This window comes from Nocardioides sp. 616 (genome assembly GCF_002930065.1).
GTDB classification, from domain to species: Bacteria; Actinomycetota; Actinomycetes; order Propionibacteriales; family Nocardioidaceae; genus Nocardioides; species Nocardioides houyundeii.
Map to the genome: position 1 here is coordinate 262,574 of NZ_POAG01000017.1, position 56,704 is coordinate 319,277.

55 protein-coding genes (2 of these 55 cut by a window edge) are annotated in these 56,704 nt (G+C 70.1%); 21 read left to right on the forward strand and 34 right to left on the reverse strand.

From position 1 onward, the window contains the following. A protein-coding gene (locus tag C5H89_RS07680; RefSeq protein ID WP_240181757.1) for an alkaline phosphatase D family protein crosses the window boundary here: on the reverse strand, nt 1–1,293 show its 5' portion. 441 nt of this gene lie to the left of the window's left edge; the window shows 1,293 of its 1,734 coding nt (coding positions 1–1,293); the start codon lies at nt 1,291–1,293; its stop codon lies off the left edge, out of view. 289 nt (nt 1,294–1,582) lie between these two features. On the opposite strand from C5H89_RS07680, the gene C5H89_RS07685 reads away from it, so the two are divergent. Next, on the forward strand, nt 1,583–3,109 hold the full coding sequence (locus C5H89_RS07685; RefSeq protein ID WP_104106833.1) for a UDP-N-acetylglucosamine 1-carboxyvinyltransferase: 1,527 nt from the start codon (nt 1,583–1,585) through the stop codon (nt 3,107–3,109). A gap of 74 nt (nt 3,110–3,183) precedes the next feature. On the opposite strand, the gene C5H89_RS07690 is transcribed toward C5H89_RS07685, so the two are convergent. Continuing rightward, nucleotides 3,184–4,023, reverse strand: coding sequence for a mycofactocin-coupled SDR family oxidoreductase (locus C5H89_RS07690; protein WP_104106437.1), 840 nt, complete (start codon nt 4,021–4,023; stop codon nt 3,184–3,186). A 178-nt stretch (nt 4,024–4,201) separates the two neighbouring features. On the opposite strand from C5H89_RS07690, the gene C5H89_RS07695 reads away from it, so the two are divergent. The 4 genes from C5H89_RS07695 (at nt 4,202) to C5H89_RS07710 (ending at nt 8,282) form a co-directional block, all read left to right on the forward strand. After that, a complete protein-coding gene (locus tag C5H89_RS07695; protein WP_104106438.1) occupies nt 4,202–5,464 on the forward strand; it encodes a cytochrome P450 in 1,263 nt (420 codons plus the stop codon). A 69-nt stretch (nt 5,465–5,533) separates the two neighbouring features. Further along, nucleotides 5,534–6,334, forward strand: a complete 801-nt coding sequence (locus C5H89_RS07700) for a glycerophosphodiester phosphodiesterase (RefSeq protein ID WP_240181758.1) — start codon at nt 5,534–5,536, stop codon at nt 6,332–6,334. After that, the gene (locus C5H89_RS07705; protein ID WP_205304921.1) at nt 6,331–7,698 is read left to right on the forward strand and encodes an MFS transporter; all 1,368 of its coding nucleotides are present in this window, start codon (nt 6,331–6,333) and stop codon (nt 7,696–7,698) included. Before C5H89_RS07700 ends, C5H89_RS07705 begins: the two co-directional genes overlap by 4 nt. Before the next feature lie 194 nt (nt 7,699–7,892). Continuing rightward, nucleotides 7,893–8,282 (forward strand): RNA polymerase-binding protein RbpA, encoded by a 390-nt coding sequence (locus C5H89_RS07710; protein ID WP_101524441.1) that lies wholly within the window; start codon nt 7,893–7,895, stop codon nt 8,280–8,282. Nucleotides 8,283–8,288: 6 nt separating this feature from the next. On the opposite strand, the gene C5H89_RS07715 is transcribed toward C5H89_RS07710, so the two are convergent. From C5H89_RS07715 to C5H89_RS07745, 7 genes are all read right to left on the reverse strand, one after another. After that, a complete protein-coding gene (locus C5H89_RS07715; RefSeq protein WP_104106441.1) occupies nt 8,289–8,789 on the reverse strand; it encodes an FxsA family protein in 501 nt (166 codons plus the stop codon). A 7-nt stretch (nt 8,790–8,796) separates the two neighbouring features. Beyond that, a complete protein-coding gene (locus tag C5H89_RS07720) occupies nt 8,797–9,561 on the reverse strand; it encodes a polyprenol monophosphomannose synthase (protein ID WP_240181759.1) in 765 nt (254 codons plus the stop codon). After that, nucleotides 9,558–11,084 carry an apolipoprotein N-acyltransferase gene (gene lnt, locus C5H89_RS07725; protein ID WP_104106442.1) on the reverse strand — a complete coding sequence of 509 codons (1,527 nt, stop codon included), beginning with the start codon at nt 11,082–11,084 and terminating at the stop codon, nt 9,558–9,560. Before lnt ends, C5H89_RS07720 begins: the two co-directional genes overlap by 4 nt. Nucleotides 11,085–11,496: 412 nt before the next feature. Beyond that, nucleotides 11,497–11,904: a hotdog domain-containing protein gene (locus tag C5H89_RS07730; protein WP_104106443.1), complete on the reverse strand. Its 408-nt coding sequence runs from the start codon at nt 11,902–11,904 to the stop codon at nt 11,497–11,499. Then, a complete protein-coding gene (locus C5H89_RS07735; RefSeq protein WP_104106444.1) occupies nt 11,904–12,659 on the reverse strand; it encodes an OAM dimerization domain-containing protein in 756 nt (251 codons plus the stop codon). The genes C5H89_RS07730 and C5H89_RS07735 overlap by 1 nt, the downstream gene beginning before the upstream one ends. Then, complete coding sequence (locus C5H89_RS07740; RefSeq protein ID WP_104106445.1) at nt 12,656–14,233, reverse strand: lysine 5,6-aminomutase subunit alpha; 1,578 nt, start codon at nt 14,231–14,233, stop codon at nt 12,656–12,658. Before C5H89_RS07740 ends, C5H89_RS07735 begins: the two co-directional genes overlap by 4 nt. Then, nucleotides 14,230–15,276 carry a zinc-binding dehydrogenase gene (locus C5H89_RS07745; RefSeq protein ID WP_104106446.1) on the reverse strand — a complete coding sequence of 349 codons (1,047 nt, stop codon included), beginning with the start codon at nt 15,274–15,276 and terminating at the stop codon, nt 14,230–14,232. Before C5H89_RS07745 ends, C5H89_RS07740 begins: the two co-directional genes overlap by 4 nt. 146 nt (nt 15,277–15,422) lie before the next feature. Between C5H89_RS07745 and C5H89_RS07750 the strand changes: the two genes are divergently transcribed. Beyond that, a complete protein-coding gene (locus C5H89_RS07750) occupies nt 15,423–16,877 on the forward strand; it encodes a lysine 2,3-aminomutase (protein WP_104106447.1) in 1,455 nt (484 codons plus the stop codon). A 177-nt stretch (nt 16,878–17,054) separates the two neighbouring features. Next, nucleotides 17,055–18,008, forward strand: a complete 954-nt coding sequence (locus C5H89_RS07755; RefSeq protein ID WP_104106448.1) for a type IV toxin-antitoxin system AbiEi family antitoxin domain-containing protein — start codon at nt 17,055–17,057, stop codon at nt 18,006–18,008. Between the two features lie 63 nt (nt 18,009–18,071). Here C5H89_RS07755 and C5H89_RS07760 read toward each other — a convergent pair whose 3' ends face one another. Continuing rightward, entirely contained in the window at nt 18,072–18,545 is a 474-nt protein-coding gene (locus C5H89_RS07760) for an Lrp/AsnC family transcriptional regulator (RefSeq protein WP_104106449.1), read from the reverse strand. 284 nt (nt 18,546–18,829) lie between these two features. Here C5H89_RS07760 and urtA point away from each other — a divergent pair, with 284 nt between their 5' ends. The 13 genes from urtA to C5H89_RS07825 all read left to right on the forward strand — a co-directional run bounded on the left by urtA (nt 18,830) and on the right by C5H89_RS07825 (nt 29,795). Next, nucleotides 18,830–20,074 (forward strand): urea ABC transporter substrate-binding protein, encoded by a 1,245-nt coding sequence (urtA, locus tag C5H89_RS07765; protein ID WP_104106450.1) that lies wholly within the window; start codon nt 18,830–18,832, stop codon nt 20,072–20,074. Nucleotides 20,075–20,209: 135 nt separating this feature from the next. Beyond that, entirely contained in the window at nt 20,210–21,094 is an 885-nt protein-coding gene (gene urtB, locus C5H89_RS07770; RefSeq protein ID WP_104106451.1) for an urea ABC transporter permease subunit UrtB, read from the forward strand. Beyond that, nucleotides 21,091–22,212, forward strand: a complete 1,122-nt coding sequence (urtC, locus tag C5H89_RS07775) for an urea ABC transporter permease subunit UrtC (RefSeq protein WP_104106452.1) — start codon at nt 21,091–21,093, stop codon at nt 22,210–22,212. The genes urtB and urtC overlap by 4 nt, the downstream gene beginning before the upstream one ends. Further along, nucleotides 22,209–22,964: an urea ABC transporter ATP-binding protein UrtD gene (gene urtD, locus C5H89_RS07780; protein WP_104106453.1), complete on the forward strand. Its 756-nt coding sequence runs from the start codon at nt 22,209–22,211 to the stop codon at nt 22,962–22,964. Before urtC ends, urtD begins: the two co-directional genes overlap by 4 nt. Further along, the gene (locus tag C5H89_RS07785) at nt 22,964–23,647 is read left to right on the forward strand and encodes an ATP-binding cassette domain-containing protein (RefSeq protein WP_104106454.1); all 684 of its coding nucleotides are present in this window, start codon (nt 22,964–22,966) and stop codon (nt 23,645–23,647) included. Before urtD ends, C5H89_RS07785 begins: the two co-directional genes overlap by 1 nt. 16 nt (nt 23,648–23,663) lie before the next feature. Further along, a complete protein-coding gene (locus C5H89_RS07790; RefSeq protein WP_101524452.1) occupies nt 23,664–23,966 on the forward strand; it encodes an urease subunit gamma in 303 nt (100 codons plus the stop codon). Nucleotides 23,967–23,980: 14 nt separating this feature from the next. After that, nucleotides 23,981–24,313: an urease subunit beta gene (ureB, locus tag C5H89_RS07795; protein WP_101526158.1), complete on the forward strand. Its 333-nt coding sequence runs from the start codon at nt 23,981–23,983 to the stop codon at nt 24,311–24,313. Continuing rightward, the gene (locus C5H89_RS07800) at nt 24,306–26,009 is read left to right on the forward strand and encodes an urease subunit alpha (protein ID WP_104106835.1); all 1,704 of its coding nucleotides are present in this window, start codon (nt 24,306–24,308) and stop codon (nt 26,007–26,009) included. The genes ureB and C5H89_RS07800 overlap by 8 nt, the downstream gene beginning before the upstream one ends. Further along, entirely contained in the window at nt 26,009–26,689 is a 681-nt protein-coding gene (locus tag C5H89_RS07805) for an urease accessory UreF family protein (protein WP_104106455.1), read from the forward strand. The genes C5H89_RS07800 and C5H89_RS07805 overlap by 1 nt, the downstream gene beginning before the upstream one ends. Then, on the forward strand, nt 26,682–27,401 hold the full coding sequence (gene ureG, locus C5H89_RS07810) for an urease accessory protein UreG (RefSeq protein WP_104106456.1): 720 nt from the start codon (nt 26,682–26,684) through the stop codon (nt 27,399–27,401). Before C5H89_RS07805 ends, ureG begins: the two co-directional genes overlap by 8 nt. Then, the gene (locus C5H89_RS07815) at nt 27,382–28,122 is read left to right on the forward strand and encodes an urease accessory protein UreD (protein ID WP_104106457.1); all 741 of its coding nucleotides are present in this window, start codon (nt 27,382–27,384) and stop codon (nt 28,120–28,122) included. Before ureG ends, C5H89_RS07815 begins: the two co-directional genes overlap by 20 nt. Nucleotides 28,123–28,165: 43 nt before the next feature. Further along, nucleotides 28,166–29,083 carry a 5'-3' exonuclease gene (locus C5H89_RS07820; RefSeq protein WP_104106836.1) on the forward strand — a complete coding sequence of 306 codons (918 nt, stop codon included), beginning with the start codon at nt 28,166–28,168 and terminating at the stop codon, nt 29,081–29,083. A gap of 49 nt (nt 29,084–29,132) precedes the next feature. Then, nucleotides 29,133–29,795 carry an SDR family oxidoreductase gene (locus tag C5H89_RS07825; RefSeq protein ID WP_104106458.1) on the forward strand — a complete coding sequence of 221 codons (663 nt, stop codon included), beginning with the start codon at nt 29,133–29,135 and terminating at the stop codon, nt 29,793–29,795. Between the two features lie 80 nt (nt 29,796–29,875). Here the strand turns inward: C5H89_RS07825 and C5H89_RS07830 are convergent, their stop codons facing one another. The 17 genes from C5H89_RS07830 to C5H89_RS07910 form a co-directional block, all read right to left on the reverse strand. Next, nucleotides 29,876–32,665, reverse strand: a complete 2,790-nt coding sequence (locus C5H89_RS07830) for a DEAD/DEAH box helicase (protein WP_104106459.1) — start codon at nt 32,663–32,665, stop codon at nt 29,876–29,878. Then, the gene (locus tag C5H89_RS07835; RefSeq protein ID WP_104106460.1) at nt 32,662–33,543 is read right to left on the reverse strand and encodes a diacylglycerol kinase family protein; all 882 of its coding nucleotides are present in this window, start codon (nt 33,541–33,543) and stop codon (nt 32,662–32,664) included. Before C5H89_RS07835 ends, C5H89_RS07830 begins: the two co-directional genes overlap by 4 nt. A gap of 10 nt (nt 33,544–33,553) precedes the next feature. Continuing rightward, a complete protein-coding gene (locus tag C5H89_RS07840) occupies nt 33,554–33,979 on the reverse strand; it encodes a hypothetical protein (RefSeq protein WP_104106461.1) in 426 nt (141 codons plus the stop codon). Between the two features lie 12 nt (nt 33,980–33,991). Next, complete coding sequence (tatC, locus tag C5H89_RS07845; RefSeq protein WP_240181761.1) at nt 33,992–34,831, reverse strand: twin-arginine translocase subunit TatC; 840 nt, start codon at nt 34,829–34,831, stop codon at nt 33,992–33,994. A gap of 7 nt (nt 34,832–34,838) precedes the next feature. Then, nucleotides 34,839–35,099 carry a twin-arginine translocase TatA/TatE family subunit gene (tatA, locus tag C5H89_RS19495; protein WP_101524460.1) on the reverse strand — a complete coding sequence of 87 codons (261 nt, stop codon included), beginning with the start codon at nt 35,097–35,099 and terminating at the stop codon, nt 34,839–34,841. 1 nt (nt 35,100) lies between these two features. Further along, the gene (locus C5H89_RS07855; protein ID WP_104106462.1) at nt 35,101–36,126 is read right to left on the reverse strand and encodes a WYL domain-containing protein; all 1,026 of its coding nucleotides are present in this window, start codon (nt 36,124–36,126) and stop codon (nt 35,101–35,103) included. Further along, nucleotides 36,123–37,097 carry a WYL domain-containing protein gene (locus C5H89_RS07860; RefSeq protein WP_104106463.1) on the reverse strand — a complete coding sequence of 325 codons (975 nt, stop codon included), beginning with the start codon at nt 37,095–37,097 and terminating at the stop codon, nt 36,123–36,125. The genes C5H89_RS07855 and C5H89_RS07860 overlap by 4 nt, the downstream gene beginning before the upstream one ends. A gap of 36 nt (nt 37,098–37,133) precedes the next feature. Then, a complete protein-coding gene (locus tag C5H89_RS07865; protein WP_104106464.1) occupies nt 37,134–38,027 on the reverse strand; it encodes an FKBP-type peptidyl-prolyl cis-trans isomerase in 894 nt (297 codons plus the stop codon). Between the two features lie 124 nt (nt 38,028–38,151). Further along, nucleotides 38,152–39,513, reverse strand: coding sequence for a Pup--protein ligase (gene pafA / locus C5H89_RS07870; RefSeq protein WP_104106465.1), 1,362 nt, complete (start codon nt 39,511–39,513; stop codon nt 38,152–38,154). Nucleotides 39,514–39,578: 65 nt separating this feature from the next. Beyond that, nucleotides 39,579–40,496, reverse strand: coding sequence for a proteasome subunit alpha (gene prcA / locus C5H89_RS07875; protein WP_104106466.1), 918 nt, complete (start codon nt 40,494–40,496; stop codon nt 39,579–39,581). Between the two features lie 37 nt (nt 40,497–40,533). Further along, the gene (gene prcB, locus C5H89_RS07880) at nt 40,534–41,376 is read right to left on the reverse strand and encodes a proteasome subunit beta (protein ID WP_104106467.1); all 843 of its coding nucleotides are present in this window, start codon (nt 41,374–41,376) and stop codon (nt 40,534–40,536) included. Next, the gene (locus C5H89_RS07885; protein WP_101524466.1) at nt 41,376–41,573 is read right to left on the reverse strand and encodes a ubiquitin-like protein Pup; all 198 of its coding nucleotides are present in this window, start codon (nt 41,571–41,573) and stop codon (nt 41,376–41,378) included. The genes prcB and C5H89_RS07885 overlap by 1 nt, the downstream gene beginning before the upstream one ends. A gap of 19 nt (nt 41,574–41,592) precedes the next feature. Further along, complete coding sequence (gene dop, locus C5H89_RS07890; RefSeq protein ID WP_104106468.1) at nt 41,593–43,101, reverse strand: depupylase/deamidase Dop; 1,509 nt, start codon at nt 43,099–43,101, stop codon at nt 41,593–41,595. A gap of 31 nt (nt 43,102–43,132) precedes the next feature. Next, the gene (locus tag C5H89_RS07895; RefSeq protein WP_104106469.1) at nt 43,133–43,480 is read right to left on the reverse strand and encodes a hypothetical protein; all 348 of its coding nucleotides are present in this window, start codon (nt 43,478–43,480) and stop codon (nt 43,133–43,135) included. 3 nt (nt 43,481–43,483) lie between these two features. Then, the gene (gene arc, locus C5H89_RS07900) at nt 43,484–45,232 is read right to left on the reverse strand and encodes a proteasome ATPase (protein ID WP_101524469.1); all 1,749 of its coding nucleotides are present in this window, start codon (nt 45,230–45,232) and stop codon (nt 43,484–43,486) included. 113 nt (nt 45,233–45,345) lie between these two features. Then, complete coding sequence (locus C5H89_RS07905; protein WP_104106838.1) at nt 45,346–46,275, reverse strand: tRNA (adenine-N1)-methyltransferase; 930 nt, start codon at nt 46,273–46,275, stop codon at nt 45,346–45,348. Between the two features lie 127 nt (nt 46,276–46,402). Continuing rightward, a complete protein-coding gene (locus tag C5H89_RS07910) occupies nt 46,403–47,569 on the reverse strand; it encodes a site-2 protease family protein (RefSeq protein ID WP_240181762.1) in 1,167 nt (388 codons plus the stop codon). 96 nt (nt 47,570–47,665) lie between these two features. Here C5H89_RS07910 and C5H89_RS07915 point away from each other — a divergent pair, with 96 nt between their 5' ends. After that, the gene (locus tag C5H89_RS07915; RefSeq protein ID WP_104106470.1) at nt 47,666–48,544 is read left to right on the forward strand and encodes a PD-(D/E)XK nuclease family protein; all 879 of its coding nucleotides are present in this window, start codon (nt 47,666–47,668) and stop codon (nt 48,542–48,544) included. Between the two features lie 4 nt (nt 48,545–48,548). On the opposite strand, the gene C5H89_RS07920 is transcribed toward C5H89_RS07915, so the two are convergent. The 7 genes from C5H89_RS07920 to metH form a co-directional block, all read right to left on the reverse strand. Continuing rightward, nucleotides 48,549–49,583 (reverse strand): oligopeptide/dipeptide ABC transporter ATP-binding protein, encoded by a 1,035-nt coding sequence (locus C5H89_RS07920; protein WP_104106471.1) that lies wholly within the window; start codon nt 49,581–49,583, stop codon nt 48,549–48,551. Next, on the reverse strand, nt 49,580–50,596 hold the full coding sequence (locus tag C5H89_RS07925) for an ABC transporter ATP-binding protein (protein WP_104106472.1): 1,017 nt from the start codon (nt 50,594–50,596) through the stop codon (nt 49,580–49,582). The genes C5H89_RS07920 and C5H89_RS07925 overlap by 4 nt, the downstream gene beginning before the upstream one ends. Further along, a complete protein-coding gene (locus tag C5H89_RS07930; protein ID WP_104106473.1) occupies nt 50,593–51,540 on the reverse strand; it encodes an ABC transporter permease in 948 nt (315 codons plus the stop codon). The genes C5H89_RS07925 and C5H89_RS07930 overlap by 4 nt, the downstream gene beginning before the upstream one ends. Beyond that, nucleotides 51,537–52,541, reverse strand: coding sequence for an ABC transporter permease (locus C5H89_RS07935; RefSeq protein ID WP_104106474.1), 1,005 nt, complete (start codon nt 52,539–52,541; stop codon nt 51,537–51,539). Before C5H89_RS07935 ends, C5H89_RS07930 begins: the two co-directional genes overlap by 4 nt. Before the next feature lie 52 nt (nt 52,542–52,593). Then, entirely contained in the window at nt 52,594–54,237 is a 1,644-nt protein-coding gene (locus C5H89_RS07940) for an ABC transporter substrate-binding protein (RefSeq protein ID WP_104106475.1), read from the reverse strand. Between the two features lie 132 nt (nt 54,238–54,369). Continuing rightward, nucleotides 54,370–55,014: an HAD family phosphatase gene (locus tag C5H89_RS07945; RefSeq protein ID WP_240181763.1), complete on the reverse strand. Its 645-nt coding sequence runs from the start codon at nt 55,012–55,014 to the stop codon at nt 54,370–54,372. 1 nt (nt 55,015) lies between these two features. Beyond that, nucleotides 55,016–56,704 carry the 3' end of a methionine synthase gene (gene metH / locus C5H89_RS07950; RefSeq protein ID WP_205304960.1) on the reverse strand. Its footprint extends 2,037 nt past the window's final position, so the window shows 1,689 of its 3,726 coding nt (coding positions 2,038–3,726); its start codon lies off the right edge, out of view; the stop codon is at nt 55,016–55,018.

Sequence of the window (56,704 nt, forward strand, 5' to 3'; positions counted from 1 at the left end):
GTCCCCGGACAGGAAGGTCACCGTCGAGGGCGCCTGCCCGCGCTGGCCCGAGGCGACCTCGATCACCATGTCGGCGACGCTGAGGAACGAGTCCTGGAAGGCCGCCCAGTGCTCCAGGTCCACCGTCTGCCTGATCCGCTCCCCCGCCCTCGAGCTCAGTCGCCCCCAGGCTCCCTGGGCCAGCGCCTCGGAGAAGCCCTCCACGTGGTGCAGGCCCTGGGAGAGCAGGAACGGCAGGGAGGTGCCGATGAGCAGGTGGTCCACGTCGCCCTGCACCTGGCGGTCGAGCCACCCCAGCTCGTCGGGGTCCAGCATCGCTCGGTGCTCCGGATCGAGCACCCGCGCGGCGCGACTGTCCACCACCACGAGTCGGGCCCGGGTGCCGAAGTCGCGCGAGTAGCTCCACCGATAGGTCTCCGGTTGCTGGTCCACCCGGGCTGCGAACTCGTCCAGCAGAGGCCCCAGGTCCGGACCCTGGGGGCCTTCGTGGTCACGCAGGGTGCGCCAGAGCTCGTCCTGCTCCCGCTCGGCCGCGGACATGTTGCCCAGGTGCTGGTAGACCCAGTACGACGAGAGCGCGGCCACGATCCGGCCGTGCCACCACGGCGTCTGCTCCATCTGCTCCCGCCAGGACTGGGAGGTGTTCCAGTCGTCGCGCACGTCGTGGTCGTCGAAGATCATGGCGCTGGGGACCGTGGAGAGCAGCCACCGGTTCGCCGGGTCCGACCAGGCCAAGAAGTACAGGTGCGCGTACTCCTCGTAGTCCTTGAGCTCCTCCCCCGGCGGCTCCGCCGGGTCCCGCCGGGAGGCGATGAACTCTCGCATCTCCTCGGAGGTCTCGTCGGCGTAGACCTGGTCCCCCAGGAGCAGCAGCAGGTCCGGCCAGGCCAGGTCCTCCAGCTCTGAGGAGTCGTCGGCGGGAGGCGCCGCACCGGCCAGGCGCAGCGCGTAGGTGCGCATCGCGTCGACCCCGTGCGTCTCGTGGCCGCGCCGGTCGTGCGGCACCGCCGTACGGCAGGAGCCATAGGCGATCGCCAGGGGGCCATCGCCGGCAGGGGTCGCGATGACCGAGGGTGGGAACTCGGAGTCCGCGGGGGGCCAGACCACGGCATCGTCCAGCCGGACCTCGTAGGGCCGCCGGGTCCCGGCGCCCAGGCCGCTGAGCTCCACCAACGCGTAGTGGTGCCCGTGCACGGCGAACGTGCGCGTCGTCGCCGAGACACCCGACGCGTCCACCCGCACCGTCGCGGGGCCCGAGACCTCCAGCCACAGGGTGGCGGACGACTCGTCCACATGGCGCAGCAACGGTCCCAGCACGAGCTCGGTGATGGCGCCTCCTCGGGTCGGGACCGAACCTACCCTGCCGGGCGAGGCAGGATCGGTGGTGCCGGCGCGTGCTGGCGAACGGGTCCGGTGGTTGTGGTGTTGTTCACGGCCTTGAACGGTCCTGATAGGTGCGATCTCTGCTGGGCGTACCTGGCATGGCCGGTCTCACACGGGCCGCCGCCTCGAGGGCAGAGTCTCGGCGCGTCGCGCACAGTGCCGACTTTGCCTATCTCATATCTGAGATAGCGTGGAGTCCATGACGCAGGACTATCTCGCCCGGATCGGCAACTTGATCCGCGACGCCCGTAAGCACCGTGGAATGACCCAGCAGCAGCTCGCCGAGACCCTCGGCACCAGCCAGAGCGCGATCAACCGCATCGAGAAGGGGCACCAGAACCTCTCCTTGGAGATGCTCGCCCGGATCGGCGCCGCGCTCGACTCCGAGATCGTCTCCGTCGGCGCCGGGCCGACCCACCTGCGCGTCACCGGCCCGACCACCCTGGCCGGCAAGATCGACGTCAAGACCTCCAAGAACGCCGGAGTGGCGCTGCTGTGCGCCTCCTTGCTCAACCGCGGGCGCACGACGCTCCGCAAGGTCGCTCGGATCGAGGAGGTCAACCGGCTCCTGGAGGTGCTGGAGTCGCTGGGAGTCCAGACCCGCTGGCTCAACTCGGACAACGACCTGGAGATCATCCCGCCTGAGGAGCTCGACCTGAGCGCCATCGACGAGGCGGCCGCGCGCCGCACCCGCTCGGTGATCATGTTCCTGGGACCGCTGCTGCACCGCTACGACTCCTTCGACCTCCCCTACGCAGGCGGATGCCAGCTGGGCACCCGCACCGTGGAGCCGCACATGTCGGCGCTGCGCCCCTTCGGTCTGGAGATCAAGGCCAACGAGGGCGCCTACCACGCCCAGGTCAACCACGCCGTGGAGCCGACCCGCCCCATCGTGCTGACCGAGCGCGGCGACACGGTCACCGAGAACGCGCTCATGGCCGCGGCCCTGCGCCCGAGCACCACGGTCATCCGCAACGCCTCCTCGAACTACATGGTCCAGGACCTCTGCTTCTACCTGCAGAAGCTGGGTGTCGAGGTCGAGGGCGTCGGCACGACGACGCTGAAGGTCACCGGTCTGGCACGCATCGACGTCGACGTCGACTACTCCCCCAGCGAGGACCCGATCGAGGCCATGTCGCTGCTCGCCGCAGCGATCGTGACGAAGTCCGAGATCACCATCCAGCGGGTACCGATCGAGTTCCTCGAGATCGAGCTGTCGCTGCTGGAGGAGATGGGTCTGCAGTACAGCCGCACCGAGGAGTACGTCGCCAACAACGGCCACACCCGGCTGGTGGACATCACCACCCGGGCCTCGGAGCTGCGGGCGCCGCTGGACAAGATCCACCCCATGCCGTTCCCCGGCCTGAACATCGACAACCTGCCGTTCTTCGCGGTGATCGGTGCCGTCGCCGAGGGGCAGACGCTCCTGCACGACTGGGTCTACGAGAACCGGGCGATCTACCTCCTGGAGCTCAACAAGCTGGGCGCCGACGTCAAGCTCCTCGACCCGCACCGGGTGATGATCGAGGGGCCGACCCGTTGGTCGGGTGCCGAGATCGTCTGCCCGCCGGCGCTGCGTCCCGCGGTGGTGATCCTGCTCGCCATGCTCGCCTCGAAGGGCACCTCGGTGCTGCGGTCGACGTACGTCATCCATCGGGGCTACGAGGACCTGGCGGAGCGGCTGAACACGCTGGGCGCCAACATCGAGACCTTCCGGGACATCTGAGTACGCCTTCCTGTCACGTGACGAGACCCCCCGAGCGCGCCTGGCGCCCGGGGGGTCTCGGTCGTTCGGGGTGACTACTTCGTGAAGGCGCCGGCGTCGACCGGCAGGGTGACTCCGGTGACGTAGCGACCCTCGTCGCTGGTCAGGAACATGATCGCGTTGGTGATGTCGTCGCACTCCACCCACGGCACGGCCAGGGAGTTGAGCCCGATCATCCCGGGGATGGCCTTCTCCTCGGTGGCCTCCTCGTCCTCCGGCACGAACATGGAGTAGGTCCCGGGGTTCTTGACCATGATCGTGGCCACGTTGGTCGGGTGGATCGTGTTGACCCGGATGTTGTGGGGGGCCAGCTCGTTGGACATGGTGCGCATCAGGCCGACGATTCCGTGCTTGGCGCTCACGTAGTGGGCGACGTGCTGGATCCCCTTGAGTCCACCGATGGAGCTGGTGAACACCATCGAGCCACCCTCACCCTGGTCGATGAGCTTGGGTACCGCGACCTTGGCCGTGTGGAAGACCCCGGTGAGGTTGACGTCGATCATGTCGCGCCACATCTCCGAGGTGAGCTCCCACGACTTGCCGTAGGTGGCGATACCGGCGTTGGCGAGCACGATGTCGATCCGGCCGAGCTGGTCGACACCCTCGTCGAACGCCTTCTGCAGCCCGTCGAGGTCACGCACGTCGGCCTGTCGGGCGACGATGCGCTGTCCCGTGGCCTCCACGGCCTTGACCGTCTCCTGCAGCTCGTCCGGCGTGGCGAGCGGGTAGAACGGCGTCACCGAGGCGATCTCGGCACAGATGTCCACCGCGATGATGTCGGCACCCTGCTCCGCCATCCGGATGGCGTGGTTGCGTCCCTGTCCCCGTGCCGCGCCCGTGATGAACGCGACCTTGCCTGCGAGTCGGCCTGCCATGAGTGCTCCATTCCATGCATATGATTGGGGTCTTTATGATCCACATCACACCACCATCCGTCAACCCGGCTGTGCACTCTCCGCTCGATTCCGCTGGCGCATCCTGATTCTCTTGTGACCTGCCTCATACATGCATATGGTCCGCATGGTTAGACCCCTACGAGCAAAGGTGCACCCCATGTCGACAGCGGAACCCACCAGCCCTCCCGACATCCTGTCCGCGGACTACCTCGCGGACCCCTACCCGCTGCAGCGGGTGCTCCGTGACGAGCACCCGGTGCTCTATCACGAGGCGACCCAGAGCTACCTGATCAGTCGGTTCGAGGACGTCGCGGGAGCCTTCAAGAGTCCCGCCTTCTCGAGCCGGAACTACGAGTGGCAGCTGGAGCCGCTGCACGGGCGCACGATCCTGCAGATGGAAGGCACCGAGCACTCGCGACACCGGGCCCTCCTCAACCCGTTCTTCCGGGGCAAGGGCCTGGAGAAGTTCATGCCCGTGATCATGGACAACGCGGTGGGACTGATCAACGGGATCGTGCAGCGGGCGGGGGACGACCTGATGGCCGAGATCGCGCCTCGGGGCCGCACCGACCTGGTCGCCGACTTCACCACCTGGTTCCCGATCAACGTCATGGTCGACATGCTCGGTCTGCCCAAGAGCGACCACGACCGGTTCCACCGCTGGTACGAGTCGATCATGGCGAGCCTGAACAACCTGGTCGGCGATCCCGAGGTGACCGCGGCCGCCGAGGCGACCAAGGTCGAGCTGCGGGACTACATGATGCCGATCATCGAGGAGCGGCGCACCGGCGACGGGGAGGACCTGCTCTCGCGCCTGTGCCGGGCTGAGGTCGACGGCCACCAGATGTCGGACGAGGAGATCAAGGCGTTCGTGAGCCTGCTCCTCGTCGCCGGTGGCGAGACCACCGACAAGGCCGTGGCCAGCATGGTCCGCAACCTGATGGACAACCCCGAGCAGCTCGAGGCCGTCCGGAAGGACCGCTCGCTGGTCAACAACGCCATCGCCGAGACGCTGCGCCACTCCGGCCCGGTGCACATGATCATGCGGCAGACCGAGCAGGACGTGGAGCTGCACGGCACCACGGTCCCGAGCGGGTCGACCTGCATCATGATGCTCAGCTCCGCCAACCGCGACGAGCGGCAGTTCAAGGACCCGGAGAAGTTCGACATCTTCCGCGACGACCTCGATGTCGCCAAGGCGTTCAGCGGGGCCGCCAACCACGTCCAGTTCATCCTCGGCCGCCACTTCTGCGTCGGATCCCTGCTGGCCCAGACGGAGATGACGATCGCGCTCAACCTGGTGCTCGACAACATGGAGAACCTCCGCTACCCCGACGGCTTCACCTCGCGCGAGGACGGGTTGTACTCCCGGGGCATCCCGGAGCTGCTGGTCGAGTTCGACCCGGTCCCCGCCGGGTAGCAGTTCGGGCCGTCACGCGCGCCGCCGCGCCGGATCACCGATCCGCGCCCGGTCGTGGATACTGCACGCGTGACGGCCCGAACGACGCGACCCGCCTACCTCCAGCACCCAGCCCAGGTGCTGGCGTTCGCGCACCGCGGCGGCTCCTACCACCCTGAGATCGAGGGCCTGGAGAACACCATGGCGGCCTTCGCCCATGCGGTGGCCCTTGGCTACGACTACCTGGAGACGGACGTGGTGGCCACCAGCGACGGTGTGCTGCTGGCCTTCCACGACACGGTGCTGGACCGGGTCACCGACCGGACCGGGGAGGTCTCGGCCTCCACGTACGCCGAGGTGATGCAGGCCCTGATCGACGGCCGGGAGCGCATCCCGAGACTGACCGACCTGCTCGCGGCCTTCCCGCAGGTGCGCTTCAACATCGACCTGAAGACCGACGGAGCCGTGCTGCCCCTGGTGGAGCTCATCGAGCGGCACGGTGCTCACGACCAGATCCTCGTCGGGTCGTTCTCCGGACGCCGCCTGCGCGCCTTCCGGCGCCTCACCCGGGGACGGGTGGCCACCTCGGCGCATCCTCTCGAGGTGGTCCTCTTCCGCCTGCTGCCGAGTGCGCGGCTGGCCGATCGGTTGTGCGGAGGCGCCCTCAGCGCGTTCCAGGTGCCGCACCGGCGGGGGCGCCTGCGGGTGGTCACCCCCGGGTTCGTACGACGGGCGCACGCCGTGGGCAAGCACGTCCATGTCTGGACCATCGACGACCCCGACGAGATGCGACTGCTGCTGGACCGAGGCGTCGACGGCCTGATGACCGATCGCACAGACCTGCTCAAGGAGGTCCTGCGGGAACGCGGGGCATGGAGGGAGACCCGATGACCGCCAACGAGGTCGCAGAGCCGAACCCGGTGCGGTCCGGCTCGCGCTGGCCCGTCATCGCGTGGGGCCTGTGGGACTGGGGGTCCGCGGCCTTCAACGCCGTGATCACCACGTTCGTGTTCAGCGTCTACATCACCTCCGACTCGTTCGGCGACGGCGCGAGCGGCAAGCTCGGCTGGGCACTCGCCGGCGCCGGTGTCCTGGTGGCGCTCTTCGCCCCGATCAGCGGCCAGCGGGCCGACCGCTCGGGACGACGTACCTACTGGCTGGCGGTCAACACCTCACTGGTGGTGGTTGCCTCGGTCGGCCTCTTCTTCGTCAAGCCCTCCCCCGAGTACCTCTGGCTGGGCCTGCTGCTGCTCGCGGCCGGCAACGTCTTCTTCGAGTTCGCCTCGGTCAACTACAACGCGATGCTCAACGAGATCGCCACGCCGGCCACCGTGGGGCGGGTCTCCGGACTCGGGTGGGGTCTGGGCTACATCGGTGGCATCGTGCTGCTGCTCTTCGTCTACTTCGGACTCATCAATCCCGAGGTCGGACTGTTCGGCATCACCGATGAGCAGGCGTTGGACGTGCGGGTCACGATGCTGATCTGCGCGCTGTGGACGGTGCTGTTCAGCCTCCCGGTGATCCTGACGCTGCGCGACGACAAGAGCCAGCGCACACCGCGGGGACCGCGGGTCGGGCTGGCGGCGTCCTACCGGCACCTGTTCCGCACCGTGCGCGCACTGTGGGAGACCGACCGCAACACCGCCTACTTCCTGCTCGCCTCCGCGGTGTTCCGTGACGGCCTGGCCGGGGTCTTCACCTTCGGCGGCGTGCTGGCGGCGGGCACCTTCGGGTTCTCCGACGGAGACGTCATCATCTTCGGCGTGGCGGCCAACGTGGTCGCTGGGATCGCGACCATCCTGTTCGGTGCGCTCGACGACCGTCTGGGGCCCAAGCGGGTCATCGTGCTCTCCCTGAGCGCGATGCTGGTCGCTGGCTTCATGGTGTTCCTGATGCACGACGGTGGCACGGTGATGTTCTGGATCTTCGGTCTGGTGCTGTGCATCTTCGTGGGTCCGGCCTCGTCCGCCTCCCGGACCTTCCTGGCGCGTCTCATCCCCGAAGGCGAGGAAGGTGAGATCTTCGGGCTCTACGCCACGACGGGCCGCGCGGTGAGCTTCATGGCGCCGGCCGCCTGGTCCGGGGCGATCCTGCTCGGCGCCGCCGTGACCGGGGTGGCCGACGCCGACGACGTCCAGCACTGGGGCATCCTGGGCATCCTGCTCGTCCTCGCGATCGGCCTGGCCCTCGTGCTCCGGGTCAAGCCCCAGATCCGTGAGGACTCCGCACTTGCGGCCTCCCAGAGTGCGGAATGAGCCTCTTCTGGCCCGTCTAGGAGTGTGTTCCCCCACATTGGGTATGTTGGAGTGAGCGGAATGTGGGTGCGGTCGATACCGTTGAAGAAGCAATGACGGCCGACGCCGCATTTAGTGGCGTCCTGGAACCCGAATCCCGGTCGTCGTCGTCTGCAGACCGTGGGCGAAAGTCAAGAATTTGTGGAGGTGGCTTCATGGCGGAGCGCACGTTGCGTGGTGCCAGGCTCGGTGGGCAGAGCTTCGAGGATGAGCGCGGCATTGAGTTCGCGGGCCGTCAGCAGGCCGGCTACCGGTGCAAGGAAGGCCACACGTTCGAGATCACCATGTCCGACGAGGCCGACGTCCCGGCTCTGTGGGAGTGCCCCAAGTGCGGCGCCGAGGCGCTGAGCACCTCCGGGATCACCCCCGACGAGAAGGTGGAGAAGCCGGCTCGCACCCACTGGGACATGCTGCTCGAGCGCCGCTCCGAGAAGGAGCTCGAGGACATTCTCAAGGAGCGCCTGGAGCTGCTCCGCGGTGGCGAGATCGGTCCGGCGCACCTGCACCGGGCGAACGCCAAGAAGCGCGTGAAGTCGACCGCCTGACGGCTGTCAGGGATCGACCACCTCACCCCGGACGACGGGCCCCTCGGGCTCGGGTCCGGGGTGAGCTGCATCTGAGGCGTTCGACCGCCGCGTCTGACCGACGCTGCCGATCACCGTGGCCGAGAGCAGGCGGGCGGCGAAGAACTTGGTCAGCAGCCGCCGGGCCACGGGCCGGGTGACCGGCAGGATCAGCAGGATCCCGAAGGCGTCGCTGACGAAGCCGGGGCTCAGCATCAGGGTGCCGCCGGCGATGATGAGCGCACCGTCGGCCAGCTCTCGCGAGGGCATCCTGCCGGCGGCCAGGGTGGCGTTCAGGGCGCGCCAGGCCCGCGTCCCCTCCCGTCGGATCAGCCAGCCGCCCAGGAAGCTGTCCAGGACCAGCAGCACGATCGTCCACCAGGCACCGATCGTCTGACCGACCTGGATCAGCACCCAGATCTCGGCCAGTGGCATCACCACGAGCAGCACGAACAGGATCCACATCGGGATCCCTCGACGAGAAGTCATCTCTCAATCATGCGTGACGAGACCCAGAGAAGCGCCGGCGCAGCCGGTCGCGACGCTCGGCGAGACCCCAGCGGGTGATCAGCTTGAGCGACTCGGTGGCCACGTCCTTGCTCATCTTGGAGTCGCCGCGCTGGCGCTCGATGAAGTCGATCGGCACCTCCACGACGCTCATGCCGTGGCTCAGCGTGCGGTATGCCATGTCGGTCTGGAACACATACCCCGTGGAGCGCACTGTGTCGAGGTCGATCGTCTCCAGCGTGCTACGTCGGAAGAGCCGGAAGCCCGCGGTGGCGTCCTTGACGCGGATCCCCAGGAGCAGCCGCACGTAGAGGTTGCCGCCACGCGAGAGCGCCTCGCGAGACTTCGGCCAGTTCACGATGGATCCCCCCGGAACCCAGCGCGAACCGATGACCAGGTCGGCTCCCGCAGCGAGGGCGTCGATGAGGCGCTGGAGCTGCTCGGGCTGGTGCGAGCCGTCGGCGTCCATCTCCCCGATCACGTCGTACCCCTGCTCCAGGGCGACCTTGAACCCGTGGACGTAGGCCGCACCCAGCCCGGCCTTCTCCGTACGGTGCAGCACGTGGACGTGGTCGTCGGACTCCGCGAGCTCGTCGGCGATCTTGCCGGTCCCGTCCGGGGAGCCGTCGTCCACGACGAGCACGTGGACGTCGGGCTGGGCCTTGCGCAACCGCGCCACGATCCACGCAAGGTTGCTCGCCTCGTTGTAGGTCGGTACGACCATGACGGTGCGGCCCAGAAGGTTCTGCGTCACGCTCGTGCTCCCTCGAGTTTCTCGGTCGGTGTCGCGAATATAGGGCCTTGGTCCGGGCGGCGTCTCAAGGCCCCGAGACAACCCAGCAGGGAGAGCGCCAGCGCCAGGCGACCCGGCCAGGGACCCAGGTAGACGGCCGGGGTGATGCGCGAGGTGAGCGCGACGTCCTCGACCAGGACCGTGGTGGTGCGTGGCACGGCCTCGTCGATCACGCTCCCGTCGGGCCCGATCACCCCGGTGACGCCGTTGGTCGCCGCCACCACGGTGTGGCGGCCGGTCTCCATGGCCCGCAGCCGGGTGATCTCGAACTGCTGCTCGATCTGGTGGGTGTGGATGAACATGGCGTTGCTCGTCTGGACCGTGAGCATCTGGGCGCCATGTCGCACCTGCTCCTGCAGCCCGTCGTCGTAGGCGACGTCGAAGCAGATGGCGTCGGCCACCAGCGCGCCGTCCACGCGCAGCGGCTCCACCCGGGTGCCGCTGAGCATGTCTCGTCCGATGAGCTGGAGCTTGCCGAAGTTGCTGGTGAACACGGTGTCGCGCCACGGGATGTACTCCCCGAAGGGGACCGGGTGGCGCTTGGTGTAGCGGTCTCCTCCGCCGAGACCGGGGTTCCACACGATCCCCTGGTTCAGCACGTCCTCGCCGTCCGCGGAGTCGGCCATGGCACCGACCAGGATCGGCACCCCGATCGCGGCCGAGGCCCGCTCGATCCCGCTGTTGACCTCGACGTCGCGGAACGGGTCCACGGCCGTGGAGTTCTCGGGCCAGACCACGAAGTCCGGCCTCGGCACGGCCCCGCGACGCACGTCCAGGGCCAGGTCCACGGTGGCCTGGACGTGGTTGGCGGTCACCTGCCGGTGTACGGCGACCAGGTTGTCCCCGCTGCCGGGCACGTCCCCCTGGACCGCGGCCACGGTGACCTCCCCGTCGTGGCCCGCGTCCCAGCCGAGCAGCAACGGGAGCAGCGTCACGGCCACCAGGGCGGCAACCGGTGCGCAGGCCGCTCGAGGCGTCGGGCGGGTCAGCAGCAGCCACGCCAGCGTCGTACCGGTCAGCGCCAGCACGAGACTGACGCCGGTGAAGCCCAACCAGGGCAGCCCGGAGGCCCACGGGGTGTCGGCCACGGCGTAGGAGATGCGACCCCAGGGCATGCCGCCGAAGGGCCAGGCGCCTCGTACCGTCTCGACCCCCACCCAGGCCAGCGCGGTCCACACCGGCCACCACCGCAAGCGCGACAGCAGGGCCAGTGCGCTGCCCAGGGGGGCGAAGTACAGAGCCTGGACCCCCGCCAGGGCCAGCCAGGCGTCCCATCCGACGGCGCGCATCCAGAAGAGCAGGACGAAGAAGAAGCCCACCCCGAAGGCGAGACCGGGCAGCCACCCGGTTCTGGGTCGGGTTCCGTGCAGCGAGAGCACCAGCACCGCGACGCCGATCGGCGTCAGCAGTGCGAGCCCGACGGGCTCAGAGGCCAGGGCCAGGATCACGCCCCCTGCCAGGGCGAACAGGGAGCGCAGGAACACTCCCCCACGGTACCGGGTAGGCGCTGAGAGCGCCCTCGGAGCCGACGCGGCGGGTCTGCAGGGCCCAGGTGCAGCGAGCCGGAAGGGACAGCAACCCTTCGGACCAACCCGACGGCCATTGGAAGTGGTCGCCGGGAAGTTGTCTACGGAGCTGCCGTCCCTTCCGTCACCGCCCTCGAGGCAGCGGAACCGACCTCCGCGAACCGGGTTCTACGAATGGTGGCGCCCCACCCGCAACCCGCCCACTCGGACGTCGGTCCGCCTGCAACGATCTGCACGAGCGGACCCCTGCACTCTGCGTCGTTGCCGGTGGGCGTGTCAACAGAACCCAGATACCTTTGCGCGACACGCCGCAGACACGCCGCGACTCCGGACCGCCCGCTCAGGAGACACCGGGATCAGGGCCCTGAGCTCAGCGCCCAGGGGCGGGCGGCACCACGACGGTCCCGGTGGCCGTGGTGGCCCGCACCGGCTCCTGGAGGATCCGGGCGGCCCCCGGCGCCTCGGGGGTGGCGGCGCCGCGGCCCACCACCAACACCTCGAACTCCATCACCCGCGAACGAGTGCCCCGGGAGACGAGCGTGCAGGTGATCTCCAGGAGGTCTCCCGCCCGGACGGGGGCCAGGAACTGCACGTCGGAGTAGGAGGCGAAGAGCCCTTCGTCACCATCGGTGCGGATGCACATCTCGGTCGCGACGTCGCCGAAGAGTCCCAGCGAGTAGGCGCCGTCGACGAGGTTGCCGGCGTAGTGGGCGTGGGAGTAGGGCACGTAGCGGCGGTGCACCACCCGCTGACCCGTGGGAGCGCTGGTGTCGGACATCAGCCTGCCTTCCTCTGCGAGAGCCGGTGCACCAGGAACGATGCCACCTCGCCGGGGGTGGTGCCCCGGCTGAACACGCGGTCCACCCCGAGCTCGGCGGCGGCCCCTTCGTCGAAGCGAGGTCCGCCCACGACCAGGAGCGGGGCGGTGCCACGGGGGTAGGACTCGCGGAACGCCGCCGACATCTCCCGGGTGTTGAGCAGGTGGGCGTCGCGCTGGGTGACCACCTGCGAGACCAGCACGGCGTCGGCCTTCTCCTGCCTCGCCACCGAGACGAGGTCGGGCACCGAGACCTGCGCGCCCAGGTTCACCACCTTGATCTCCCGGTAGTACTCCAGCCCTTTCTCCCCCGCGAAGCCCTTGATGTTCAGGATCGCGTCGATCCCCACCGTGTGGGCGTCGGTGCCGATGCAGGCGCCCACCACCACCAGTCGACGGCGCAGCACCTCCTTGACCTGGGCGTTGACCTCCTTGGGGGTGAGGAGCGGGTAGTCGCGCTCCACCACCTCCACGGTGCTCGGGTCGACGAGGTGGTGGACCCTGCCGTAGACGACGAAGAACGTGAAGTCCGAGCCCATCGGCCGGGCATGGACCACCATCGCGGGGTCCATCCCCATCTTGTTGGCCAGCTGGGCGGCCGCCCCCTCGGCGACCTTGGAGTGCGGCAGCGGCAGGGTGAAGGAGAGCTGGACCATGCCGTCCCCGGTGGTGTCGCCGTAGGGACGGACCAGGTGCCCGGCCTCGTTGCTGCTCATGACGCGCCTTCCAGGAGGTCGGTGGCGGGGTTGAGATAGAGGTCGGACTTCTTCGAGACGCCGTCCAGGCCCCGGCCGCGGTCCGCGGGGCGCTTCATCAGTCCGAACGTGCCGTCGGCGATCGCGTCCAGCAGCCCGTCGGGGTGGCCGATCACCTTCTCCAGGAGCTCGATCGACTCCCCCAGCACCGCACGCGCGCGACCGGCGATGAAGCCGTCCGGGGCGGGGCGGAAATCCTCGTGCAGGTTGCCCGCCGCGTTCATCACGTAGCGGACGTTCTGCAGGGCGAGGTCCCGGTCGGAGAGCCACGGGGTGACCACGGCCTCGGTCATCATGCCCACGAGCAGGATCCCCTGCCCGGTGAGCGCGCCGACGAGGTTGAAGAAGCCGTCGAGCAGGTAGCCACGGAACACGTCGCCGGTCATGTGCCGGGTCGGCGGCATCCACTTCAGCGGCGCGTCGGGGAACAGGTCACGGGCGAGCATGGCGTGCGCCAGCTCCAGACGCAGCGAGTCGGGGACCTGGGGGTCGATCTCGAACGCGTGGCCCAGACCCAGCTGCCAGTCCTCCAGTCCCGCCTCCTTGGCGAAGTACTCGTTGAGGAGCTGGCTGGTGGTGACCGTGTGCGCGGCGTCCACAGCGTCGGCGGTGGTGAGGTAGTTGTCCTCGCCGGTGTTGATGATGATGCCGGCGCGAGCGTGGACCTGGCGACTGAACCTCTGGTCCACGAAGGTGCGCACGGGGTTGATGTCGCGGAACAGGATCCCGTACATCGAGTCGTTGAGCATCATGTCCAGGCGCTCCAGCCCGGCCAGCACCGCGATCTCGGGCATGCAGAGCCCGGAGGCGTAGTTGGTCAACCGTACGTAGCGGCCCAGCTCACGGCTCGTCTCGTCGAGGGCGGCACGCATCAGGCGGAAGTTCTCCTGGGTGGCGTAGGTCCCGGCGAAGCCCTCCCGCGTGGCGCCCTCCGGCACGTAGTCCAGGAGCGACTGCCCGGTGCTGCGGATCACCGCGATCACGTCGGCGCCCTCGCGGGCCGCGGCCTGGGCCTGCGGGATGTCCTCGTAGATGTCGCCGGTGGCGACGATCAGGTAGATCCACGGCTTGCTGGGCGCGTCGCCGATGCGCTCGATCATCTGCTCGCGCTCGTGCCGACGTCCGTCCACGCGTGCGATCCCCGCCCCGACCGCGCCCAGTGCGGCGTCCCGCGCGCGGCTGCGGTCCTTCCCCTCGGGCAGCCGGAACCGGACCGAGCCGGCGCCGGCCTTCTGGGCCAGGGCACTCAGGTCGTCGGCCTCGCCGCGCACCAGGGCGTCCCAGACCGGGAGCGAGACGCCGTGGGCCAGTCCCCCGTCGGTGTGCAGGTCGGCCGCCACCGCGTCGGCGAGGCGGTTGACCCAGGGGATGCCGTCGGCGTCGGCCCCCTCCAGTCCGGCCAGGCGCAGCGTGGCCCGCTCCACCGAGACGGTGGTGTGCTGTTGGGCGAGGTCCACGATGGGACGTCCGGCTTGGGCGGCCAGCGCCCGCGCCCGGCGTACGTCGGCTGCGGGGAGCTGGAGACGGCCGGTCATCGCAGCCGCCCCTCGAACAGCTCCCGCACGCCGGGGTCGCTGCGCAACAGGTCCAGGGCCTGGTCGGCGTGACCGGGCACGTAGCCGTTGCCCACCAGCATGGTCACGTCGGCTGCCACTCCCTCGGCACCCAGCGCCGCGGCGGAGAACGAGGTGGCCATGGAGAAGAAGACGACGGTGCCGCCCGGGGCGGTGGAGAGGATGGCGCCGCCTTCGCAGCCCGGCACGTCGACGCAGACCACGGTGACGTCCGCCGGCCCTCCGGCCGACTCCACCGCGGCACGGACCTCGACCGGGTTGCGCGCATCCGCCACGACCACCTCGTCGGCGAGCCCGGAGGCGCGCAGTGCCTGCGCCTCCTGCTCGTGCGGCACGACGCCGATGGTGCGGGCCGCACCGGCCTTGCGCGCCGCCGCGAGGCTCAGGCTCCCGGACTTCCCGCCGCCGCCCAGGACCGCGACCACCGGGGCGTCGTACCCCTGGACCACGCGGGCGGTCAACGCCGGCGCGCCGCACACGTCCAGCACCGCAAGGGCGAGGTCGGCGGGCAGGTCCTGGGGCAGCGTGGCCGCGATCGAGCGGCCGAAGAGGATCGCGTAGCCATCGCACGGCACCTGCTCGCTGGTGCCCGTCCAGTCGCGCAGCCCGTCCTCGATGACCAGAGGGGTCAGCGTCAGGGAGACCAGCGTGGCGACCGGGTCGCCGACGCGCAGCCCGAGCGGGGAGTCGGCACCGACCTCCTCGACCACGCCGATCAGCATCCCGCCCGACCCGGTCTCGGGGTTCTGCATCTTGCCGCGGCGGGCCACGATCTCGAGGACCTCGGCACGCACCCGGTCGCCGTCACCCGCGTGCTTGCGCTCGAGCTGCCGGAAGGAGGCCGCGTCGAGGTTGAGCCGCTGTACCCGGATCCGCACCTCGTCGGGCCACAGCTGGGGCCTGGTGTCGAGGCGCTGCGCGCTCTGCGGCAGCACCGCGGCGTCGTCCAGCACCCGGTGCAGTCCGACCGGATCGCTGGCGATAGTTGACTCGACCGCACTCATTCGACCATTCCTTCATTGGATCCCGCATTTGCCGGAAATCTTGCGGCCTGTCGATGGACGGACAGGATGATGTGCTCGTACTCTTCCAGATGAGAGACGTGTCTCACAACAGACACGCCGCCCTGACACGCCAGGCAAGGAGAGCCATGAGCATCGAGACCGCCGTTGGGCTGGCCACCGGTCAGCCCTACCCCTACCAGCGGGTGGAGCTCGTGGAGCCCGACTGGACGCGGTTCCCGGGCTGGCGCGACGTGACCGCACAGGACTGGGCCTCGGCGCAGTGGCAGCGCGCGCACTGCATCAAGAACGTCCGTCAGCTGCGCGAGCTGCTGGGCGACCTGGTCGACGACCGCTTCTACGCCGACCTGGAGCGTGACCAGGCCGAGCGAGCCACCATGTCGATGCTGGTGCCCCCGCAGATGATGAACACCATGGTCCCGGCCCCGAGCAGCGCCGGGCCGGGCTCCCTGACCGAGGCGCTGTACGCCGACCCGATCCGTCGCTACATGCTGCCGGTCTTCTCGGACCGGCGTACCGACTGGGCCTCGCACCCGCACGCCGCCCGGGACTCCCTGCACGAGCACGACATGTGGGTCGCGGAGGGGCTGACGCACCGCTACCCGACCAAGGTCCTGGCCGAGCTGCTGCCCACCTGCCCGCAGTACTGCGGGCACTGCACCCGGATGGACCTGGTCGGCAACTCCACGCCCGTCATCGAGAAGCTCAAGTTCACCGCCAAGCCCGCCGATCGCCTGGGCGACATGCTGGACTACCTGCGGCGCAGCCCCGCGGTGCGCGACGTGGTGGTCTCGGGCGGGGACGTGGCCAACATGCCGTGGCTGCGGCTGGAGTCGTTCCTCACCGAGCTGCTGGCGATTGAGAACATCCGCGACATCCGGCTCGCCACCAAGGCGCTCGTCGGGCTGCCCCAGCACTGGCTCCAGCCGGAGGTGGTCGAAGGGGTCCAGCGCGTCGCCCAGCTGGCGCGCTCACGCGGGGTCTCGCTGGCCATCCACACTCACGCCAACCACGCCAACTCGATCACTCCCCTGGTCGCCGAGGCCAGCCGGGCGATGCTGGACGCCGGGGTCCGCGACGTGCGCAACCAGGGCGTCCTGCTCAACGGGGTGAACGCCGATCCGCACGCACTGCTCGACCTGTGCTTCGCACTGCTCGACGGGGCGCAGATCATGCCCTACTACTTCTACATGTGCGACATGATCCCGTTCTCGGAGCACTGGCGGGTCTCGGTCGCCGACGCCCAACGGCTCCAGCACCACATCATGGGCTACCTCCCCGGCTTCGCCACTCCGCGCATCGTGTGCGACGTACCGTTCGTCGGCAAGCGGTGGGTGCACCAGGTGGCTGACTACGACCACGAGCGCGGCATCTCCTACTGGACGAAGAACTACCGGACCTCCATCGAGGCGGCCGACCCCGAGGCGCTGACCCGCACCTACGAGTACTACGACCCGATCCACACCCTGCCCCCGGAGGGTCAGGCCTGGTGGGCCCAGCACGGCCGTCTCGAGGAGACGCAGCTGAAGGCAGCCGAGGTCGCCGAGGCGTCGCGGCGGTTGGCGATGCTCCAGGCGCGCTGAGGGCCGCAGGGATCCCCGCCTGGCCGGGGATCCCCTCGGTTCGGGGGGCGTGCATGCCCCCCGAACCCGTAGGAAGCCACACCAGCCTTTCTCCACAGCCCCGGATGGGCCGACCCATCTCCACAGGACGGGTGCTGCCGGCGTACCCGAGGGCTTGGCTGCCTGCAGTCTCGGACCATGACGGCACCGGAGCTGGTCGACCTCGAGAACCTCGTCTTCCTCCGACGAGACGTCCTCGATCAGGGGTACGACGACCGCCACATCGTGCGCATGGTCCGGTGCGGAGCCTGGCACCGGATCCGGCGCGGGGCGTACGTCGAGGGGGAGGCATGGCGGTCCCTGTCGGAGACCGATCGCTACCGGCTGCGATGTCGTGCCGTGCTGCGCACCGCGCATCCGAGCGCGTCGCTGAGCCATGTGTCGGCCGCGATCGAATGGGGTGTGCCGGTCTGGGGCGTGCCGCTCGACGAGGTCCATCTGAGCCGGGTGGACGGCAAGGGTGGGCGCAGAGAGGCCGGCGTGGTCCACCATCGTGCTACGACGCCGGCGGAGCACCTGTGCGATCTACGTGACGTGCGCGTTACCTCGCCCACGCGGTGCGCCGTCGAGATGACCTCGATGGCCGGCGTCGAGTCGGCGCTGGTGAGCGTTAACGGTCTGCTGCACCTGGGCCTGACGACTCCCGGGGATGTGGCGGAACTGGCCCACGACCTGCGGTTCTGGCCGAGCAGCATCGGCGCCAACCTGGTGGTGCGCCTGGCCGACCCACGCCTGGAGTCACCGGGCGAGACGCGTACGGCGTACTTCATGTGGGCGAACCACCTGCCCAAGCCCATCCCCCAGTTCCAGATCCACGACGAGCACGGGCGTCCCTTCGCCCGGGTGGACTTCGCGTTGCCGGAGCACGGGGTGTTCATCGAGTTCGACGGTGCCGCGAAGTACCAGGAGCACCGACGGGCGGGTGAGACGTTGGAGGACTACGTCCTGCGTGAGAAGCGGCGTGAGGAGCGGATCTGTCAGCTCACCGGCTGGGTGTGCCTGCGCATCACCTGGTCGGACCTCAATCGCCCACGTGAGCTCGCGCTGCGGATTCGACGCGTCTTGGAGTCCAGGATCCGGGCCGATCAGTGAGGTTGGTGGCCTCTTCCTGCGGTTAGGGGGAATGCATGCCCCTCGAAGCGCAGGGATCCCCGCTCAGGCGGGGTTTCCTGCGCTCTCCGCCACCGGGCGGCTCTCGAACGGCGTGGACAGCACGATCGTGGTCCGCGTCGAGACGTTCCCGGCGTGCCGGATCCGCGCCAGCAGGTTCTCGAGGTCGGCAGGGGTGGCGACCCGGACCTTGAGGATGTAGGACTCCTCCCCCGCCACCGACCAGCAGGACTCGATCTCGGTGATCCGCTCCAGGCGCCGGGGATAGTCGTCGGGCTGTGCGGGGTCGAAAGGACGGATGGAGACGAAGGCGGTCAGGGGCAGCCCGGTCTGCACGTGGTCGATGGTCGCGCCGTAGCCCTTGATCAGACCCCGGGACTCCAGGCGCTTGACGCGCTGGTGCACCGCGGAGGTGGACAGTCCGGTCGCCCGGCCCAGGTCGGTGTAGGACATCCGACCGTCGGCGGCCAGCAGGCCGAGGATCTTGCGGTCGGTCGCTTCTACCTCAGGAGTACTCACGCCGCGAACCCTAGAGGAACCGGGGCCGGCCCGCGGGCGTGCTCGAAGAGTGGCCGCAGCAACCCCAGGCGCGCTAGCGCAGGGTGACGTCAGGTCCACCGCGTGTCCAGATCGACGTTGTTGTCTTCGCAACGAAACATGCTGTTACTACACGGTGACATGGGAGGCGACCGCCGGAAACACGCGCTCAACAGACTCAGCGCGTTCCCCGGGACACAGTGTCGTGACCCCCGGTCCAGGCGCCTGCCCGCCCGCGGCGGCGCAGCACAGAGAGGGTCACCACCTTGAACCCCAGAACCCCACGCCTGATCGGCGGCGTGCTCAGTGCCGTCGTCCTCTCCAGCGCCCTCGCCGGGTGCGGCGCCAAGGCCGGCGAGACCTCCGAGGCCGCCGAGTCGTGCGTCAAGACCAACGGCGACAGCATCAAGGTCGGCTTCCTCAACTCCCTCTCCGGCACCATGGCGATCAGCGAGACCACGGTCTTCAAGTCGCTCTCGATGGCCGCCGAGGAGATCAACGCCGACGGTGGCGTGCTGGGCAAGCAGCTCGAGATCGTCAGCGAGGACGGCCAGTCCGAGCCCACGGTGTTCGCCGAGAAGGCCACCAAGCTGATCGACCAGGACTGCGTCGCGGCCGTCTTCGGTGGCTGGACCTCCAGCTCGCGCAAGGCGATGCTGCCGGTCTTCGAGGGCAAGAACTCCCTGCTCTTCTACCCCGTGCAGTACGAGGGTCTCGAGGCCTCGCGCAACATCTTCTACACCGGTGCCACCACCAACCAGCAGATCATCCCGGGCCTGGACTACCTCAAGGACGAGAAGGGCATCAAGTCGATCTTCCTGGTGGGCTCGGACTACGTCTTCCCCCGCACCGCCAACGCGATCATCCAGGCGTACGCCGCCGAGCACGGCATCGAGGTCCTCGGCGAGGAGTACCAGCCCTTGGGCTCCACAAACTTCGGCACCGTGGTCGACAAGGTGAAGAAGTCCGGCGCGGACGCGGTCTTCAACACCCTCAACGGCGACTCCAACGTGGCTTTCTTCAAGGAGTACAAGGGCAAGGGCCTCACCGCGGAGTCCATGCCGGTCGTCTCGGTCTCCATCGCCGAGGAGGAGGTGCCGGGCGTCGGGGTCGACAACCTCGTGGGGCAGTACACCGCGTGGAACTACTACCAGACCATCGAGACGCCGACGAACCAGGCGTTCGTGTCGGCGTTCAAGGAGACGAACGGCACCAAGGCCGTCACCTCGGACCCGATGGAGGCGGCCTACACCTCCCTCTACCTGTGGAAGGGCATGGTCGAGAAGGCCGAGTCCTTCGCCACCGACGACGTCATCGACGCCGCTGAGGGGGTCACCTTCGACGCCCCGGAAGGCTCGGTCACGGTGAACGGCGAGAACCACCACATCGCCAAGACCGCCCTGATCGGCCAGATCCGTCCCGACGGCCTGATCGAGACCGTGTGGTCCTCCGACGAGCCGATCGAGCCGGACCCCTTCCTGGAGACCTACCCGTGGTGGGAAGGCGAGTGACCCCGGCGCAGGACCGCACCAGGTCCTGACCAGATCCAGCCGGGTCGCGGACGAGATGGGGGTCTGCGTCCGCGACCCGGCTCCCTCGCCCGACGGCAGTGCCGTCGGGCCCTATCCCAGAAGGGGCGTGACACCGTGGACGTGTTCTTGTCCCAGGTCTTCACCGGCCTCTCCGCCGGCGGGGTCCTCCTGCTCATCGCCATCGGCCTCACCCTGACCTTCGGTCAGATGGGCGTCATCAACATGGCGCACGGCGAGTTCATCATGGCCGGCGCCTACACCGCCTACGTCATCAACTCGGTGCTGGGCAACGCCGAGCTGGGCCTGCTCGTCGCGCTGCCGGTGGGCTTCGTGGTCGGCGGCCTCCTCGGGGTGCTGCTCGAGGCGGGGGTGATCCGCTGGATGTACCACCGCCCGCTCGACACGCTGCTGGTCACCTACGGCGTGGGGCTGGTGCTCCAGCAGGTCGCCCGCGACATCTTCGGCGCTCCCGCCAAGGAGGTGCCCTCGCCGTCCTGGCTCTCGGGCTCGGTGCCCGTGCTGGGTTACGACTTCCCGCTCGCCCGGCTCTTCCTGCTGGTCCTCTCCCTGGTGTGCCTGCTGGGGGTGGTCGCGGTGCTGAAGTACACCGCGCTGGGACGCCAGGTGCGCGCCACGGTGAGCAACCGGGACCTGGCCGAGACCGTCGGCGTCTCCACCCGGCGTACCGACCGGATCACGTTCTTCCTGGGCTCCGGCCTGGCGGGCATCGCGGGCGTCGCGCTGACCCTGCTGGGCTCGACCGGTCCCACCATCGGCTCCTCCTACATCGTCGAGGCGTTCCTGGTCGTGGTGGTCGGCGGCATCGGCCAGCTCAAGGGCACCGTGATCGCGGCGTTCGCCATCGGCCTGATCCAGTCGTTCCTGGAGTACGCGACCAGCGGCAGCATCGCCAAGGTGCTGGTCTTCCTGGCCATCGTGGTCTTCCTCCAGGCCCGCCCCCAGGGCATCTTCGCGGTGCGGACCAGGAGCCTGGCATGAGCGTCCTCAGCACACCCCGCCGGGCACGCCTGCTGAGCCTGGTCGGATGGGTCGCCCTGGCCCTGGGCCTGCTGGTGCTGGCCCCGGCACTGCTCAGCGACTTCCGGCTCGGCCTGCTCGCCAAGTACTGCTGCTACGCGATCGCCGCCGTCGGCATCGGCCTGGCCTGGGGCCGGGGCGGCATGCTGGTCCTGGGGCAGGGCCTCTACTTCGGGCTCGGCGCCTACGCGATGGCGATGCACCTCAAGCTCTCCGACGCCGGCCCGGGCGAGGTGCCCGACTTCATGATGCTCTACGCCGGCGGCGAGATGCCGCTGTGGTGGGAGCCGTTCCGCAGCCCGGCGGCGACGCTGGCCGCGATCGTGCTGCTGCCGGCGCTGGTCGCGGCCGCGCTCGGGGTGGCCATCTTCAAGCGGCGGGTCAAGGGTGCCTACTTCGCGATCCTGTCCCAGGCCCTGACCGCGGCCTTCGCCATCCTGCTCATCGGCCAGGTCAAGACCACGGGCGGCTTCAACGGGCTCAACAACTTCCAGAGCTTCTTCGGCTACTCCCTCTACGACCCGGTCAACAAGCAGCTGCTCTACTACATCACCGCCGGGGTGCTGCTGGGATCGATCGCCCTGATGGCGCTGCTGTACCGCAGCAGGTTCGGCGAGCTCCTGGTCGCCACCCGCGACGCCGAGGAGCGGGTCCGCTTCCTCGGCCACGACCCGGCCAACATCAAGCTCCTGGCGTACGTCGTCGCGGCAGTGCTGGCCAGCATCGGCGGGGCCCTGTTCGTCCCGGTCGTGGGCATCATCTCCCCCGACGACGTGGGGGTAGGCGCCTCCATCGCCATGGTGGCCGGTGTGGCGCTCGGTGGGCGGGCCTCCCTGATGGGCCCGGCGGTGGGCGCGCTGATCGTCGGGTATGCCGAGACCTCGCTCTCGGAGTCCGTCCCCGGGTCCTGGTCCTACTTCCAGGGCGCCCTGTTCATCCTGGTGGTCCTCCTGCTCCCGGGGGGTCTCGCCCAGCTCTCGGGCCTGCTGGGCCGACTGCGCCCGACCGCACGACCGACCGGCCGGCGAGGCACCAGGTCCCAGGAACCCCAGCGCGAGAACGAGGAGGTCCCGGCATGAGCGAGCGGCGGCGCGACTACCTGGAGGTGCGCGGGATCCGCGTCGAGTTCGACGGGTTCGTCGCGGTCGACGGGGTGGACCTGACCTTGCTCCAGGGGCAGGTGCACTTCCTCATCGGGCCCAACGGCGCTGGCAAGACCACGGTCGTCGACGCCCTCACCGGGCTGGTCAAGGCCTCGGGGCTGGCCTCCTACGACAACCACAACCTGCTGGAGATGTCGTCGCACAAGATCGTCCGGCTCGGCATCGGGCGGACCTTCCAGACCGCCACCGTCTTCGAGGAGCTCACGGTGGTGCAGAACCTCGACATCGCGGGCGGGGTGCACCGCAGCGCCTGGTCGATGCTGCGACCGCGGCGAGGGGTGCCCGACTACGTGCACGCGGCGCTGGAGACGGTCGGCCTGACCGACCTGGCCGACCGGCCTGCGGGGGTGCTGTCCCACGGGCAGAAGCAGTGGCTGGAGATCGGCATGCTGCTGGTCCAGAACGCCAAGGTGATGCTGCTGGACGAGCCCGTGGCCGGGATGTCCGGGGAGGAGCGCACCCAGACCGGGGAGCTGCTGCACCGGATCGGCAAGGAGCGCACCATCGTGGTGATCGAGCACGACATGGACTTCGTCCGGGCCTACGCCGACGTGGTGACCGTGATGAGCGCGGGCACCGTGCTGGCGCACGGGAGCGTGGAGGAGATCCGTGCCAACCCCGAGGTGCAGCGCGTGTACCTCGGTCACACCGTGGAAGGGGCAGCCTGATGCTCGAGATGCTGGACGTCGTCGGAGGCTACGGCCGGACCAGGATCCTGCACGGGGTCTCGCTGAGCATCCCCAGCGGCGGCGCCGCCTCGGTGATCGGGCACAACGGGGCCGGCAAGACCACCCTGCTGCGGGCCGCGGTCGGTCTGCTGCCCCTGACCTCGGGGAAGGTGCTGCTCGACGGTGAGGACGTCACCAGGATGCGCCCCCACCAACGGGTACGACGGGGCATCGGCTACGTGCCGCAGGGACAGCAGTCGTTCGGTCAGATGACCACCCTGGAGAACCTGCAGCTGGTCGCGGGCAAGGACCGCTCGGCGATCGAGGAGATGCTGGAGCTGTTCCCGGCCCTGAAGACCCTGCTCCCCCGCCGGGCCGGTCTGCTCTCCGGTGGCCAGCGGCAGCAGCTCGCCATCGCCCGGACCCTGCTCACCAAGCCCAGGATGCTCATCCTGGACGAGCCCACCGAGGGCATCCAGCCCAACGTGGTGGCCGAGATCGAGCAGGTGATCACCGATCTGACCACGCGTGGTGACTTGTCGGTGCTGCTGGTCGAGCAGCACGTAGGCTTCGCGCTGCGAGCGACCCAGGACTACCACGTCCTGGCCTCCGGCAGGATCACCGCCCAGGGGGGCACCGGTGTCGGCGCCGCCGACGAGGTCCGCTCGCTGATGGCCGTCTGAGAGCGAAGGACCCACCTTGCACCTGACACCCTCGGACACCGAGAAGCTGCTGCTCTCCGTGGCGGGCATGGTCGCCCGGGACCGCCTGGAGCGCGGCGTGCTGCTGAACCATCCCGAGGCGGTCGCCCTGCTGGCCACGTGGGTGATCGAACGGGCGCGAGAGGGTGCCGGGGTCACCGACCTGATGAGCGCCGGCCGAGAGGTGCTGCGCCGCGACCAGGTGATGCCCGGGGTGGCCGAGATGCTGCACGACGTGCAGGTCGAGGCGACCTTCCCGGACGGGCGCAAGCTCGTCACCCTCCACGACCCGATCAGCTAGGAGCCCTCGTGTCACTGTCCACCGAAGGTCCTGGGGCGGTCCGGGTCGCACCCGGGACGCACCGTCTCAACGCCGACCGCGGCCCCGAGGAGCGGCTGCGGCTGGTCGTGGTCAACACCGGGGACCGTCCCGTCCAGATCGGGTCGCACCTGCACTTGCCGGACGCCAACGCGGCGCTGGAGTTCGACCGGGCCGCCGCGCACGGCTTCCGCCTCGACATCGCCTCGGGCACCTCGCGGCGCTTCGAGCCCGGCGCCTCCCGCGAGGTCGACCTGGTGGCTCTGCGCGGGGCCCGGGTGGTGCCCGGGATCCAGCGGGGCAAGGCAGCCGGTGGGCTCGATGCTTGAGATCCCCCGCGCGGAGTACGCCGCGCTCTACGGCCCCACGGTGGGCGACCAGGTCCGCCTGGGCGACACCGACCTGTGGATCGAGGTGGAGCGCGACCTCACCTTCGGCGGGGAGGAGGCGGTCTTCGGCGGCGGCAAGTCGATCCGCGAGTCCATGGCACAGTCCACGCGCTCGCGTGCCGACGGCGCCCCGGACACCGTGATCACCAACGCCGTGGTGCTCGACCACTGGGGGGTGGTCCGCGCCGACGTCGGCATCCGCGACGGCCGGATCGTCGCGCTGGGACGGGCCGGCAACCCCGACATCGCCGACGGGGTCCACCCCCAGCTGGTCATCGGTCCCTCGACGGACGTGATCTCCGGAGAGGGCCGGATCCTGACCGCGGGCGCCATCGACGTCCACGTGCACTTCCTCTCCACCTCGCAGGTCCACGAGGCGCTCGCCACGGGCACGACCACGCTCGGCGGCGGGGGCACCGGGCCTTCTGAGGGCTCGCGGGCCACCACCGTGACCCCGGGGGCCTGGCACCTGCAGACCGTGCACCGCGCCCTGGACCGGCTGCCGGTCAACGTGCTGCTCATGGGCAAGGGCAACACGGTGAGCGCCGAAGGGCTGCGCGAGCAGGCGCTGGCCGGAGCGGCGGCGTACAAGGTGCACGAGGACTGGGGCTCGACCCCGGCCGCCATCGACGCGGCCCTGCGCGCCGCCGACGAGTACGGCGTCCAGGTCGCCCTGCACTCGGACAGCCTCAACGAGGCCGGCTTCCTGGAGTCCACGATCGCCGCGATCGCCGGTCGCTCGATCCACGCCTTCCACGCCGAGGGCGCGGGCGGTGGGCACGCCCCGGACATCATGAAGGTCGCCTCCCTGGGCCACGTGATCCCCGGCTCGACCAACCCCACGCTCCCCCACACCGTCAACACCGTCGCCGAGCACCTCGACATGCTCATGGTCTGCCACCACCTCGACCCGCGGGTGCCCGAGGACCTGGCCTTCGCGGAGTCCCGGATCCGCGCGACCACGATCGCCGCCGAGGACGTGCTGCACGACCTCGGGGCGATGTCCATCACCTCCTCCGACGCCCAGGCCATGGGTCGCATCGGCGAGGTCGTGTGTCGCACCTGGCAGGTGGCGCACGTGATGAAGCACCGCCGCGGCTCACTGGGGACCTCCCTGCCCGCCGACAACGAGCGCGCCCGCCGGTACGTCGCGAAGTACACGATCAACCCGGCGATCGCCCACGGCATCGCCGACCACGTCGGGTCGGTGGAGGCCGGCAAGATGGCGGACCTGGTGCTGTGGGACCCCCGGTTCTTCGGGATCCGCCCCGAGCTGGTCCTCAAGGGCGGTGCCCTGGTGCTGGGCGCGCTGGGCGACCCCAACGCCTCGATCCCCACGCCGCAGCCGGTGCTGATGCGGCCCGCCCTGGTCGACGGCGACGCCTCGGACCATGCCGTCACCTTCGTCTCTCCCGCCGCGCTGGCCGACGGCCTGGGCGAGCGGCTCGGGCTGCGCCGCAGCCTGGTGGCGGTGGCCCCGACCCGCGAGGTCGGCAAGGCCGACATGGTCAACAACGACGCCTGCCCGCGGATCGACATCGACCCGGAGACGTTCGCGATCGACGTGGACGGCGAACGGGTGCAGCCCGCCCCGGCCCAGGTGCTGCCGCTGGCCCAGCTGTACTCGATGTTCTGATGCCGCCGGTGCAGAGCCTCTCCTCCAGCGCGGTCTCGCTGCTGCTCTCCGACGCCCGACTGCCGGTGGGCGGGCACACCCAGTCCGGTGGCCTGGAGCCGGCGCTGCTGGCCGGGCTGAGCCCCGAGGGGATCGTCGGCTACTGCCGGACGCGGCTCGCGACCGTCGTACGGACCGAGGCGGCGACCGCGGTCGTGGCCCGGAACGTGGCCCTGGAGCACGGCGACCTCGGCCTGGTGCATGCCCACTGGGCCGCCCGCACGCCGAGCGCGGCCCAGCGAGAGACCTCCGCCGAGCTGGGCCGGGGCCTGCTCAGGCTGGCCCGCCGGCTCTGGCTCACCGGGGCCGACCTGGCAGCGCTGGCGGCGCTGCCGAGTCCGGCCCGGCCGTTGGTGCTCGGCGCGGTCGCGGCCCGGACCGGCCTCGATGCCCACCACCTCGCCCAGGTCGTCGCCTACGACGACGTGCAGACCGTGGTGGCGGCCGGGCTCAAGCTCGCGCCCGGCGACCCGGTGGTCGCCACCGGCTGGGTCTGGGAGCAGCTCGGCGAGATCGACCGGCTGGCGACCGAGGTGGCCGGGGCCCGGACGCCCGGCGACATCCCGTCGCTGGCCGCACCGCAGATCGAGGAGTGGGCACAGGCCCACGCCCACACCACAAGGAGGCTGTTCCGTGCCTGAGACCGTCAGAAGCACCCTGCGACTGGGAGTCTGCGGACCCGTCGGCACCGGAAAGAGCTCACTGATCGCCACGCTGTGCCGAGAGCTCGCCGCGACCCATCAGCTCGGGGTGATCACCAACGACATCTACACCGACGAGGACGCCCGCTTCCTGCGCTCCGCCGGGGTGCTGCCCGCCGAGCGGATCGTGGGCGTGGAGACGGGAGCCTGCCCGCACACCGCCATCCGGGACGACGTCACCGCCAACCTCACGGCGGTGGAGGACCTCGAGGAGCGCTTCTCCCCGCTCGACCTGGTGCTGGTGGAGTCCGGCGGGGACAACCTGACCGCGACGTTCTCCCCCGCGCTGGTCGACGTCCAGATCTTCGTCCTCGACGTCGCCGGCGGCGGCGACGTGGCCCGCAAGGGCGGGCCGGGGATCGAGCGTGCCGACCTGCTGGTGGTCAACAAGACCGACCTGGCGCCCCATGTCGGCGTGGACGTGGCGCAGATGGTCGCCGACGCCACCCGCGCCCGGGACGGGCGGCCCGTGGTCGCCCTGTCCCGCCACGACGCGGCCTCCGTGGAGGCGCTGGTCTCGTGGGTGAAGGCCCAGCTGGCCGAGCTGCGGCGCGGACGCCTGGTCCCCACGGACCCGGGACCGATGCCCGCCCACGACCACCCGCACCCCGCGGACCACCCGGTGTCGGCTCATGCCCACAGCCACCCATGACGTGACGGTCGGGGCGCTCACCACCGGGATCTCGGTGGCGCGCACGGCCTCCGGCCCGGTGACGGTGGGGCTGCGCCACGGGGGGCTCCGCGGCCAGCTCCTGGGGCGGGACCGCACGGGTGCCCGGGTCGCCCTGCTGGCTGCTCAGGCGCTGTTGCTGGGCGGGGACCAGGTCCGGCTCGACGTACGGGTCGGCGCCGGGTGCCGGCTGGAGATCACCGAGCCCGCGGGCACGGTCGCCTACGCCATGGACGAGGCGGCCGCGGGCTGGCACACCACGATCGACGTCGAGCCCGGAGGTCTCCTGGTGTGGCACACCGCGCCGTTCGTCGTCTCCGAGCAGGCACGGGTGCACCGCAGCACCACGGTGCTCCTCGCGCCGGACGCCGGGTGCCTGCTCCGGGAGACCCTGGTGCTGGGCCGCAGCGGGGAGGGACCCGGACGGCTCAGCACCACGACGTACGCCGCACGGCACGGGTCGCCGGTCCTGGTGGAGACCCTGGACCTGGGACCGGCGTCACAGGTGCCCGGGATGCTGGGCGCGAACCGGGTGCTCGACCAGGTCACCGACCTCCGTCCCGGACGGGTCAGCGACGACCCAGCGGCGTTCAACCTCGCGGCCGGCGGCGTGGTGCACCGGCGGCTGGCCCCTGCGGCCCACTTGGCCTCCCTCGAGTCCACCTGGCAGGAGCTCGTGCGCTCCAGCGCCGCCGCGGACTGAGTCTGGCAGGATCATCGTCGTGACCGAACCCGCGCCGCGCCTGATGCTCCTGGACACCGCCAGCCTCTACTTCCGGGCGTTCTTCGGGGTGCCGGAGATCAAGGCGCCGGACGGCACCAACGTCAACGCGGTGCGCGGCCTGCTGGAGTTCATCGCCCGGTTGGTCAACGACTACCGCCCCACGCACCTGGTCTGCTGCTGGGACAACGACTGGCGTCCGCAGTGGCGGGTGGACCTGCTGCCCACCTACAAGGCCCACCGGGTGGTGACCGAGCGCCCCGGGGAGACCCCGGACGTGGAGGAGGTGCCCGACCCGCTGGAGACACAGATCCCGATCATCCTCGAGGTGCTCCGGGCGCTGGGCATCAGCGTCGTCGGGGCGGACCACCACGAGGCCGACGACGTGATCGGGACGCTCGCGACCGACGCCGGGATGCCGGTGGAGATCGTCACCGGCGACCGCGACCTGTTCCAGCTCGTCGACGACGAGGCGCAGGTTCGGGTGCTCTACACCGCTCGCGGGGTGAGCAAGCACGAGCGGGTCACCGGTGAGGTGGTGCGTGCCAAGTACGACGTCGAGGCCCACCAGTACGCCGACTTCGCGACGCTGCGCGGGGACGCCTCGGACGGCCTGCCCGGAGTCCCCGGGGTCGGGGACAAGACGGCGGCCACCCTGTTGGGCCGCTTCGGCGACGTGCCCGGCATCCTGGCTGCCGCGGACGACCCCGACTCGGATCTGGCGCCGGGGCCGCGGCGCAAGATCAAGGACGCCGCCGACTACCTCGCGGTGGCCCCCACGGTGGTCGCCGTGGTGCGCGACCTCGACCTGGGACCGGTCGACGCGCTGCTCCCCCGCACCCCCCGCGACCCCGAGGCCGTCGTCGAGCTGAGCGGACGCTGGAACCTGGAGGGGCCGCTGACCCGGGTGGTCACGGCACTGACCGGCCCCGAGGACTCCTGACGGGCCGGCACCGCGGCACCGGCTTGCCCCTCGTGCCTAGGTTGGTGACATGAGCCATATCGCTGTCGTCGGGGGCCACGGAAACGTGGCCCGTCACCTGCACCCGATTCTCGTCGCCGCCGGGCACACGCCCGTGGCCCTGGTCCGCAAGGACGCCTACCGGGCCGAGCTGGAGGCGCTGGGCGCCGAGGTGCGCCTGCTGGACATCGAGGCGGACGACGCCTCGGCGTTCGCCACCGCGTTCGACGGGTGCGACGCGGTGGTCTTCGCGGCCGGTGGCGGTGCGGACGGCAACGTGCAGCGCAAGCGGACCGTCGACCTCGAGGGCTCCCTGAAGTCCATCGCCGGCGCACGGCAGGCCGGGATCACCCGGTTCGTCCAGCTCTCCGCCATCGGCGTGGACGACGCACTCCCTGACGACACCGCCGAGGTGTGGAAGGCCTACGTCGAGGCGAAGCGGGACGCTGACGTGGCACTGCGCGACAGCGGGCTGGACTGGACGATCATCCGCCCCGGCGCCCTCACCGACGACGACGCCCTGGGCCGCGTCCAGCTGGCCGAGCACGTCACGCGCGGCAGCATCCCCCGAGCCGACGTCGCCGCCGTGCTGGCGGCGGTGCTGGACTCCGAAGCGGCCGTCGGCCGGCAGTGGGAGCTCGTCTCGGGTAACACCCCGGTGGACGACGCGGTGGCGCTGGCCGTCACCGGCTGAGGCCTGCGCCGCCAGGGGCGGCGCCCGACCGCCGTACGCCCGCCCCAACTGTGCACATGCACCCGCGGGGCGGGACGGGGCTAGGCCGAGAAGGCGGAGTACGCCACCACGCCGCGCCGCAGCCGCTTGACCGACTCCCGCGCCACCCGGCGCAACGGGGTGTCACCCGCTGCGTCGGCGACCTGACCGGTGAGGTCGAGCAGCTGCTTCATCCAGCGCACGAAGTCCCCTGCCGCCAGGTCGACGGCGCCGAGCACGTCGTCGAGGTCGTCGCCCTCCGCCCAGCGGTACGCCGCCCAGGCGAACCCCAGGTCGGGTTCGCGGAGGAAGTCCAGCCGGTGCTCCTTCTCCAGGGCCTCGAGCTCGGCCCACAGCCGGACCATCTCCGCGATGGTCTCGCTGACCGCGCCGCCCGGCACGCGAGGGGCGGAGGCGTCGTCGGCTCGGCGCGCCTCGTAGACGAGCACCGAGAGCACGGCGGCGAGCTCGGAGGCGTCGAGGCCGTCCCACAGCCCGTGGCGCAGCGACTCCGCAGCGACCAGGTCCATGTCGGTGTAGACCCGACGCAGCCGGGACCCGCGCTCGGTGACCTTGTCGTCGGCCAGGTAGTCCAGGGCGGTGAGCACGTCGCAGACCCGGTCGAAGGTCCGCGCCACGGTGTTGGTGCGCTGCTCGACCCGACGCTTGAGGGTGGCGGAGTCCCGGTCCAGCTTGAACCACCGCTCGGCCCACCGGGAGTGGTCCTCGCGCTCGGGGCACTGGTGACAGGGGTGCTGCTTGAGCTGGCGGCGCAGCTCCTCGATCTCGCGCTCGACCGGGCCGTCGGGCACCGGGCCGCCGCGCCCGCCGCCGTGACGCGGCGGCGGAGTCAGGTCGTGGGTGCGGGCACGCAGCGTCGAGACCAGGTCCTTGCGCATCTGCGGGTTGCGGCCGTTGAAGGACTTGGGGATCCGGATCCGGGTGAGGGCCTGCACCGGGGTGGGGAAGTCCATGATGGCCAGTCGCCGGGCCTGCCGGTCCTGGGTCACCACGTAGGGGCGCGGCTCGGTCGGGCTGGCCAGACCCGGGTCGATGACGACGGCGAACCCGGAGAACTTCCCCGCCGGCACCTGGATCACGTCGCCGGGCCTGAGCTGCTGCAGCGAGGCGAGCGCCTCCTCGCGACGGTCGGCCTTGCGCGCCCGGGCGGCGCCCTTCTCGAGCTCGGAGATGCGCCGTCGCAGGTCGGCGTACTCCATGAAGTCACCCACGTGGCAGGTGGCCGCCTCGCGGTAGCCCTCGAGAGCCTCCTGGGCCTTGTGCAGCTGCTTGGCCAGCCCGACGACCGCCTTGTCGGCCTGGAACTGGGCGAACGACATCTCCAGCAGCTCACGAGACCGGGCACGGCCGAACTGGGCGACCAGGTTGACCGCCATGTTGTAGGACGGGCGGAACGACGACCGCAGCGGATAGGTGCGGGTGGAGGCCAGGCCGGCCAGCTCGCGCGGGTCCATGCCGGGCTGCCACAGCACCACGCCGTGCCCCTCGACGTCGAGCCCGCGACGCCCCGCGCGTCCGGTGAGCTGGGTGTACTCCCCGGGCGTGATGTCGGCGTGCGTCTCGCCGTTCCACTTCGACAGCTTCTCGATCACCACCGTGCGGGCGGGCATGTTGATTCCCAGCGCCAGGGTCTCGGTGGCGAAGACCACCTTGCACAGCCCCCGGGTGAAGAGCTCCTCCACGCACTGCTTGAACGTGGGCAGCATGCCGGCGTGGTGGGCCGCGACGCCGCGCGTCAGGCCGTCGAGGAACTCGTGGTAGCCCAGGACGTGCCGGTCGTCCTCGGGCAGGTGCCGGCAGCGTTCCTCGACGAAGGCCGCGATCTCGTCGCGCTCGGCCGGAGAGGTCAGCCGGACGCCGGCGGACAGGCACTGGGTGACCGCGGCGTCGCACCCGACCCGGCTGAAGATGAAGACAATGGCCGGCAGCAGGCCCTGCTTGTCGAGCTGGTCGATGACGTCGACCCGGCTGGGGATCCAGACCCGGCGGCCGTTGCCCACGTCCCGCGGGCCCTTGGTGGCCCCCGAGCGGCCCTTGCGTGGCGCCCGGCGGTCGCGCATCAGCCTGGAGCTGGCCCAGTCGTCGCGGGAGACGCGCAGCAGCTCGCCGTTGACCGGCGCTCCCTCCTTGACGAAGCCGGCGCTGGCGTCGACGTCGGACTTGGCGAACAGGTCGAGGATGCGCCGACCGACCATCACGTGCTGGAACAGCGGCACCGGCCGCCGCTCCTCCACGATCGTGGTGGTGTCGCCGCGCACCGTGGCGAGCCACTCGCCGAACTCCTCGGCGTTGGAGACGGTCGCCGAGAGCGAGACCACCGACACCGACTCGGGCAGGTGGATGATGACCTCCTCCCAGACCGCTCCGCGGGCGCGGTCTGCCAGGTAGTGCACCTCGTCCATCACCACGAACCCCAGCCCCAGGAGGGTGCGGGAGCCGGCGTAGAGCATGTTGCGCAGCACCTCGGTGGTCATCACCACCACCGGCGCCTCGCCGTTGATCGTGTGGTCCCCGGTGAGCAGGCCGACCTGCTCGCTGCCGTAGCGCTCCACCAGGTCGTGGTACTTCTGGTTGGACAGCGCCTTGATCGGGGTGGTGTAGAAGCACTTACGCCCGGTCGCCAGCGCCAGGTGCACCGCGAACTCCCCCACCACCGTCTTGCCCGACCCCGTCGGCGCGGCGACCAGCACGCCTCGGCCGTCCTCGATCTCCCGGCAGGCTCGGATCTGGAAGTCGTCGAGCCCGAAGGAGTACTGCCCGGCGAAGTCGACCAGGACCGGGTGCTGTTGATCCCGGCGGAACGCGGCGTAGGCCTCGGACGGAGAGCTCATACCCAGACCTTAAGCGCACCCCCCACACACTCCACGCTCAGCGGCAGGGCACCGAACCGCTCGCCGTCGGCGTAGGCGACGATCCCGGCCGCGGCGACTGTCACCTTGCGCACCCGGTGGTGCTCGTACTTCGGGTGGGTGACGTGGGTGCCCGCGAAGAGCTTGGGGTAGGTACGGACCAGGCCGGTCCGGGACATCGGCTTGATGATCACCACGTCCAGCAGCCCGTCGTCCAGCAGCGCCCCCTCGGTGATCCGCAGTCCCCCGCCGAAGGAGGGCCCGTTGCCCACCGCCACCAGCATCGCCTCCACCCGGCGTACCTCGCCGTCGAGGTCCAGGGTGTAGTGCAGCGGCTCGAAGGTGCGTAGCTCGGCCAAGGTGGCCAGCTGGTAGCGCATCTGGCCGCGGGGCCAGCTCATCTGGTTGGCGCGCTCGTTGACGACCGCGTCGAAGCCCGCCGCCAGGACCGTCACGAACCAGCGGTCGCCCGACCTGGCCAGGTCGATGGTCCGGGTCCGGTGGGCGATGATCCGGTCCACGGCGGCCATCGGGTCCTGCCGCGGCAGGTCGAAGTAGCGCGCCACGTCGTTGCCGGTGCCGCACGGCACCAGCCCGATGGGTACGTCGGTCCCGGCGACGGCCTGAAGCGCGACATGGAACATCCCGTCCCCGCCGATCACCACCACCCCGTCGGCCCCCTGGGCGACGGCGTCCCGGGTCAGGCTCAGGGTCTCCTCCCCGTCGCCGCCCATCAGGTCGTGCACCACCAGGCCGCTGTCGCGCAGTCGCCGGGCCACGGCTGCTCGGAGGGCGGGGCCACGACCCTTGCCCGCGGCGGGACTGGTGACGAGCGCGATCTCGCGCGGGCTGCTGCTCACGCCGGAGACCCTAACGGCTACTGGACGGCCTTCGAGGTGCCTCAGCACCTATTCGCAGGTGGGCGGCGTACCGCTCCGGCGAGGCACCGACGGCGCGCGCCAGCCGGCTCAGTGCCTCGAGCACCTGGTCCGCGGCGAACCCGGTCCCCGGCACGGCGAGCGTGAGTCGTCCCTGACGTTCGGCCAGCAGCAGCTGTCCGTGCCGCCACGCCTGGTGGCAGCGGGTGCGGACCAGGTCGGTGACGACCGGTTCCGGGTAGGCCTCGTCCACCGCGAGCAGGTCGCACGGCAGGTCCGGCTGCCCCTCGCCGGTCAGGGTGCCGGCCACGTGGTACCCGGTGCGCAGACCGGCCACGGCGGTCCACGTCACCCCCTCCGTGCCGAGCCACTCGGGCAGGTCGAAGGGGTCCACGTCGTCCAGCGGTACAGGCTCCACGCCTCCACCCTGTCAGAGGGGGGACGGCTGGTCGTCCGCCCACCCCGGGACGACGGCACGGCGGCGTGCCCGGACCCGGTCCACCACCCGTGCGGCGATCTCGGCCAGCAGGAACAGCACCAGCATCGGGACGGCCAGCATGAGCATGGAGAACGGATCGGTCGAGGGCGTCGCCACCGCAGCGAAGACGAAGGTCCCGATGATGATCCAGGGGCGGTAGCGACCCAGCGCTGCGCCGCTCACCACCCCGGCGAGGTTGAGCATGATCACGAACAGCGGGATCTCGAAGGCGATCCCGAAGACCAGCAGCATCCGGGTGAAGAAGGAGAAGTAGTCACCGAACTCGACGAGGTTCTCCAGGCTCTCCTGGGTGAAGCCGATCAGCACCTCCAGCCCCTTGGGCAGCACGTAGTACCCCACGGCCACCCCGGCCAGGAAGAGAGGGCCGGCGACGGCGGCGAAGATGCGCGACCACTTGCGCTCGTTGCGGTGCAGCCCGGGGACCACGAAGCCCCAGATCTGGGAGAGCCAGTAGGGGCTGGCGAGCACGATGGCCGCCACGCCGCAGAGCTTGAGCTGCATCAGCAGGGGCCCCGTCGCGCCCTGGACGTAGGCCTTGGTCTCCACGCTCTGGCCCAGCTGCTCGCGGGCGTCGTTGTAGGGCTCGAGCACCAGGGCGAACAGCTGGTCGTAGAAGAACAGCGCGCCGACGAAGACCACCAGCAGCACCAGCGACGAGCGCACCAGTCGGGCGCGCAGCTCTCGTACGTGGTCCGACAGCGGCATCCTGCCGTCGGGTCCGACCGGGTGCTGGGGGGTCCCCCGCAGCACCGCGATGATGCCCCGGATCACCGCGCGGTCAGGCGGGGTTGTCGTCGCGGTACGGCGGCTGGGTGGGGTCGTCCTGGCGCCGCCGGGCCTCGAGCTCGAGCTGCTCGGGCGTCTTGGCCTCGTCATCGTCGAGGAGACCCTTGGTCTCTGCCTTGAAGATGCGCAGCGCGCGGCCACTCCCCCGGGCCAGCTCGGGGAGCTTGGAGGCACCGAAGAGCAGCACCAGGACAGCCAGGATGATGAGCAGCTCGGTCGTGCCCAGACCGGCGATCAGCGGCGGCAGAGTCATGTCAGTCCTCGGGTGGTCGATGAGAGTCCAATCCTACGCCGGTGGCGCCGGAGTACAGCGCCAAGGCGTCCCTGGCGGCCACCGAACACGCCGCGACCACATCGTCGGGACCCAGCACGTCGGCGTTCGGCGCCAGGCGCAGCACCAGCCGGCGCAGCCACCGCACGTCCGCCACGAGCAGGTCGACCTCGAGCAGACCGTCACCGACGTGCCGGACTTCGGCCACCGGGTAGTACTCCGGGACCCAGTGGGCCCCCGGGCGGAGCCGGAGGGTGACCAGGCGGCCGTCGGCGGGACCACGGAACAAGGACTCGGACAGGTCGTGCGGCGCCGCAGGGTGAGCCTGGGCCGGGGCGTCGAGCACCGCGATGTCATGGATCCGGTCCAGCCGGAAGACGCGCGTGCCCTCGGCGGAGTGGCACCAACCTGCGAGGTAGTCGAAGCCGTTGGCGGAGAAGACCTGGATCGGGTCGACCACGCGGTCCGAGGCCTCGTCGCGGGTGGGAACCCAGTAGTTCAGGCACACCTGACGCCCCCGCGCCAGGGCCGACTCCAGGGCGCTGCGCACGTCCGCCACGCCGCCGTCGCTGGGATCGATCTCGACCTGGTGATGGGCACTGCCCTCGGCCGCCGCCTGCTCGAGCTTGCGCAGGGTCCGGTCGACGACCTCCTGGGTGTCGGCCGGAGCGCTGTCGCGCACCGCACGCAGGGCGACGATGAGAGCGGTCGCCTCCGTGGGCGTCAGCCGCAGGGGACGAGAGAGGTAGTCGGCGTTGGAGATCCGGATGACCCCGTCGGCGTCCTCCCCCTCCAGGGAATCGAGGTCGACGTCGATCAGGTCGTCCGGGTAGCCGCCCGGCAACCCGCACATCAGGAGGACCTTCAGGTCCTTCACGACCTGCTGGCTCGAGACGCCCATCGCGGCCGCGGCGTCGTCCAGCCGCACCGACCCGCGCGCGTGCAGGAACGGGACGAGGGTCAGCAGGCGGGCGACCTGCTCGCGTGCTCCGGTCCCGGTGGTGCTCATCCAGCACCACCCGCGACCAGGGCGGTGAGCCGGTCGCGCACCTCGTGGCGCAGGGACTCAGGAGCCTCGATGCAGGCGTCGGCCCCTTGTGCCAGCACCTCGTCGGCCAGCACCCCGGCGTTGCCGAGGACCTGCACCCGGTCCCAGGGGGTCACCGCATCAGGTCCGGGGACTCCTGCCACGGTGGAGACGGCCATCCGGCGCAGCCCGTGGCCGGTCCCCGCACGCAGCAGCACGGTGACGGCCTCCGCCTGAGGCGGCGGTGCCAGGCGGGTGGCGATACCGCGGATGTCGGTGCCCTCAGGGATGTCGTAGCCGCCGGGCTGGCCCACCAGCCGGGCCGCGCCCACGATGCGGGAGAGCCGGAAGACCCGCTCGGCCCCGCGGTCGGTGTCCAGTCCCACGGCGTACCACCGCCCGGAGTAGCGCACCACGCCCCAGGGCTGGAGGTGGCGGGTGGTCGGCTCCTCCGACCCCGGGCGCCGGTAGGAGAACACCACCGCCCGACGTTCCTGGGTGGCCTGCCAGAACACGTCGAAGGCAGGCTCGTCGACGCTGATGTGGGGCTCGACGATGTCCAGGGCGGCGACGTCGACGGGCACCTTGGCCGCAGCCAGCTTGCGCAGCGCCTCGGTGGTCGCCTCGGCCAGGGTGGCGTGCTGCCACACCTTGCCCGCCAGCCCCACGACCGCCGCCTCGTCGGCCGACAGGCTGATCTCGGGGAGCGCGAACTCGTCCATCCGGATCCGGTAGCCCACCTCGTCGTCGAAGTAGGTGTCCAGCGTCCCCACCTCCACCGGGACTCCGAGGCTGCGCAGCTCCTCCTTGTCCCGGTCGAACATCCGCTCGAAGGCGTCCTCGTTCTGGCCCGGGTAGAGGATCTCCCGGATTCGGGCCTTGGAGACGAAGCGCCGCTGGACGAGCAGCATGATGAGCAGGTTGAGCAGGCGCTCGCTCCTGCGGTTCGTCATCATCGCCTCCGGCGGGTGGTCGGGGTGCGGCGTGGCTCAGGCGGCCGCGAGGATGTCGACGACGAAGAACAGCGTGTCGGTGCCCTTGATGCCGGCGTCCGGCTGCCCCTTCTTGCCGTAGCCCAGGGCGGGCGGGACCGCCACGACCACGCGCGAACCGACGGTCTGACCGACGAGCGCCTTGTCCCAGCCCGGCACGACCTGCCCGACACCGATCGGGAAGCTGGCGGGCATTCCGGCGCTGTAGGACTCGTCGAAGGGGGCCTTGCCGTCGTAGACCTGGCCGAGGTAGTTGACGTAGATCGTCTGGCCCTTCTTCACCACCGGCCCGTCACCCTTGATCAGCTTGGTGACCCACAGCTTGCCGTTGGGCTTCGGGGTCTCGGCGAAGTCGAAGCCGGTCACCTTGCCGTCCTCCTCGAGGACCTCGGGCGTCCACTTGGCCGGCGTCTTCTCCTCGCCCTGGGGGTCGGTGGCGACCGTGTCCACCAGCTCGAGGACGAAGAGCACGCTGTCGCCGTTGCCGATACCCAGCTGGGGGTTGCCCTCCTCGCCGAAGGCGTCCTTGGCCGGCGCCGCGACGGCCACGACCGAACCGATCTTCTGACCCTCGAGTCCGGCCTGGAGACCCTTGCCGAGGTCGTCGGAGAGATTCAGGATCTGCGGGGCGGTCCCCGAGTAGCTGTTGTAGGCCTCCGCCTGGGTGAAGCCGTTGCCCATCCAGATGTGGGTCAGCACGTTGTCGCCGGACACGGTCTCGTCACCGTCGCCCTCGACCAGCACCTCGGTCTCCACCTTGCTGGGGTCGAGCTTGCCGTCCCAGGTGACCTCCGGGGCCTTGCCCGCGGTCGCCTTGATGTCGACGGACTCGATCCCCGAACCGGCGGAGTCGTCACCGGAGTCGTCGCCACAGGCGACGAGGGACAGCATGCTGAGGGTCAGGACGGAGGCTGCTAAGGCACGACGAGGCACAGGCGAACAACTTTCACATAGTCAGGACTTCGGAGGAGCGCCGCCAACCCTAGCCCGGCAGCAAAGGGTTCCTGGCAAGGACTCACATGCCGTCGATGAGCCGCTGCACACGCTCGTCGTGGGCCCGGAACGGGTCCTTGCACAGCACGGTGCGCTGGGCCTGGTCGTTGAGCTTGAGGTGCACCCAGTCGACGGTGAAGTCACGGCGTCGCTCCTGGGCCTTGCGGATGAACTCCCCACGCAGCCGGGCCCGAGTGTTCTGGGGCGGCACCGACTTGGCCTCGAAGATCTTCAGGTCGTTGGTCACCCGGGCCACTGCGCCGCGCTTCTCCAGGAGGTAGTAGAGGCCCCGGTCGCGGTGGATGTCGTGGTAGGCCAGATCGATCTGCGCCACCCGCGGATGACCCAGCGCCAGGTCGTTCTTGGCGCGGTAGCGCTCGATCAGCTTCCACTTGATCACCCAGTCGAGCTCGCGGTCGACCAGTCCCAGGTCCTCGGACTCCACCGCCTTCAGGCCGCGCTCCCACAGGTCCAGCGCCTGCTCGATCAACGGTGTGGAGATGCCGCGCCGGTCGACGAAGTCCCGAGCCTTGCCGAGGTACTCGCCCTGGATCTCCAGGGCGCTGGCCTCGCGCCCGTTGGCCAGGCGGACCTTGCGCTGCCCCGTCATGTCGTGGGAGATCTCACGGATCGCCCGGATCGGGTTCTCCATCGAGAGGTCGCGCATCACCACGCCCTCCTCGATCATCCGCAGCACCAGGTCGCAGGAGGCCACCTTGAGCATGGTGGTCGTCTCGCTCATGTTGGAGTCACCGACGATGACGTGCAGCCGCCGGTACTTCTCGGCGTCCGCGTGCGGCTCGTCGCGGGTGTTGATGATCGGTCGACTCCGCGTGGTGGCACTGGAGACTCCCTCCCAGATGTGCTCGGCACGTTGGGACAGCGAGTACGTGGCTCCCCGCGGGGTCTGGGTGACCTTGCCCGCCCCCACCAGCACCTGCCGGGTGACCAGGAACGGGATCAGCACGTCGGCAAGACGGCTGAACTCGCCGGCTCTGCTGACCAGGTAGTTCTCGTGGCAGCCGTAGGAGTTGCCGGCCGAGTCGGTGTTGTTCTTGAACAGGTAGATGTCGCCCGAGATGCCCTCGTCGTGCAGCCGCTGCTCGGCATCGAGGAGGAGGCCTTCCAGCACCCGCTCCCCCGCCTTGTCGTGGGTGACCAGCTCGACGACGTCGTCGCACTCCGGGGTGGCGTACTCCGGGTGGCTGCCGACGTCGAGGTACAGCCGCGCCCCGTTGCGCAGGAAGACGTTGCTGCTGCGACCCCACGAGACGACCTTGCGGAAGAGGTAGCGGGCAACCTCGTCGGGACTCAGCCGACGCTGTCCGTTGAACGTGCAGGTGACTCCGTACTCGTTCTCGATCCCGAAGATCCGACGGTCCATTCCTCCACACTAGGGCCACCAGCCACACCGTGGGGCCCAAGCGACGGCGCTGTCTTGCCGCCGGGTCAGCTCAGCGGGTCCGTCGGGTCGACCGGCGGACCGGGCGGGGCCACGGGGGGCGCCGCCGGGTCGTGGACGCCCTCGCCGGTGGCCGGAGGGCTCTCGCCCACAGCGGGCGGGGTCAGCGGAGGGGCGATCGGGTGCTGCGCAGCGCCGCTCTCCGGGGTGCCGGACCCGGTGGCCGCCTGGTCCGTGGCGCCGGGCGGCTCGGCCGCCGAGCTCGGGCCGCGCACGCCGAGCAGGGCCACCAGCCGCTCGGCCCGCAGGCGGTAGAACTTGCGGGCCTGGGTGCGGGTCCGGTCCAGCACCGCGACCTCGAGGTCCTCCACCGGGATCACCCGGTCGTTGGCCTCGGAGTGGCCGAGCGCGGCGACCGCCAGCCGCAGGGCGTCCTGCAAGGTGGCACCGGTCTCGTAGTGCTCCTTGAGGTGACCCGCCACGACGTCAGCGGCCCCGCCCATCACCGCGTAGCCGTGCTCGTCGGCGACCTGGCCGTCGTAGGTCAGGCGGTAGATCTGGTCGGCCTCCGGGGCGTCGCCCACCTCGGCCACGAAGAGCTCCACCTCGTAGGGCTTCTCGCCGCCGCTGGAGAAGATCGTGCCCAGTGTCTGTGCGTAGGCGTTGGCCAGGCTGCGGCCCGTGACGTCACGTCGGTCGTAGGAGTACCCGCGCATGTCCGCCAGGCGCACCCCCGCGATCCGCAGGTTCTCGAACTCGTTGTAGCGGCCAACCGCTGCGAAGGCGAGGCGGTCGTAGATCTCGGAGACCTTGTGCAGCGCCTGGGACGGGTTCTCGGAGACGAACAGGACCCCGTCGGCGTACTGGACCACGACGACGGAGCGGCCGCGGGCGATGCCCTTGCGCGCGAAGTCGGCGCGGTCCTTCATCAGCTGCTCGGGAGAGACGTAGAAAGGCGTGCTCATCGGGTCATGGTCCTTCCGGCGGGGCGAGAAGAGGGGGTCACGTCAGGGAGGCCGCTGGGCCGTCCGGACGCACCATGCGGCTGGCGATGATCCGATCGGCGATCTGGGCCACCTCGTCGTCGCTGAGGCGGTGCCCCCCGTCGGCGGTGATGACGTGCACGACGGGGAAGATCCGTCGCGCCAGGTCGGGCCCACCGGTCGCGGAGTCGTCGTCAGCGGCGTCGTAGAGAGCCTGCACGGCAGCGGTGACGCACCCGTCGGCGTCGAGGTCGGCGCGGTAGAGCTTCTTCAACGAGCCTCGGGCGAACAACGACCCGGAGCCGACCGCGTGGAACGCGGTCTCCTCGTAACGGCCGCCGGTGACGTCGTAGGAGAAGATCCGGCCGTGCTCGGCGGCCAGGTCGAAGCCCGCGAACAACGGAACGACCGCGAGCCCCTGCATGGCCATGCCGAGGTTGGACCGGATCAGCGCCGCCAGGCGGTTCGCCTTGCCGTCCATGGAGAGCGTCGTGCCCTCGATCTTCTCGTAGTGCTCGAGCTCGGTCTGGAACAGCCGCACCATCTCCACGGCGATCCCGGCGGTGCCGGCGATCCCCACGCAGCTGTACTCGTCAGCCGGGAAGACCTTCTCGATGTCGCGCTGGGCGATGATGTTGCCCATCGTCGCCCGCCGGTCCCCGGCCATCACCACGCCACCCGGGAAGGTGGCGGCCACGATCGTGGTGCCGTGCGGTGCGAGATGGCTGGCGTCCGTGGCGGGCAGTGGCTGGTGGGACGGCAGCAGGTCCGGCGCCTGGGAGGCCAGGAAGTCAGCGAAGGAGGACGACCCCGGCTGCAGGTACGCCGCCGGGAGACGTGGTCCGTCGAGCTGTCCGGCCACTACTGGCCACCCTTCTGGATGAAGGACTTCACGAAGTCCTCGGCATTGGTCTCCAGCACGTCGTCGATCTCGTCGAGAATCGCGTCGACGTCCCCGTCGATCGCCTCCTTGCGCTCGGCGACGTCGCTCTCGGCGACCTCGGCCTGCGACTCCTCGTCATGGGAGGACTTCCGCGGCTGCTTCTGCTCCTGGGACATATTTGAACCCTATAGCCAACTACCTCGTGAGGGCGGCGAAGAGACGCTCAGCGGTGTCGCAGGAGTCCAGCAGTCCCCCGACGTGCGCCTTGGTGCCGCGCAGCGGATCGCTGGTCGGGATGCGTTGCAGCGACTCTCGCCCGGGAAGGTCGAAGATGACCGAGTCCCACGAGGCGGCCGCCACGTCCCCGGCGTACTTCTCCAGGCAGCGGCCACGGAAGTACGCCCGGGTGTCCTCCGGCGGCTCGTGCATGGCGCCGTCCACGGTCTCGTCGGTCAGCAGCCGCTGGATCCGGCCGGAGGCGACCAGGCGGTGGTAGAGCCCCTTGGCCGGACGGATGTCGGAGTACTGCAGGTCGATCAGGTGCAGCTTGGCGTCGTCCCACTCCAGACCGTCTCGGTCGCGGTACTGGGTGAGCAGCTTGAGCTTGGCCACCCAGTCCAGCTCGCTGGCGCAGCTGAGGGGGTCCTGCTCGAGGCGGTCCAGCACCGACTCCCACCGGGCCAGCACGTCCGAGGTCTGGTCGTCGACGTCCGACCCGTGCCGGTCCTCGACGTACTTGCGCGCCAGGTCCAGGTACTCCATCTGGAGCTGGACCGCGGTCATCCGCCGACCGTCGCGCAGCGTCAGCAGATGGCGCAGCGTCGGGTCGTGGGAGACCGCGCGCAACGCGGCCACGGGGTTCTCCACGGTGAGGTCGTAGGTCAGGAACCGGTCCTCGATCATCGCCAGCACCAGCGAGGTGGTGCCGACCTTGAGGTACGTCGAGATCTCCGACAGGTTGGCGTCACCGAGGATGACGTGCAGCCGCCGGTACTTCTCGGGGTCCGCGTGGGGCTCGTCGCGGGTGTTGATGATGGGACGCTTGAGCGTGGTCTCGAGGCCGACCTCGACCTCGAAGAAGTCCGCCCGCTGACTGATCTGGAACCCGTGGCCGCTGCCGTCCTGGCCGATCCCGACCCGCCCGGCCCCACAGACCACCTGGCGGGAGACGAAGAACGGGATCAGGTGCTTCACGATGTCGGCGAACGGGGTGGAGCGCCGCATCAGGTAGTTCTCGTGCGCGCCGTAGGAGGCGCCCTTGTTGTCGGTGTTGTTCTTGTAGAGCAGGATCTGGGGCGCGTTGGGGAGCTGGCTCGCGCGCAGCGAGGCGTCCAGCATCACCTGCTCGCCAGCCTTGTCCCAGCGCACCACGTCCAGCGGGTTGGTCACCTCCGGGGAGGAGTACTCCGGGTGGGCGTGGTCGACGTAGAGGCGGGCACCGTTGGTCAGGATGATGTTGGCCAGGCCGAGGTCCTCGTCGGTCAACTGGCTCGGATCGGCCACCTGGCGGGCCATGTCGTAGCCTCGGGCGTCGCGCAGCGGCGACTCCTCCTCGAAGTCCCAGCGGGCGCGCCGGGCACGCAGCGTCGCGGTCGCGTAGGCGTTCACGATCTGCGAGGAGGCCAGCATGGGATTGGCCTGCGGCTGCCCCTGCACCGAGATCCCGTACTCGACCTCGGTCCCCATCACCCGACGTACGCTCATGTGATCCAGACTACGTGCCGCACGAGCACGCCTACGGGAGGCGACGGCCGGTCGCCGCGTGCGCCCAGTTGATCGCCACGATGGCGGCCAGCACCACCACCAGCGCCGGCAGCTCGCCCTGGACACCCAGCACGATGCTGATCGGGATGCAGGCGATGATCGAGAGGATCCCCAGCGCCAGCTGCCGTGGCCCCGCGGCGGCCACCGCCGCCTCGGCCCGCCGCCGCCGCGCGAGCTCGTCGCCCACCCGGTCCTGCACCGCCCGCTCGATTCGCTCGGCGAACCCCGCCACCAGCTCGGCGTCGTACCTCGCTCCCAGCTCGTGCCGGGTCTGGAGGAGCGCCTCCGTCTCCGTCGGCTCGATCTCTTCCCCCGGCATGGGTCAGAGGTACTGGCCGGTGTTGGCGACGGTGTCGATGGACCGTCCGGGCTCCGTCCCCTGCTTGCCGGTGATCAGGGTGCGGATGAAGACGATCCGCTCCCCCTTCTTGCCGGAGATCCGTGCCCAGTCGTCGGGGTTGGTGGTGTTGGGGAGGTCCTCGTTCTCCTTGAACTCGTCCACGCACGCCTGGAGCATGTGCTGGACCCGGAGACCGCGCTGGTCGTGGTCCAGCAGGTCCTTGATGGCCATCTTCTTGGCGCGGTCGACGATGTTCTGGATCATCGCCCCGGAGTTGAAGTCCTTGAAGTAGAGGACCTCCTTGTCCCCGTTGGCGTAGGTGACCTCGAGGAACCTGTTCTCCTCGGTCTCGGTGTACATGCGTTCCACCGTGGCCCGGATCATCGCGTTCGTGCAGGCCACCCGATCACCGCCGAACTCCGCCAGGTCCTCGGCGTGCAGGGGCAGGTCGGGCGTGAGGTACTTGCTGAAGATGTCGCGTGCGGACTCGGCGTCCGGCCGCTCGATCTTGATCTTCACGTCCAGCCGGCCCGGTCGCAGGATCGCCGGGTCGATCATGTCCTCGCGGTTCGAGGCGCCGATCACCAGCACGTTCTCCAGGGTCTCGACCCCGTCGATCTCGCTCAGCAGCTGGGGCACGATGGTGTTCTCCACGTCGGAGGAGACCCCGGAGCCGCGGGTGCGGAACAACGAGTCCATCTCGTCGAAGAACACGATCACCGGGGTGCCGAGGCTGGCCTTCTCCCGGGCCCGCTGGAACACGAGCCTGATGTGCCGCTCCGTCTCGCCGACGTACTTGTTGAGCAGCTCGGGGCCCTTGATGTTGAGGAAGTAGGACTTGCCCTCGGCACCGGTCTTGGCCGCCACCTTCTTGGCGAGCGAGTTGGCCACCGCCTTGGCGATCAGCGTCTTGCCGCACCCCGGCGGACCGTAGAGCAGCACGCCCTTCGGCGGCTTCAGCTTGTGGTCCTTGAACAGGTCCGGGTGCAGGTAGGGCAGCTCCACCGCGTCCCGGATCGCGTCGATCTGGGCTACCAGCCCGCCGATCGACTCGTAGTCGATGTCGGGGACCTCCTCCAGGACCAGCTCCTCGACTTCGGACTTGGGCACCCGCTCGTAGACGTAGCCGGAGCGCGAGTCGAGCAGCAGCGAGTCACCCGCGCGCAGGGTCCCCTCCAGCAGGGGCGCCGCGAGGCGCACCACGCGCTCCTCGTCGGCGTTGGCGATGACCAGGGCGCGCTCCCCGTCCGCGAGGAGCTCCTTGAGCATCACGACCTCGCCGATCTGCTCGAAGTCGAAGGCGGCGACGACGTTCATCGCCTCGTTGAGCATGACCTCCTGGCCACGGACCAGCTCGGTGAGCTCCACGGCCGGGCTGACGTTGACCCGTAGCTTGCGCCCGCCGGTGAACACGTCGACGGAGCCGTCGTCGTTGCGGGCCAGGAAGGTGCCGAAGCCGGCGGGAGGCTGCGCCAGCCGGTCGACCTCCTCCTTCAGCTTCATGATCTGGTCGCGGGCCTCGCGAAGGGTCTGGGCCAGTCGTTCGTTCTGGCTGGTGACGGCCGCCAGGGACCGCTGGGTGTCGGCCAGCCGCAGCTCGACGCCGCGGTTCTCGCCGGGAGCATTCGCGAGGCGACGCCTCAGGTCGGCCATCTCCAGCTCCATCGCACTGAGCTGGCTTGCGAGCTCTTCAGGGCTGCGTCCTCTGGGGCCGCTGTCCGAGAATGTCATCTGCGTCACCTCCTTTTCAGGACACTACCCACGGGGGGCCAATTGGGAAGGACTTATCCCATTGTGTTGGTCACGATTCGTCCCGTGGCGCGCCTCCCGTCAGGTGTCGCGACCTACTCTCGCTGGTCCTCGACGCTCTCCGCGACCGGCTGCTCCAAGGGCTCCTGCGGCACGTCGGCGGGCCGGGGGCCGGTGTAGTCGGGGCCGTAGGCCCCCGGCGCCGGCCGGCGCCTCTTCAGCGGCGGCCGCTGGCCGGGAGCCATGCGTCGGGCGGTGACCAGGAAGGCGGTGTGGCCGATCATCTTGTGGCTCGGCCGGACGGCCAGACCCTCCACGTGCCAGTCCCGGACCAAGGACTCCCACGCCTGCGGCTCGGTGAAGCCACCGTGCACCCGCAGCGTCTCCACCACCTTCGAGAGCTGGGTGGTCGTGGCGACGTAGACGCACACGATGCCGCCGGGGACCAGGGCGTCGGCGACGACGTCGACGCACTCCCACGGGGCCAGCATGTCCAGGACGACGCGGTCCACCTTCTCCGCCACGCCGGGCAGCTCCTCGACCAGGTCACCCAGACGCAGCTCCCAGGCGGGGTGCCCCTCGCCGAAGAACTGGTCGACGTTGCGCTTGGCGACGTCGTGGAACTCCTCGCGGCGCTCGAAGCTGATCACCTTGCCGTGCGGTCCCACCGCACGCAGCAGCGAGCACGTCAGGGCGCCGGAGCCGGCACCGGCCTCGACCACCCGGGCGCCGGGGAAGATGTCGGCCGACGCCACGATCTGCGCGGCGTCCTTGGGGTAGATCACGGCCGCGCCGCGTGGCATGGAGACCACGAACTCCGAGAGCAGGGGCCGGAAGACGAGGTACTCGCCTCCGGCCGAGGAGGTCACGGTGAAGCCTTCCTCACGCCCGATGAGCTCGTCGTGCTCGAGGTGCCCCCGGTTGGAGAAGAAGCGCTTGCCGGCCACCAGCTCGAAGTTGTGCCGCCGACCCTTCTGGTCGAGCAGCCGGACCCACTCGCCGACCCGGAGCGGGCCTCGGTGCACGCCGGACCAGGCGTCCTGGGGCACGTCGGGGACGGTCTCCTCGGCGTCGTCGCGCGGGAGGTCGGGCGCGGCGTCGGGGGCGGGGTCGGGCAGGGGGTCAGGCACGAGGTCGGGCATGGCCGAAACCCTAGTGCGCGGCCTCCCGGAAGGCCCGATCGACATCGACCGTCGACAGCACCCCGTAGATGGCACCGTCGGCGTCCAGCAACAGGTACTCGTGGGCCGGTGTGTGGCTGATCGCACGGACCAGCTCCTCGCCGGCGATCCCGGCAGACAGTGCGAGTCCGTCCTCCAGGCTCCGGGCCACGCTCGAGACCGGGACCCAGGGTCGTCGCTCCACCGGCGTGGCCAGCAACGCGGCCTCGCTGACGATCCCCGACGGCCGGCCGTCGGGACCCAAGGTCACGATGCTGCCCGCGTGGGCCTCCTGGGCCAGCCGGACGGCCTGTGCCAGCGGCAGGTCCTCGGCCACCGTGACGCTACGCCGGGCCAGCCGACGGGCGTCCAGCGCGGGGAGCCGGCGCCGCACCCGGGCCTGGTGCATGGAGGCGCTGGCCCCGGCCCACAGGAAGAGCGCGAGCACGACCACCAGCAGGTAGTCCACGAAGGTGGGCGGGACCCCCAGCACCTCGTTCTGGAACAACGGCCAGGACAGGATCAGCAGGGCGACGATCCGGCCGCCCCAGCCGGCCACCATGGTGCCCCGGTGCATGTTGCCGGTGACCCCCCACACGACGGCCTTCAGCACCCGTCCACCGTCCAGCGGCAGCCCGGGCACCAGGTTGAGGACCCCGACCAGCAGGTTGGCCCCCGCCAGTCCCTCGATGGCGACCTGCAGCAGGCCCTCGGGGACGACGAACCACGCGGCCAGGGCCGCGGCGCCGACCAGCAACGAGGTGAGTGGGCCGACCACGGCGATGACGAGCTCTTGACGAGCAGTGCGCGACTCCCCCTCGATGGCGGTCATCCCGCCGAGGAAGTGCAACGTGATGGAGGTGACCGGATAGCCGTAGTGACGGGCCATGTGGGCGTGCGACGCCTCGTGCAGCAGCACCGAGAGGTAGAGCATCACCGCGAACACCACGCCCGCGACGTACTTCCAGACGCCGAGGCCGGGCTCCACCTGCTCGATGCGGGGGGCGACCAGGACGGCGATGATCGCGGCGATGAAGAACCAGGAGGTGCTGACCAGCACGTCGGCCCCGGCGATGGACCCGATCCTCAGGGTGCCCGGGGGGCGGCGCGACCGCTCGGTCCCGGGGGCCTGCTGGCGGGACTGGGACGGCTCGGACACCCCTAGACCCTACCCAAGGCCGCCCAGCGCCCAGGCCTGTGACCTGGCGTCCGCCACCGGCTCAGGGACGTCGGTGTGCTGACCTAGTCTCGAACCATGAGCGCAGCACCCGTGCCGGCCGCCACTTCCAGGTCCTCGCCGGCGGACCTGTTCTCCACGCCGGTCGACGGCGTCGAGGTGGTGGCGACGCTCTCGCCGAGCCGGGCCAACGACTTCATGACCTGTCCGTTGCGCTACCGGTTCCGGACCATCGACCTGCTCCCGGAGGAGCCGACCCGCGAGGCGCTCCGGGGCACGCTGGTGCACAAGGTGCTCGAGCAGCTCTACGACCTGCCTGCCGCGGACCGCACTCCGCTCCGAGCCGCGGGCCTGCTCCAGCTCGCCTGGCAGCAGGTGCTCGAGACCGAGCCCAGCGTGGCCGCGCTGTTCGACCCCGCTGGAGAGGCCGACGACTTCGACACCTGGCTGGCCACCTGCTCCGACGCGCTGGCGAGCTACTTCGAGCTGGAGGACCCGCGGCGGCTGGAGCCGGCGGAGCGGGAGTCCTACGTGGAGACGCTGCTGGGCTCCGGACTGCTGCTGCGCGGCTTCGTCGACCGGTTGGACGTCGCCGCCGACGGCGCCATCAGGGTGGTGGACTACAAGACCGGCCGGTCCCCGGGTCCGATGCACGAGGCTGCTGCCCTGTTCCAGATGCGGTTCTACGCGCTCATGATCTGGCGCACCCGAGGCGTTGTTCCGGCCATGCTGCAGCTGGTCTACCTCGGCAACCGGGAGATCCTGCGCCACTGCCCCGACGAGGCCGAGCTCGCGGCCACCGAGCGCAAGGTGGAGGCGCTGTGGCGCGCGATCCGCCTTGCGGAGGAGACCGGCGACTGGCGTCCCAGTCCCAGCCGGCTCTGCTCCTGGTGTTCCTACCAGTCACTGTGCCCGGCGTTCGGCGGCACTCCCCCAGCTTCCGCTGCTGCGGTGTGAGGCCTCAGCCGACCGCGGCCGCCTCGGGGGTCACGGCATGGGCTGTGATCTTGCCGGCCAGGATCTCCTCGGCGTAGTGGCACGCCACCCGGTGCCCGGGCTTGAGCTCGCGCAGGGCGGGACGCTCGGTGTCGCAGCGCGACTCCTGCCGGAAGGGACAGCGGGTGTGGAAGCGGCAGCCCGAGGGCGGGTTGGCAGGCGAGGGCAGGTCTCCCTGCAGCAGGACCCGCTCCCGGCTCGCCTCGACGACCGGGTCCGGCACCGGGACCGCCGACATCAGGGCCACCGTGTAGGGGTGCATCGGCTGCGTGTACAGGTCATCGGCGGGCGCCTGCTCCACGATGCCGCCGAGGTACATCACCGCCACCTCGTCCGAGACGTGGCGCACCACGGCCAGGTCGTGGGCGATCACCAGGAACGTGAGGCCGAGCTGCACCTGCAGGTCTTCCAGCAGGTTCAGCACCTGCGCCTGGATGGAGACGTCGAGCGCAGAGACCGGCTCGTCGGCGATCACGAACCTGGGCTCCAACGCCACCGCGCGAGCGATGCCGATGCGCTGGCGCTGCCCGCCCGAGAACTCGTGCGGGTACTTCTGCGCCGCGCTGCGCGGCAGGCCCACCTGGTCCAGCAGCTCGGCCACCCGGTTGCTCTTGTCGTAGGCGATGCCGTGGGCTCGCAGCGGCTCGGTGAGGATCGTCTCCACCGACTGCCGGGGGTTGAGGCTGGCGAGCGGGTCCTGGAAGACCATCTGCATGTCCTGGCGGATGCGCCGCAGCGCCTCGCCGGACAGCGACGCCACGTCGGTGCCGTCGAAGAGCACCCGGCCCTCGGTGACGGGCGCGAGCCGCAGCACGGCACGCCCCAGCGTGGACTTGCCGCAGCCGGACTCCCCCACCAGCCCGAGAGTCTTTCCGCTGTGGATCTGCAGGTCCACCCCGTCGACGGCCTTGACCGCGCCGACCTGCCGGTTCAGCAGCAGCCCGTCGCGGATCGGGAAGTGGACCTTGAGTCCTTCGATGTCGACCAAGGGCTCGGTCACGACGTGATCTCCGTCCGGGTGCGGTCCAGGGGGTTGTAGCAGCGAAGCATCCGGTCGCCTGCGGGGAGCAGCTCCGGCGGCCCGGCGGTGCACTGCTCCACCGCGTTGGTGCACCGGGGGGCGAAGGCACAGCCCTGCGTCCACGGGATGGTCTGGGTGGGCGAGCCCGGGATGGGCGTCAACGGCTCGCCGCGCGGCGCGTCCAGGCGCGGGATGCTGGCCAGCAGCCCGCCGGTGTAGGGGTGGCGCGGCGTGGCGAAGAGGCGCTCCCGGGTGGTCGACTCCACGATCCGCCCGGAGTACATGACGTTGACCTGGTCGCACAGACCAGCGACCACGCCCAGGTCGTGGGTGATCATCAGCAGCGCGGCGCCGGTGTCGGCGACCAGGTCCTTGAGCACCTCCAGCACCTGCGCCTGGATCGTGACGTCGAGGGCGGTGGTCGGCTCGTCGGCGATCAGCAGCCGGGGACCGCAGGCGAGGGCGATCGCGATGAGCACCCGCTGCCGCATGCCGCCCGAGAGCTGGTGGGGATACTCGCGGACCCGCCGCGCGGGGTCCGGGATGCCGACCTTCTCCAGCAGGTCGATCGCCCGGCTCCGCGCCTCGGACTTGGAGACGTCCTCGTGCCGGAGGATGACCTCCGAGACCTGGGTCCCCACGGGCACGACCGGGTTGAGCGAGGTCATGGGGTCCTGGAAGACCATGGCGATCTCCCGGCCCCGCAGCCGCGACATCGCCCTGGTGGACTCGGTCAGCAGGTTCTTGCCGCCGTAGCGGACCTCTCCGCTGACCCGCACGCCCCGGTTGGGGAGCAACCCCATGATCGCGAGCGAGGTCACCGACTTGCCGCTGCCGGACTCCCCCACCAGGCCGACGTGCTCGCCGGGGTGGATGTCGAAGGAGACCTCGTCGACCGCCGTCGCGGCGCGCTGGCCCTTGAGGCCGAACACGACGCTGAGATCACGCACCGAGAGCAACGGCTCCCCGGTGCGGTCCGGGCTGGTCCTCATCGTCGGCTCCTAGGGTCGAGTGCCTCGCGCAGCGCCTCACCGAAGAGGGTGAAGCCGAGGGCGGTGATTGCGATCGCGGCGCCCGGGAGCAGGGCCAGCTGGGGGGCCACCTGGAACCGGTCCTGGGCGGCCACGAGCATGCGGCCCCACTCCGCCACCGCCGGGTCCGGCTGGCCCAGACCCAGGAAGGACAGGGCAGCGACCTCGATGATCGCAGTGGCGAGGTTGAGGGTCGCCTGGACCACGGTCGGGCCCAGCGAGTTGGGCAGCACGTGGCTCATCACGATCCGCCGCTTGCGCAGGCCCAGCGCCTCGGCGGCGACGACGTAGTCGGCACGCCCCTGGGCGAGCATGGAACCGCGGAGCAGGCGGGCGAAGACCGGCACCTGGGCAGCGCCGATGGCGATCATCACCGCGTAGGGGCTCTGCCCCAGCACGGCGGCGATGCTGACGGCCAGCAGCAGGCTGGGGACCGAGAGCATGATGTCGACCACGCGCATCACGGCCTGGTCCACCCAGCCGCCCACGCGGCCGCCGACCGCAGCGGAGCCGCCCGCCAGGACGCCGAGCGCGAGACCCGCCACCAGGCCGATGGCCGTGGCGGCCACCCCGTAGAGCAGCGACTGCCGGGCGCCGTACACCAGCTGGGTCCACAGGTCGGAGCCGAAGCGGTCCAGCCCGAGCCAGTGGTCCTCGCTGGGGCCCGGCACGCTGGAGGGAGTGACCTCGCCGGACCACTCGGCGGAGCCGGGCTGGTAGGAGGTGAGCAGGGGGGCGAAGATCGCGAGCAGCACGAAGGCGAGCACGATGACCGCACCCACGATGGCGGTGGGGTTGCGGCGCAGCCGCCGCCAGGCCGCGCGGAGCAGGCTGACGCCCGGCTCGTCACCGGGAGCGGGCAGCCCGGGCGTGCCGGAGAGGGCCGGCGCCAGGGGGATGCTCATGAGACACGCACCCTCGGGTCGATGACGCCGTAGGCGACGTCCACTGCCAGGTTGATGAGCGCATAGATGATCGCGATGAAGAGGATGAAGCCCTGGAGCACCGGGTAGTCCCGTTGCCCGATGGCCTCGAACAGGTACTTGCCGATGCCGTTCCAGGCGAACACTGTCTCGGTGAGCACGGCTCCGGAGAACAGCAGCCCGGCCTGCAGCCCGATCGTGGTGACCACCGGGAGCAGCGCGTTGCGCAGGATGTGGCGGCGCGAGACCACGCGGCTGGACAGCCCCTTGCTGCGGGCGGTCCGCACGTAGTCCTCGTTGAGCACGTCAGCCACCGCGGCCCGGGTGATCCGCACGATGATCGCCAGCGGGATGGTGCCGAGTGCGATCGCGGGCAGCACCAGGTGGACCATCGCGTTCCAGGCGGCGTCCCACTCCTGGGTGATGATCCCGTCGAAGACGTAGAAGTTGGTCACGTGCGTGGCGTTCATCCGGGCGTCCTGCCGCAGGGTGGTGGGCAGGATCCCGAGCCAGTCGGCGAAGACCAGCTTCAGCAGGATCGCCAGGAAGAAGACCGGGGTCACCACGCCCAGCAGCGATCCGGAGACGATGAAGGTGTCCAGGAACCGGCCCTGGTGGCGAGCCGCGAAGTAGCCCAGCGGGACGCCGATCAGGACGGCCAGCAGCAGCGCCGCGAGCCCGAGCTCGAGCGTGCCCGGGAACTTCTCCAAGAAGCTGGCGGTGACGGGCTGACCGGTCTTGATCGAGCGACCGAAGTCCCCGGTGAGGAGTGCCTTCACGTAGGTGAAGTACTGCCCCACCAGGGGCTCGTTGAACCCGTAGACCTCGTTGACGCGCGCGATGCCCTCCGGCGTCGCCCGTTGACCCAGCAGGGCTCTGGCCGGATCACCGGGCAGGGCCCGGACCCAGGCGAAGAGCAGGATCGACAGACCGACGAGCACTGGCACCATCAGGGCCAGCCGCCGGAGGACAAAGCGCAGCATCAACGAGGCCTTTCACCCGCGTGAGCGGGTTCGATACGAGTCAGGGAACAGATCAGCCGACGGAGACGGTGTTCCAGGGCTCGTCGTTGACAGGGCTCTGCTGGTATCCCTCGACATCGGGACCGAACGCCAGGGAGGGCGCCGGGTGTGCCAGCGGGACGCCCGGGAGGAAGTCCATGACGTCGGCGTTGATCTCCTCGTACAGCGGGGTCTGCTCCTCGACCGTGGCCATGCCTCGCGCCTCGGTGAGCTTGTCGAACAGCTCCTTGTTCTTGAAGCCCCACTCGGGGGTCTCGGTGCCGAAGAAGACGCCGACGAAGTTGTCGGAGTCGTTGTAGTCACCGGTCCAGCCCAGCAGGTGCAGGCCGTGGTCGGAGGTGCCGTTGATCTTGTCCAGGTAGTCCGGGGACCAGACGTCGGCCACGGGCTTGATCTTCAGGCCCACCGCCTCCAGCTGCGAGCGGAGCACGTTGAAGGTGTCAGCCGGCGACGGCATGTAGGGACGCGAGACATCGGTCGGGTAGTTGAACTCAATCGTCGCACCAGCAGCGCCAGCGTCCGCGAGCAGCTGCTTGGCCTTGGCCGGGTCGTACTCGTACTCGGTGACCGAGTCGTTCCAGCCCACGACACTCTGCGGCATGAACTGGGTGGCGATCTCGGAGCCCTCGGGCAGCGAGGCCTTCGCCACGGCGTCCTTGTCGATTGCGTGGGCGATGGCCTGACGCACCCGGACGTCGCTGAGCAGCTTGTTCTTCTGATTCATGCCCAGGTAGAGGACGGTGAACGGGTCGCGGGCCATGACCTGCATGCCGGCGTCCTCGAGGGGCTTGAGGTCGGCCGGGCCAATGAGGTCGGCGCCGTCGACGTCGCCGTTCTCCACCGCGGTGGCGCGGGCGGCCGGGTCGGCGATGGCCACCACGTTGACGGTGTCGACCTTCGCCATGTCGCCCCAGTAGTCGTCGTTGCGCTTCAGGGTCACGCGGTTGCCGCGGTCCCAGGACTCGAAGACGAACGGACCGGTGCCGGTCGGGTGCGCGGTGGAGTACTCGGTGGTGTTGACGTTGGCGGCCGCGTCGTCCTGGTACTTCTCCAGGGCTTCGGGGCTCTGCATCGCCAGGGCCGGCAGCGAGAGCGCGGCGATGAAGCCGGCGAACGGCTCGTTGAGCACGATCTTGGCCTCGTGGTCGGCGGTCGCCTCACACGTCTCGTAGATGCCCTCACCCTTGGTGGGACCGTTCGCGAAGCCGCGGAAGAGCTTGGCGTAGTAGTAGGCGAAATCGTCGCTCTGCACGGCCTCGGGGAAGTTGTACCAACGGTCGAAGTTGGCGCACACCGCCGCGGCGTTGAAGTCGGTGCCGTCGTGGAACTTCACGTCGTCACGCAGGGTGAAGGTGTACTCCAGTCCGTCCTCGGAGTTCTCCCACTCGGTGGCGAGGAGCGGCGCGGGGTCCGGGGTGCCCGGCTCCGTGCCCACCAGGCCCTCGAACATCTGGCGCGCCACCCGGAAGGTCTCGCCGTCCGAGGCGAAGGCCGGGTCCAGCAGCTCGGGCTCGGCAGCTCCGGCGAACACGAACGTCCCGCCGCCGCCCTCGCTCTCGTCGGACCGGTCGCTCTCGGCACAAGCGGAGAGCAGCAGCGCCGCTGCGGCCAGCCCCACCCCTCCGACTCGAAGTCGCCTCTTGGATGTGATTCCCACGTCGTCACCTCACTGTCGTGCCCCGCCGTCGCGCCGGGCAGACCAGGGAGATTACTTTCCCGCGTGAGCCCCGTCACCTACCGGTCCCGGGATTCTTGATTGCGAAACGACAACGACTCTGCATCGGCGGAACTACCGGACGTGCGTGGCCCTCAGCGCCTCCGTGTCCAGGCCGGCCAGGGTGTCGGCGAAGACCCGCCGCTCCCCCTCCAGGATGGGTACGTGGTTGGGTACGCAGAGCACCACGCACCCGGCCGACTCCGCCGACCGCGCGCCGGTGTTGGAGTCCTCGATGGCCAGGCAGTCGCCTGCTGCGAGCCCGAGCTCCGCGGCCGCCTTGAGGTAGGGCTCGGGGTCCGGCTTGCCGCGGGTGACGACGTCGCCGGTGACCACGGCCTCAAACGTCCCGGCGGGCAGCGACGCCAGCACCGGCTCCACCAGTCGCCGGTAGGACATCGTCACCAGGGCGCACGGTACGCCGGCAACCCGGAGGTCGGCGAGCAGCTCACGGGCGCCCGGCCGCCAGGGCACGGCCTCCTCCACCTGGGCGATCACGGAGTCCAGCAACGCCTCGACGATCTCCGCCGGTTCCAGGGAGATCCCCATGTGCTCGCGGATGTACCTGCCCGAGTCCAGCAGGTCGTTGCCCACCAGGTTCAGGGCGTGCTCCTGCGACCAGGTGCCGCCGTACCGGTCCGCCAATTCGAACTCCGCCGCGATCCAGTACGGCTCGGTGTCGACCAGGGTGCCGTCCATGTCCCACAGGACTGCGCGCACGTCAGTCCTCGGGGTCGTAGCCGAGGTTCGGGGAGAGCCAGCGCTCCGCCTCGGCCAGGGTCCAGCCCTTGCGCTCGGCGTAGTCGGCGACCTGGTCACGACCGAGGCGCCCGACCACGAAGTACTGCGACTGCGGGTGGGAGAAGTACCAGCCGGAGACGGCGGCACCGGGCCACATCGCCATCGACTCGGTGAGCTGGATGCCGGTGCGCGCCTCGACGTCGAGCAGCCTCCACAGCTCGGCCTTCTCGGTGTGGTCCGGGCACGCGGGGTAGCCGGGCGCGGGCCGGATGCCGGTGTAGCGCTCGGCGATCAGGTCCTGGTTGGCCAGCTGCTCGTCGGCGGCGTGGCCCCAGAACTCCTTGCGGACCCGCTCGTGCAGGCGCTCCGCGAAGGCCTCGGCCAGCCGGTCCGCCAGGGACTCCAGCAGGATCGCGGAGTAGTCGTCGAGCTCGGCACGGAACCGCTCGATGTGGGCCGCGGAGCCCAGCCCGGCGGTGACCGCGAAGCCCCCGACATGGTCGCTCAAGCCGGTCTCCTTGGGCGCCACGTAGTCCGACAGCGCCCGGTTGGGCACACCGTCACGGTGCTCGCCCTGCTGCCGCAGGTGGTGCAGGCGGGTGAGCACGTCGGTCCGGGAGCCGTCGACGTACAGCTCCAGGTCGTCGCCGACCGCGTTGGCGGGGAAGAAGCCGTAGACGGCGTTGGCCGTGAGCCAGTCCTCGGCGATCACCTTGTCCAGCATCTGCTGGGCGTCGTCGTACAGCTTGCGGGCGGCCTCGCCGGTGACGGGGTTGTTGAGGATGTCGGGGAACCTCCCCTTCATCTCCCAGGCGTTGAAGAACGGCTGCCAGTCGATGTAGTCGCGCAGCTCGGCCAGTGGGTACGACTCCAGCACGTGGACGCCCGGGTTGGCCGGCGCCGGTGGGACGTAGCCCTCCCACTCGATCGGGGTGCGGTTCTCCCGGGCGGCAGCCAGGTCGAGCATCGGGCGGTCGTGCTTGGTCGCGTGGCGGGCCCGGAGCGAGTCGTAGTCCGCCTTGACGTCGGCCATCAGCCGGGGGCGCTGCTCGGCGTGCAGCAGCGCGGCCGCGGTGGGCACGGAGCGCGAGGCGTCCTTGACCCAGACCACGGGGCCGTCGTACTTGGCGTCGACCTTGACCGCGGTGTGGGCTCGTGAGGTGGTCGCCCCGCCGATCAGCAGCGGAATGGTGAGCCCCCGGCGCTGCATCTCGGTGGCCACGGTGACCATCTCGTCCAGCGAGGGGGTGATCAGCCCGGAGAGGCCGATGATGTCGGCACCCACCTCGACGGCGGTGTCCAGGATCTTCTGGGGCGGGACCATCACCCCGAGGTCGATGACCTCGTAGTTGTTGCACTGCAGGACGACGCCCACGATGTTCTTGCCGATGTCGTGGACGTCTCCCTTGACCGTGGCCATGACGATGGTGCCGTTGGTGTCCTTGACCGTGGCGAGCTCGGGGTTGTCCCGCTTCTCCTGCTCGATGAACGGGATCAGGTAGGCCACCGCCTTCTTCATCACCCGCGCGGACTTCACCACCTGGGGCAGGAACATCTTGCCGGCACCGAAGAGGTCGCCGACGACGTTCATCCCGTCCATCAGCGGGCCCTCGATGACCTCGATCGGCCGCCCGCCGCGGGCCGCGATCTCGGCGCGGAGCTCCTCGGT

Excerpts from the sequence above, each read along its gene's own strand:
- C5H89_RS07860 (WP_104106463.1), bottom strand. The coding sequence starts at position 37,097 with ATGACGAACCGCAGGAGCGAGCGCCTGCTCAACCTGCTCATCATGCTG.
- dop (WP_104106468.1), bottom strand. The coding sequence starts at position 43,101 with ATGAGCGTACGTCGGGTGATGGGGACCGAGGTCGAGTACGGGATCTCG.
- C5H89_RS07935 (WP_104106474.1), bottom strand. The coding sequence starts at position 52,541 with ATGCTGCGCTTTGTCCTCCGGCGGCTGGCCCTGATGGTGCCAGTGCTC.
- C5H89_RS07705 (WP_205304921.1), top strand. The coding sequence starts at position 6,331 with ATGACCGCCAACGAGGTCGCAGAGCCGAACCCGGTGCGGTCCGGCTCG.
- C5H89_RS07730 (WP_104106443.1), bottom strand. The coding sequence starts at position 11,904 with ATGTCCGACACCAGCGCTCCCACGGGTCAGCGGGTGGTGCACCGCCGC.
- C5H89_RS07800 (WP_104106835.1), top strand. The coding sequence starts at position 24,306 with ATGCTTGAGATCCCCCGCGCGGAGTACGCCGCGCTCTACGGCCCCACG.
- C5H89_RS07820 (WP_104106836.1), top strand. The coding sequence starts at position 28,166 with ATGCTCCTGGACACCGCCAGCCTCTACTTCCGGGCGTTCTTCGGGGTG.
- C5H89_RS07915 (WP_104106470.1), top strand. The coding sequence starts at position 47,666 with ATGAGCGCAGCACCCGTGCCGGCCGCCACTTCCAGGTCCTCGCCGGCG.
- C5H89_RS07895 (WP_104106469.1), bottom strand. The coding sequence starts at position 43,480 with ATGCCGGGGGAAGAGATCGAGCCGACGGAGACGGAGGCGCTCCTCCAG.
- urtC (WP_104106452.1), top strand. The coding sequence starts at position 21,091 with ATGAGCGTCCTCAGCACACCCCGCCGGGCACGCCTGCTGAGCCTGGTC.
- prcA (WP_104106466.1), bottom strand. The coding sequence starts at position 40,496 with ATGAGCACGCCTTTCTACGTCTCTCCCGAGCAGCTGATGAAGGACCGC.
- pafA (WP_104106465.1), bottom strand. The coding sequence starts at position 39,513 with ATGGACCGTCGGATCTTCGGGATCGAGAACGAGTACGGAGTCACCTGC.
- tatA (WP_101524460.1), bottom strand. The coding sequence starts at position 35,099 with ATGACTCTGCCGCCGCTGATCGCCGGTCTGGGCACGACCGAGCTGCTC.
- C5H89_RS07865 (WP_104106464.1), bottom strand. The coding sequence starts at position 38,027 with ATGCTGTCCCTCGTCGCCTGTGGCGACGACTCCGGTGACGACTCCGCC.
- C5H89_RS07855 (WP_104106462.1), bottom strand. The coding sequence starts at position 36,126 with ATGAGCACCACCGGGACCGGAGCACGCGAGCAGGTCGCCCGCCTGCTG.
- C5H89_RS07785 (WP_104106454.1), top strand. The coding sequence starts at position 22,964 with ATGCTCGAGATGCTGGACGTCGTCGGAGGCTACGGCCGGACCAGGATC.
- C5H89_RS07740 (WP_104106445.1), bottom strand. The coding sequence starts at position 14,233 with ATGACCGGCCGTCTCCAGCTCCCCGCAGCCGACGTACGCCGGGCGCGG.
- C5H89_RS07755 (WP_104106448.1), top strand. The coding sequence starts at position 17,055 with ATGACGGCACCGGAGCTGGTCGACCTCGAGAACCTCGTCTTCCTCCGA.
- C5H89_RS07925 (WP_104106472.1), bottom strand. The coding sequence starts at position 50,596 with ATGAGGACCAGCCCGGACCGCACCGGGGAGCCGTTGCTCTCGGTGCGT.
- arc (WP_101524469.1), bottom strand. The coding sequence starts at position 45,232 with ATGACATTCTCGGACAGCGGCCCCAGAGGACGCAGCCCTGAAGAGCTC.
- C5H89_RS07745 (WP_104106446.1), bottom strand. The coding sequence starts at position 15,276 with ATGAGTGCGGTCGAGTCAACTATCGCCAGCGATCCGGTCGGACTGCAC.
- C5H89_RS07685 (WP_104106833.1), top strand. The coding sequence starts at position 1,583 with ATGACGCAGGACTATCTCGCCCGGATCGGCAACTTGATCCGCGACGCC.
- C5H89_RS07825 (WP_104106458.1), top strand. The coding sequence starts at position 29,133 with ATGAGCCATATCGCTGTCGTCGGGGGCCACGGAAACGTGGCCCGTCAC.
- C5H89_RS07695 (WP_104106438.1), top strand. The coding sequence starts at position 4,202 with ATGTCGACAGCGGAACCCACCAGCCCTCCCGACATCCTGTCCGCGGAC.
- C5H89_RS07830 (WP_104106459.1), bottom strand. The coding sequence starts at position 32,665 with ATGAGCTCTCCGTCCGAGGCCTACGCCGCGTTCCGCCGGGATCAACAG.
- C5H89_RS07715 (WP_104106441.1), bottom strand. The coding sequence starts at position 8,789 with ATGACTTCTCGTCGAGGGATCCCGATGTGGATCCTGTTCGTGCTGCTC.
- C5H89_RS07750 (WP_104106447.1), top strand. The coding sequence starts at position 15,423 with ATGAGCATCGAGACCGCCGTTGGGCTGGCCACCGGTCAGCCCTACCCC.
- C5H89_RS07805 (WP_104106455.1), top strand. The coding sequence starts at position 26,009 with ATGCCGCCGGTGCAGAGCCTCTCCTCCAGCGCGGTCTCGCTGCTGCTC.
- C5H89_RS07930 (WP_104106473.1), bottom strand. The coding sequence starts at position 51,540 with ATGAGCATCCCCCTGGCGCCGGCCCTCTCCGGCACGCCCGGGCTGCCC.
- C5H89_RS07815 (WP_104106457.1), top strand. The coding sequence starts at position 27,382 with ATGCCCACAGCCACCCATGACGTGACGGTCGGGGCGCTCACCACCGGG.
- C5H89_RS07735 (WP_104106444.1), bottom strand. The coding sequence starts at position 12,659 with ATGAGCAGCAACGAGGCCGGGCACCTGGTCCGTCCCTACGGCGACACC.
- C5H89_RS07885 (WP_101524466.1), bottom strand. The coding sequence starts at position 41,573 with ATGTCCCAGGAGCAGAAGCAGCCGCGGAAGTCCTCCCATGACGAGGAG.
- C5H89_RS07710 (WP_101524441.1), top strand. The coding sequence starts at position 7,893 with ATGGCGGAGCGCACGTTGCGTGGTGCCAGGCTCGGTGGGCAGAGCTTC.
- urtD (WP_104106453.1), top strand. The coding sequence starts at position 22,209 with ATGAGCGAGCGGCGGCGCGACTACCTGGAGGTGCGCGGGATCCGCGTC.
- C5H89_RS07690 (WP_104106437.1), bottom strand. The coding sequence starts at position 4,023 with ATGGCAGGCCGACTCGCAGGCAAGGTCGCGTTCATCACGGGCGCGGCA.